Source organism: Solibacillus sp. R5-41 (assembly GCF_002736105.1).
Classification (GTDB): domain Bacteria; phylum Bacillota; class Bacilli; order Bacillales_A; family Planococcaceae; genus Solibacillus.
In genome coordinates this window covers 3,910,001-3,967,671 of the sequence record NZ_CP024123.1, presented here as the reverse complement: position 1 = coordinate 3,967,671, position 57,671 = coordinate 3,910,001, and the positions used below count along the sequence as shown (strand labels likewise).

At 38.7% G+C, this 57,671-nt stretch carries 42 protein-coding genes, 5 rRNA genes, 1 pseudogene and 4 riboswitches (2 of these 52 running past the window's edge); of the genes and pseudogenes, 39 read left to right on the top strand and 9 right to left on the bottom strand.

What is annotated here, in order from left to right; genetic code table 11:
- Positions 1-159: the 3' portion of a twin-arginine translocase TatA/TatE family subunit gene (locus CSE16_RS19575; RefSeq protein WP_099425426.1), read on the top strand. Its footprint begins 69 nt before the window's first position; 159 of the gene's 228 nt are visible here — the last part of the coding sequence; the start codon falls outside the window, past its left edge; its stop codon occupies positions 157-159.
- 17 nt (positions 160-176) lie between these two features.
- A complete protein-coding gene (tatC, locus tag CSE16_RS19570; RefSeq protein WP_099425425.1) occupies positions 177-998 on the top strand; it encodes a twin-arginine translocase subunit TatC in 822 nt (273 codons plus the stop codon).
- 93 nt (positions 999-1,091) lie between these two features.
- Here the strand turns inward: tatC and CSE16_RS19565 are convergent, their stop codons facing one another.
- On the bottom strand, positions 1,092-1,841 hold the full coding sequence (locus tag CSE16_RS19565; protein ID WP_099425424.1) for a CPBP family intramembrane glutamic endopeptidase: 750 nt from the start codon (positions 1,839-1,841) through the stop codon (positions 1,092-1,094).
- A 240-nt stretch (positions 1,842-2,081) separates the two neighbouring features.
- Between CSE16_RS19565 and groES the strand changes: the two genes are divergently transcribed.
- The 10 genes from groES (at position 2,082) to CSE16_RS19515 (ending at position 13,640) form a co-directional block, all read left to right on the top strand.
- On the top strand, positions 2,082-2,366 hold the full coding sequence (gene groES, locus CSE16_RS19560) for a co-chaperone GroES (protein ID WP_099425423.1): 285 nt from the start codon (positions 2,082-2,084) through the stop codon (positions 2,364-2,366).
- Between the two features lie 113 nt (positions 2,367-2,479).
- Positions 2,480-4,117, top strand: coding sequence for a chaperonin GroEL (gene groL, locus CSE16_RS19555; protein WP_099425422.1), 1,638 nt, complete (start codon positions 2,480-2,482; stop codon positions 4,115-4,117).
- Positions 4,118-4,760: 643 nt separating this feature from the next.
- Positions 4,761-4,847, top strand: a riboswitch (cyclic di-GMP riboswitch).
- Positions 4,848-4,989: 142 nt separating this feature from the next.
- Complete coding sequence (locus tag CSE16_RS19550) at positions 4,990-5,364, top strand: hypothetical protein (RefSeq protein ID WP_099425421.1); 375 nt, start codon at positions 4,990-4,992, stop codon at positions 5,362-5,364.
- A 43-nt stretch (positions 5,365-5,407) separates the two neighbouring features.
- On the top strand, positions 5,408-6,121 hold the full coding sequence (locus tag CSE16_RS19545; protein WP_099425420.1) for a hypothetical protein: 714 nt from the start codon (positions 5,408-5,410) through the stop codon (positions 6,119-6,121).
- A 45-nt stretch (positions 6,122-6,166) separates the two neighbouring features.
- Positions 6,167-7,258, top strand: coding sequence for a methyl-accepting chemotaxis protein (locus CSE16_RS19540; RefSeq protein ID WP_099425419.1), 1,092 nt, complete (start codon positions 6,167-6,169; stop codon positions 7,256-7,258).
- Positions 7,259-7,769: 511 nt separating this feature from the next.
- Positions 7,770-8,210, top strand: coding sequence for a cell wall hydrolase (locus CSE16_RS19535; RefSeq protein WP_099425418.1), 441 nt, complete (start codon positions 7,770-7,772; stop codon positions 8,208-8,210).
- A gap of 1,021 nt (positions 8,211-9,231) precedes the next feature.
- Positions 9,232-9,918: a response regulator transcription factor gene (locus CSE16_RS19530; RefSeq protein WP_099425417.1), complete on the top strand. Its 687-nt coding sequence runs from the start codon at positions 9,232-9,234 to the stop codon at positions 9,916-9,918.
- Entirely contained in the window at positions 9,915-11,000 is a 1,086-nt protein-coding gene (locus CSE16_RS19525) for a HAMP domain-containing sensor histidine kinase (protein WP_099425416.1), read from the top strand. The genes CSE16_RS19530 and CSE16_RS19525 overlap by 4 nt, the downstream gene beginning before the upstream one ends.
- Positions 11,001-11,074: 74 nt before the next feature.
- On the top strand, positions 11,075-11,713 hold the full coding sequence (locus CSE16_RS19520) for a TVP38/TMEM64 family protein (protein WP_099425415.1): 639 nt from the start codon (positions 11,075-11,077) through the stop codon (positions 11,711-11,713).
- Between the two features lie 517 nt (positions 11,714-12,230).
- Positions 12,231-13,640: an S-layer homology domain-containing protein gene (locus CSE16_RS19515; protein WP_099425414.1), complete on the top strand. Its 1,410-nt coding sequence runs from the start codon at positions 12,231-12,233 to the stop codon at positions 13,638-13,640.
- A 92-nt stretch (positions 13,641-13,732) separates the two neighbouring features.
- On the opposite strand, the gene CSE16_RS19510 is transcribed toward CSE16_RS19515, so the two are convergent.
- Positions 13,733-14,479: an alpha/beta hydrolase gene (locus tag CSE16_RS19510; RefSeq protein ID WP_099425413.1), complete on the bottom strand. Its 747-nt coding sequence runs from the start codon at positions 14,477-14,479 to the stop codon at positions 13,733-13,735.
- 189 nt (positions 14,480-14,668) lie between these two features.
- Between CSE16_RS19510 and CSE16_RS19505 the strand changes: the two genes are divergently transcribed.
- The 11 genes from CSE16_RS19505 (at position 14,669) to CSE16_RS19455 (ending at position 29,761) form a co-directional block, all read left to right on the top strand.
- Positions 14,669-15,562 carry a LysR family transcriptional regulator gene (locus tag CSE16_RS19505; protein ID WP_099425412.1) on the top strand — a complete coding sequence of 298 codons (894 nt, stop codon included), beginning with the start codon at positions 14,669-14,671 and terminating at the stop codon, positions 15,560-15,562.
- 20 nt (positions 15,563-15,582) lie between these two features.
- Positions 15,583-16,416, top strand: coding sequence for a tetratricopeptide repeat protein (locus CSE16_RS19500; RefSeq protein ID WP_099425411.1), 834 nt, complete (start codon positions 15,583-15,585; stop codon positions 16,414-16,416).
- A 104-nt stretch (positions 16,417-16,520) separates the two neighbouring features.
- Positions 16,521-17,012, top strand: coding sequence for a chemotaxis protein (locus CSE16_RS19495; protein ID WP_099425410.1), 492 nt, complete (start codon positions 16,521-16,523; stop codon positions 17,010-17,012).
- A 652-nt stretch (positions 17,013-17,664) separates the two neighbouring features.
- Entirely contained in the window at positions 17,665-18,957 is a 1,293-nt protein-coding gene (locus tag CSE16_RS19490) for a globin-coupled sensor protein (protein WP_099425409.1), read from the top strand.
- A gap of 143 nt (positions 18,958-19,100) precedes the next feature.
- The gene (hemG, locus tag CSE16_RS19485) at positions 19,101-20,486 is read left to right on the top strand and encodes a protoporphyrinogen oxidase (RefSeq protein ID WP_099425408.1); all 1,386 of its coding nucleotides are present in this window, start codon (positions 19,101-19,103) and stop codon (positions 20,484-20,486) included.
- Between the two features lie 213 nt (positions 20,487-20,699).
- Positions 20,700-20,798: riboswitch (SAM riboswitch) on the top strand.
- Positions 20,799-20,900: 102 nt separating this feature from the next.
- Positions 20,901-22,745, top strand: a complete 1,845-nt coding sequence (locus tag CSE16_RS19480) for a bifunctional homocysteine S-methyltransferase/methylenetetrahydrofolate reductase (RefSeq protein ID WP_099425407.1) — start codon at positions 20,901-20,903, stop codon at positions 22,743-22,745.
- Positions 22,738-26,166 carry a methionine synthase gene (metH, locus tag CSE16_RS19475; RefSeq protein ID WP_099425406.1) on the top strand — a complete coding sequence of 1,143 codons (3,429 nt, stop codon included), beginning with the start codon at positions 22,738-22,740 and terminating at the stop codon, positions 26,164-26,166. Before CSE16_RS19480 ends, metH begins: the two co-directional genes overlap by 8 nt.
- Positions 26,167-26,263: 97 nt before the next feature.
- Positions 26,264-26,776: a GNAT family N-acetyltransferase gene (locus CSE16_RS19470; RefSeq protein ID WP_099425405.1), complete on the top strand. Its 513-nt coding sequence runs from the start codon at positions 26,264-26,266 to the stop codon at positions 26,774-26,776.
- Between the two features lie 126 nt (positions 26,777-26,902).
- Entirely contained in the window at positions 26,903-27,937 is a 1,035-nt protein-coding gene (locus CSE16_RS19465) for a Delta(5) desaturase DesA (RefSeq protein WP_099425404.1), read from the top strand.
- 85 nt (positions 27,938-28,022) lie between these two features.
- Positions 28,023-29,159 (top strand): sensor histidine kinase, encoded by a 1,137-nt coding sequence (locus CSE16_RS19460; RefSeq protein WP_172954406.1) that lies wholly within the window; start codon positions 28,023-28,025, stop codon positions 29,157-29,159.
- The gene (locus tag CSE16_RS19455) at positions 29,156-29,761 is read left to right on the top strand and encodes a response regulator transcription factor (RefSeq protein WP_099425402.1); all 606 of its coding nucleotides are present in this window, start codon (positions 29,156-29,158) and stop codon (positions 29,759-29,761) included. Before CSE16_RS19460 ends, CSE16_RS19455 begins: the two co-directional genes overlap by 4 nt.
- 157 nt (positions 29,762-29,918) lie before the next feature.
- Here CSE16_RS19455 and CSE16_RS19450 read toward each other — a convergent pair whose 3' ends face one another.
- From CSE16_RS19450 to CSE16_RS19440, 3 genes are all read right to left on the bottom strand, one after another.
- Entirely contained in the window at positions 29,919-30,890 is a 972-nt protein-coding gene (locus CSE16_RS19450) for a proline dehydrogenase family protein (protein ID WP_099425401.1), read from the bottom strand.
- Positions 30,891-30,958: 68 nt separating this feature from the next.
- Complete coding sequence (gene fetB / locus CSE16_RS19445; protein ID WP_099425891.1) at positions 30,959-31,708, bottom strand: ABC transporter permease; 750 nt, start codon at positions 31,706-31,708, stop codon at positions 30,959-30,961.
- The gene (locus tag CSE16_RS19440) at positions 31,708-32,430 is read right to left on the bottom strand and encodes an ABC transporter ATP-binding protein (protein ID WP_099425400.1); all 723 of its coding nucleotides are present in this window, start codon (positions 32,428-32,430) and stop codon (positions 31,708-31,710) included. Before CSE16_RS19440 ends, fetB begins: the two co-directional genes overlap by 1 nt.
- 225 nt (positions 32,431-32,655) lie before the next feature.
- Here CSE16_RS19440 and CSE16_RS19435 point away from each other — a divergent pair, with 225 nt between their 5' ends.
- The 8 genes from CSE16_RS19435 to CSE16_RS21605 all read left to right on the top strand — a co-directional run bounded on the left by CSE16_RS19435 (position 32,656) and on the right by CSE16_RS21605 (position 42,389).
- Positions 32,656-34,125: a nicotinate phosphoribosyltransferase gene (locus CSE16_RS19435; protein ID WP_099425399.1), complete on the top strand. Its 1,470-nt coding sequence runs from the start codon at positions 32,656-32,658 to the stop codon at positions 34,123-34,125.
- Positions 34,126-34,137: 12 nt separating this feature from the next.
- Positions 34,138-34,965, top strand: coding sequence for an ammonia-dependent NAD(+) synthetase (nadE, locus tag CSE16_RS19430; RefSeq protein WP_099425398.1), 828 nt, complete (start codon positions 34,138-34,140; stop codon positions 34,963-34,965).
- A gap of 292 nt (positions 34,966-35,257) precedes the next feature.
- Positions 35,258-35,596, top strand: a complete 339-nt coding sequence (locus tag CSE16_RS19425; RefSeq protein ID WP_099425397.1) for a hypothetical protein — start codon at positions 35,258-35,260, stop codon at positions 35,594-35,596.
- Between the two features lie 175 nt (positions 35,597-35,771).
- Positions 35,772-36,716, top strand: coding sequence for an AAA family ATPase (locus CSE16_RS19420; RefSeq protein WP_099425396.1), 945 nt, complete (start codon positions 35,772-35,774; stop codon positions 36,714-36,716).
- Positions 36,713-37,897 (top strand): DUF58 domain-containing protein, encoded by a 1,185-nt coding sequence (locus CSE16_RS19415; RefSeq protein ID WP_099425395.1) that lies wholly within the window; start codon positions 36,713-36,715, stop codon positions 37,895-37,897. Before CSE16_RS19420 ends, CSE16_RS19415 begins: the two co-directional genes overlap by 4 nt.
- Positions 37,894-40,035: a DUF4129 domain-containing transglutaminase family protein gene (locus CSE16_RS19410; RefSeq protein WP_099425394.1), complete on the top strand. Its 2,142-nt coding sequence runs from the start codon at positions 37,894-37,896 to the stop codon at positions 40,033-40,035. The genes CSE16_RS19415 and CSE16_RS19410 overlap by 4 nt, the downstream gene beginning before the upstream one ends.
- A gap of 31 nt (positions 40,036-40,066) precedes the next feature.
- Positions 40,067-40,168, top strand: a riboswitch (purine riboswitch).
- A 124-nt stretch (positions 40,169-40,292) separates the two neighbouring features.
- Entirely contained in the window at positions 40,293-41,843 is a 1,551-nt protein-coding gene (gene guaA / locus CSE16_RS19405) for a glutamine-hydrolyzing GMP synthase (RefSeq protein WP_099425393.1), read from the top strand.
- 396 nt (positions 41,844-42,239) lie between these two features.
- Positions 42,240-42,389: a hypothetical protein gene (locus CSE16_RS21605; RefSeq protein WP_016429071.1), complete on the top strand. Its 150-nt coding sequence runs from the start codon at positions 42,240-42,242 to the stop codon at positions 42,387-42,389.
- 138 nt (positions 42,390-42,527) lie between these two features.
- On the opposite strand, the gene CSE16_RS19395 is transcribed toward CSE16_RS21605, so the two are convergent.
- From CSE16_RS19395 to CSE16_RS19385, 3 genes are all read right to left on the bottom strand, one after another.
- Positions 42,528-42,722 (bottom strand): hypothetical protein, encoded by a 195-nt coding sequence (locus tag CSE16_RS19395; RefSeq protein WP_099425392.1) that lies wholly within the window; start codon positions 42,720-42,722, stop codon positions 42,528-42,530.
- 151 nt (positions 42,723-42,873) lie between these two features.
- Entirely contained in the window at positions 42,874-43,293 is a 420-nt protein-coding gene (locus CSE16_RS22285) for a DUF4181 domain-containing protein (protein WP_099425391.1), read from the bottom strand.
- A gap of 51 nt (positions 43,294-43,344) precedes the next feature.
- Entirely contained in the window at positions 43,345-43,749 is a 405-nt protein-coding gene (locus CSE16_RS19385) for an NUDIX hydrolase (protein ID WP_099425390.1), read from the bottom strand.
- Positions 43,750-44,208: 459 nt separating this feature from the next.
- Between CSE16_RS19385 and CSE16_RS19380 the strand changes: the two are divergent.
- Positions 44,209-45,408: pseudogene (locus tag CSE16_RS19380) on the top strand (MFS transporter); the annotation flags it as partial.
- A gap of 225 nt (positions 45,409-45,633) precedes the next feature.
- Positions 45,634-46,497, top strand: a complete 864-nt coding sequence (locus CSE16_RS19375; RefSeq protein ID WP_099425388.1) for an aminoglycoside phosphotransferase family protein — start codon at positions 45,634-45,636, stop codon at positions 46,495-46,497.
- 45 nt (positions 46,498-46,542) lie between these two features.
- Here CSE16_RS19375 and CSE16_RS19370 read toward each other — a convergent pair whose 3' ends face one another.
- Positions 46,543-47,085 (bottom strand): NADPH-dependent FMN reductase, encoded by a 543-nt coding sequence (locus tag CSE16_RS19370; RefSeq protein WP_099425387.1) that lies wholly within the window; start codon positions 47,083-47,085, stop codon positions 46,543-46,545.
- A gap of 206 nt (positions 47,086-47,291) precedes the next feature.
- A riboswitch (purine riboswitch) is annotated at positions 47,292-47,393 on the top strand.
- 137 nt (positions 47,394-47,530) lie between these two features.
- Here CSE16_RS19370 and CSE16_RS19365 point away from each other — a divergent pair.
- From CSE16_RS19365 to CSE16_RS19340, 6 genes are all read left to right on the top strand, one after another.
- A complete protein-coding gene (locus CSE16_RS19365; protein ID WP_099425386.1) occupies positions 47,531-48,832 on the top strand; it encodes an NCS2 family permease in 1,302 nt (433 codons plus the stop codon).
- Between the two features lie 615 nt (positions 48,833-49,447).
- A 16S ribosomal RNA gene (locus CSE16_RS19360) occupies positions 49,448-51,004 on the top strand.
- 210 nt (positions 51,005-51,214) lie between these two features.
- A 23S ribosomal RNA gene (locus CSE16_RS19355) occupies positions 51,215-54,141 on the top strand.
- Positions 54,142-54,201: 60 nt separating this feature from the next.
- A 5S ribosomal RNA gene (gene rrf / locus CSE16_RS19350) occupies positions 54,202-54,317 on the top strand.
- 257 nt (positions 54,318-54,574) lie between these two features.
- Positions 54,575-56,131: ribosomal RNA gene (locus CSE16_RS19345) — 16S ribosomal RNA — on the top strand.
- Positions 56,132-56,341: 210 nt separating this feature from the next.
- Positions 56,342-57,671 (top strand): 23S ribosomal RNA (locus tag CSE16_RS19340) (it continues 1,597 nt past the right edge of the window).
- The 16S, 23S and 5S rRNA genes sit together here, the layout of an rRNA operon.

Sequence of the window (57,671 nt, the reverse complement as noted above, 5' to 3'; positions counted from 1 at the left end):
TTCGGACCAAAAAAGTTGCCAGAGTTAGGTAAAGCAATGGGTTCGACACTTCGTGAATTCAAAAACGCCACAAAAGGCCTTACAGATGACGATGATGATAAAAAAAATAATGCTACTGTTATCGAACATAAAGATAACGAAAATAATCAAGCTAAGTAAATTAAGGATGTCTTAAAATGAATCCACAAGAAAGAACTGTAATAGAACATTTCAATGAATTAAGAAGTCGCTTGTTTATTACAGCGATTTTCTTTATCCTTGCTTTGATTGGTGGTTTTTTTGTAACGGAGCCTATTATTCACTTTATTCAACATAGTGATGAAGCTTCGCAATTTGAATTGCATGGTTTTAACCCGACCGATCCTTTAGCGGTATTTTTAAAAGTGATGTTTGTAGTGGCATTTGTCTTTACTTCGCCCGTATTACTGTATCAACTATGGTCATTTATTACACCAGGCTTACATGAAACAGAACGTAAAGCGACACTCAAATATATCCCGTATTCGTTTTTATTATTTTTTGCAGGGATTAGTTTTTCATACTTTGTGTTATTCCCTTATGTAATGAATTTCATGATGAAGCTTTCGAATGATTTAAGCATTACGCAAACAATAGGGATTAACGAATATTTTAATTTCCTGTTTTCATTAGTTGTGCCGTTCGGAATTGTATTTCAACTACCGGTTGTCACGTTATTTTTAGCGCGTATCGGCGTATTGAATCCAGAATTGTTGGTCAAGTTTCGTAAGTACTCCTACTTTGTGTTATTTGTTTTAGCTGCGGTTTTAGCGCCGCCAGATTTTATTTCAAATTTAATCGTAGCAGTACCATTATTTATTCTTTATGAATTTAGTATTGTAATTTCGCGCGTCGGCTATCGTAAATTTGTCGAAGCAGAGGAAAAACGACTAAAGGAAGAACAAGAGGCTGCACAAACGATGCAAGTGGAGCAATTACTAGAAGAACAACGTAGACAAATAGAGCAAATGAATAATTAAACATTTCTTATTTCATAAAAAAAAACGCTATCTTCCATAAAGGGGATAGCGTTTTTTTGTGTGAAAAATTAATTGACAAAGCGGGCTAAAAGATCATTTCGGAGCATTATCAATAATTTGTTGGAACTTCTCCGCATACATTTGAACGAATGTGACGAAGCCATTTAATAAAACATGCGCGATTATGGAAGTTAGTAAGCGCTTCGTTTTGTAGTAAAGGAAGGCAAAAACCATACCGCTAATCGTATAAATAATAATATGTGTGAAATCCATATGAATAGCTGCAAATACGATGGAACTAATAATGCTTGCCACCCAAAAGTTATAATTTTGAACAATCGAACCAAAAATGACACGACGGAAAATTAACTCTTCTAAAATAGGACCGAGCAATACTGTGGCAATGATCATCACTGGCGCAACTTTTGTGATTAGCATGATGTCCGCTGTGTTTTCAGAACCCATCTCAATGCCTAGTGCGAGCTCAATGTATGCACCAATTGTTTGACCAAGAAAAACAAGGAAAAACCCGATAATTCCCCAACCAATCGAAGCACTAATTGAAGCCTTCTCTCCTTTAAAAACATTCCAAAATTGCTTATTGCGCTGAATTAATAGAAAGCTCACTATAGTAGCAATCGCAAAGGAAGTGATAGACCACCATGCGGAAAGTTTAATTAATTGTTCTTGTTTCGTAGGTTCTGCAATAAACTTTAATAGATACTCTTTTAATTCAGGAAAAAGGATGAGCACTAGTACAGAGAGTTGGCACACGATATACGTAATCAACACATAAAATGCGGTCTTTTGTGTTTTGAAATTTGGTGCTGAAATGGATGTCACGATAAGTAACCTTCTTTCTTTTTTTTATTAGTTATATGACGTAGGCAAATAAGAAAGGACACAGCATTTCCTATTGGTAAGAAAAATAACGATTAACTATATTGTAGAGGAATTTGGAAATAATACAAAATTTTTTATAGTTCTGACTTGCAAAAAAAAAAGGAATTCATTAAACTAATAATTGTGTTAGCACTCTTTAACTGAGAGTGCTAAATTTAAAAACGTAGGAGGTTGTTTCACTTGTTAAGACCATTAGGAGATCGCATCATTATTGAACTTGTTGAGGTAGAGGAAAAAACTGCTTTCGGGATTGTATTACCTGACTCAGCAAAAGAAAAACCACAAACTGGTAAAGCGGTAGCAGTAGGTACAGGTCGAGTTCTTGACAACGGCACTCATGCCCCGCTTGACGTAAAAGTAGGCGATGAAATTATCTTCTCAAAATTCTCTGGTACAGAAGTGAAATACGACGGCGTAGAATATTTAATTTTACGTGAAAGCGACGTATTAGCAATTATTGGATAAGCCTAAATCGAAAATGAACTGCAGCTAGATATAAATAGTAAAACATACTAGCTGCACATATGATGTTGATAAATGAACGAAATAGATAATTAAATTCAGGAGGTATATGGATTATGGCAAAAGACATTAAATTTTCAGAAGACGCACGCTCATTAATGGCGGCTGGTGTTGATAAATTAGCAAATGCTGTAAAGGTAACACTTGGACCAAAAGGACGTAACGTTGTATTAGAAAAAAAATTCGGTTCACCACTAATTACAAATGACGGTGTTTCGATCGCAAAAGAAATCGAGTTAGAAAACCCATTTGAAAACATGGGTGCAAAATTAGTAGCAGAAGTGGCTTCTAAAACAAATGAAATTGCTGGTGACGGTACAACTACAGCAACGGTTCTTGCACAAGCGATGATCCGCGAAGGTTTAAAAAACGTAACAGCTGGCGCAAACCCTGTTGGCATCCGTAAAGGGATGGATAAAGCGGTTGCAGCTGCATTAACAGAGCTTCAAGCCATTTCACGCCCAGTGGAAAACAAAGAGTCGATCGCACAAGTAGCATCTATCTCTTCAGGTGACGAGGAAATCGGTGGGTACATTGCAGATGCTATGGAACGAGTTGGCAATGATGGTGTTATTACGATTGAAGAATCAAAAGGCTTCACAACAGAGCTTGATGTTGTAGAAGGTATGCAATTTGACCGTGGTTATGCTTCACACTACATGGTGACAGATACAGACAAAATGGAAGCGGTACTAGATAACCCATTCGTTTTAATTACAGATAAAAAAATCGCAAGCATTCAAGAGATTTTACCAGTGCTTGAGCAAGTTGTACAACAAGGTCGTCCAATTTTAATTATTGCGGAGGACGTTGAAGGGGAAGCATTAGCAACTCTTGTAGTGAATAAACTTCGCGGTACATTCAATGCCGTAGCAGTAAAAGCACCAGGCTTTGGTGACCGTCGTAAAGCAATGCTAGAAGATATTGCGATTCTTACAGGTGGTCAAGTGATTACACAAGATCTTGGCTTAGATTTAAAAACAGCAGACTTAACTTCATTAGGTCGCGCGGTAAAAGTAATCGTTTCAAAAGATAATACAACGATCGTTGAAGGCGCTGGTAACACAGATGCAGTAGCAGCACGCGTGAATCAAATTCGTATGCAGCTTGCTGAAACGACTTCAGAGTTCGATAAAGAAAAATTACAAGAGCGCTTAGCAAAATTAGCAGGCGGTGTTGCCGTTATTAAAGTAGGGGCAGCAACAGAAACAGAATTAAAAGAACGTAAATTACGCATCGAGGACGCACTGAACTCAACACGTGCGGCAGTAGAAGAAGGTATCGTATCAGGTGGTGGTACAGCCCTTCTTAATGTATATGGTGCAGTAGTGAACGTGCTTGAAGAAGTAGAAGGTGATGTAGCTACGGGTGTGAAAATCATTTTACGTGCATTAGAAGAACCAGTACGTCAAATTGCTGAGAATGCGGGTCTTGAAGGTTCAATCATCGTAGACCGCCTAAAGCGAGAAGAAGTAGGAATTGGCTTCAATGCAGCAACAGGTGAATGGGTAAACATGATTGAAGCAGGCGTAGTAGACCCAGCAAAAGTAACGCGTTCAGCTTTACAAAATGCTGCATCAGTCGCTTCACTATTCCTTACAACGGAAGCAGTAGTAGCAGACATCCCAGAAGCAGGCGGCGGTATGGGTATGCCTGATATGGGTGGCATGGGTGGCATGGGCGGCATGATGTAACAAGCCGCTTGAACCCTTGATATGACTGGGTTTTATGTAAGGTGAAAGTGTGATGTTAACATTTTGCTAACATAAAAGATTTTAACGGAGGCTTCTCAAAAGTTCACTGAACTTTTGGGAGGCTTCTTTTTCATTTACTTTGTCATGTTACTTGGTAATTTGATCATCTGAATGGCCAAGACTCTCCATAATCTTTTCTGGTGCAACACTGCCAATGTCCTTAATTCTGGAGTATTACCTATCGCATAAGCCAAATTAACTTGAATAGTAGCGCATTCCCTTAACAAGTTGCATCGTAATGAGAGTTAGTCTGGATATACTCCTGATAAGAGCATATAAAACAGTGGGAGAGTGGGGACGGATAGAAGAATCAAAACATTTACAACAAAACAAATGTGTAGAAAAAAAGAAAATACATTTATTATGCTCTTTTACTTTTCCTGCAATTAAGGGAAATTACAAACTTCCTCTTTATGTGATAGCCTAATGGTACTTTATTTGTCAATTCCTTCTAATGTTTATCAAGAATCCCTTGAATTAATCCAGTATTCTTTCGGAAAAAGTACTAGTATAGATAAAAAGTAATAAGTAATTTATACTGTTAAATTGATAGGTTAATAGACATTCTGATTATTTATCTTTAAATAAAAACGGGCAAACTTATCGAAAGGTAAGGACGCAAAGCTACGAGTCTTAAATCCTTTTGGATAATGATAGTCGGGTTGCCAAGATAAGAAGTGGTTATTTGGCTACCCTCGTTTTTTGTTGGGGTAGTTTTTTCGTTTAAAAGAAGTGCTGTAATGAACGGCAGCTTACATTGTCAGGTCATAGATATAGAGACAGTAGATAAGTAATAGAAAAGGAGGTTTAAAATGATAGTTGTAAATGAACCAAAATATAAAATGGCAATTTATGAAGCGAAAAAAGAAGTACATGTTCAAATTCTAGGGTTTATTAAAGACGATCTTGTTGAGGGATATTTAAAGCATTTACAAGAAACTGTAGGTAAGGTACATAAACTTACTTATAGGTTAGTAGTTGATGCAACCTACCAATCACCGCTTCCTTCTAAGACTGCTGCAGGACTTGGAGAGACTTTCTTGTTTTACGTTTCTCTTGGCTTTAAAGATATTGCCATTGTAAATTCTAAATCTAAAATTTCTTCAGTACAAATTCGAAATGCTATTGAGACAATTGATTTCCCTGGAAGAGTGGTCAATCATGTTTCTGAAACGGATTCACGCTAATTTTTAAATAAACAACCCTAATTCGGAGAGGAATAACATCACGATGCAAACAACAGCAGATTTATACACAATTGAAATCCTTACAAAGGATCAACCAGAATTAATTGAAAAGACAGCAGAATGTTTAGCTAAGACATTTATTGGAGTAGAAGTTGGTGGGAAATGGATACAAGAGCCGATAATTGGATACGCCTTAAATTTACCTTACGAAGATTGGTATCAGTTTACGAAGGAATATATCGAGACATATGCTCATCAAGGTTATTGTGCTGTAGCGTTAGATAACGAAAAAAATGTTTTAGGCGCACTAGTTGGGGATACCAATGCCTTTGAAATTAATGAAGGTGACATTTTTGAAGGCACGTTTGCTGACATGAATATCGTAATGCGTGTGTTAGAGGATATCGATAAACGTTTCCTAGATGATTATAAAAAACGTTACGGAAAAGATTTGGAAGATGGGGAAGCGTTACATATCTTTTTACTAGGTATAATTGCTGAGCATAGTCGTCATGAAATTGTACAAAGCTTAGGTGATGTATTAATAAAAAAGGCAAGTGAAGAAGGATTAAAACTTGTACTAGCTGAAGCGACGAATCCGAAGTCAATACGCGTGCTGGAGAAGTATCATGGCCTAACAAAATATGTAGATTTAGAAGGGAATTTTATTGTTCATAAATATGAAAACAATGAAAAACTAAGTAAAATTCCATCGACTACAGCAGATGGAATTTATATCGTTGCAAAAGAGCTATAAAGCTTTATGAATAATACGTTAGTAGAATAGGAGATTTACTTTTTAATGGAAGTTATCATGCTAGGAACTATTGTCGTTTTATTATGTACAACTTTGTACTTTTCTTACCAATATTTTATGCTCAAACGACATTCTCATTTAAATAATGTGGCTACAAACGAAATGAATGAACTATCAGCAGGTCAAGTAAGAGAGCAATTTCAGTTATTTGCAAAAAATGTGAATGAAAAAGGTAAAACTCTTACTGAACATGGGGAATATGCAGCTGAGAAGGCTGATATTGTTAGGGCTGCAATCGATGAGGTAGGCAAAGGGTTAAAAAAACAATTAGTAGCTACTGAAGAGAGTTCTACTTCTATTGAAGATATGACAGAAGCTATTGAAGACCTATCTATAAGATCAAACCAAATTTCTGAACAATCGAATACTACATTAGAATTGACACAAGACGGTAACGAAAAGTTAAAAGATTCGATGGTTAGAATGGAGCAATTTAATCAAACGATTAATACAACATCTAGTGCCATCAATATACTTGGAGAAAAATCGCACGAAATTGGTAAGATTGTTAAGGTGATTACTGGGATTTCAGAGCAAATAAATTTATTAGCACTGAACGCGGCTATCGAAGCAGCTCGTGCAGGTGAACACGGTAAAGGGTTTGCTGTAGTTGCTGGTGAAGTTCGTAAATTAGCCGAACAATCACGTCAGTCATCTTCAGAAGTATCGAATATTGTAAAGAATATTCAAGAAGAGACGGACCGCGTTGTAATATCGATGAAGCAAGGAACAGAAGAATTTGCACAAACGAATACAACAATTTTAGAAGTTGGTATAATGTTCGAAAAAATTTTAGAAACTACAAAAACTATTGCTGAAAATAATTCTAATGCATCTGCAAGTACCGAAGAATTATCTTCAGGCTCACAGCAAATTATGGCAGCAATTAGAGAAATTGCTTTTATTTCTCAAGAATCAGTTGAAATGTTTGAAGAGCTAATTGATATTAGCGATGATGAATTAAATACAATGGAAAATTTAGTTCAAGAAGCAAAAAATCTGATAGAGCTAAAAAATGATAAAAAACTTTTGTCATTAGAAAATAATGTTGAAACTGTGAATTTAAAAAGGGTTTAACGTACTGTAAAAAGCCAATGCAGTTGTATAGAGAACTATTTATCTCTCATCATGAAAAATATTCCTAGTATATTCAAAGTGAGACTTGGGGAAATATAAAAGTGGTATCTATGGTGAAAGTGAAATGCTATTATAGTGGACTATAATCCAGGCTTCTCATTAGTTGTATAAACTATTGAGGAGCCACTTTTTTATATGTATATTGGTTTAGTCATTTTTCTTAATTTAACATCAGGATGTCCTTGCCTGTTCATAAACTATTCGAATGCATCTCTGATCTTTGCAAGCCTATCGCCTGTCGGTAATACGAGTTGCCATTAAACAAATGGAGCCAAAGATGAGAGAAAGATGAAACAAACAATACGGTTGGCAATTGGGACAGCGCTTTTTTTGAATAGTGTTTACGTTTCTACTATAAATGGAGAATTTTTTTGCTAAATATAAATAAGTGCATAAAAAAGAATGACATCAATTTATAATTTTTTCATACTATATGTATGAGGTGGGAAAATTGGCAAGAGTTAAATACAGAGATGCAGACATTGATTTAATGGCTAGGATGATGCGAGCAGAAGCCGTGGGTGAAGGAAATCAAGGGATGTTATATGTTGGAAATGTCATTGTTAATCGTGCTGTAGCCGACTGTTCAGATTTTAAAGATGTCAGAACAATTGAAGATGTTATTTTTCAAATACAAGGTGGAAATTATTCTTTTGAAGCAGTTCAAAAAGGGAATCTGTTTTATCAAAGAGCGAGACCTAATGAACAAAGATTAGCAGAACAGAATTTGAAATATTGGAGAGAACATCCAGCGAAATACGCACTTTGGTATTTTAATCCATATGCTCCTTGTCCTCCAACATGGTACGGCCAACCTTTTACCGGACAGTTTAAAAATCATTGCTTTTATGAACCAGCCCCTGGAACATGTGAAAGTGTTTATATAGGTTAGGCTGTCTAGGAGCCTGTATGGTAATGATTTATACAGACATAGAGTTTTTAAGAAATAACGAAAAATAGCGGAATTTCTCTATTTTTATACAGAGAAATTCGGCTTTTTCTTATTGAACTTCTTTGAAAAAATGTAATAATACTTCCACGATTAATCTTCCTGTTTATGTGTAGTCTTACTAAAACAAAAAAACCCGGAATTAATATCCCGGGTTTGATTAGCACTTACAGTTATTCCTCCATGACACACTGCCTCGCTTCCGCATTGGATCTTAAGATTTACCTAAGACAACCGTACTTTAGCTATATTCAGTATTGATGGTCCTTCCGAGCAAATCAATCTGCCTTACTCATCGGGTTAACCCTCCTAGTCACATTGGATTGGAAGTGAAATCTTTAATAGTATAGGTCAATTATTTATATTCATACGCATTATTTTTAAAAGTTTTAATAAATCACTTTCGGTAATATAAAATGCTATTCGATTAACATGTGCAAGATTTAAAAAAACAATTAACTAAATATGTAAGTTGCTAAGTCGATACAAAAAATAGACGAGGATAGATATGATGCATGTTAATACATTTGTGGGTCAAAAGAAAAATAAATTTAAAAGTATAAAATAAGTATGTAATGATGCTCAAAAGATAAATTATGATATTAAGGGAAGGACTCAAACAGAGTGTCTTCCTTTTCGTTCTTAAAAAAATAAAAACGGAAAATGCACATCACTTCCAAAAATTCTTAAGAATTCTTAAGGATTTTGACCATGTTCTCTTAAGGTTTTAATTTTAAAGTTGGAGTAACAATTCAAACCAATGAGGAGAATACATGTGAAAAAATTTTCTTTTGTACTTCAATTTCTAAGCAATCCCAAAACAGTAGGGGCTGTCCTTCCGAGTTCAAGTTTATCTTTATTAAACAATTTTTTGTCAAAATAGAAATGGAAAGAGAAATTAGAAATTTCCCACCAGCCTACAAATTTAGCTGTACAACTTCAAAAAAACAAATGGAGGAATTGAATGGTGTCAAAAATATTAATTGTTGATGATGATAAAGAAATCAGAAATCTTATCGCGGTGTATTTGGAGAATGAAGGTATGCAAACTGAAAAGGTTGAAGATGCGGTAGAGGCTTTAAAATTGCTCGAAAAGAATGCATTTGACCTTATTATTTTAGACATTATGATGCCGAAAATGAATGGCATTCAAGCATGCATGAAAATTAGAGAAGAACGTAGCATGCCGATTATTATGCTTTCTGCAAAATCAGAGGATATGGATAAAATCCAAGGTCTAACAGCCGGTGCCGATGATTATTTATCTAAACCATTTAATCCATTAGAATTAATCGCTAGGGTTAAATCGCAATTAAGAAGATATAAAAAATACAATAACGAACCAGTTGTCAACAAAAGTGTTTTGGAGATAGGCGATTTAATAATAAATGCAGATACGCGACAAGTATGGGTACAAAGAAAAGAAGTTCGATTGACGCCGAAAGAATTTGATATTTTGGAACTACTTGGTCGAAATAAAGGAATCGTTTTAAGTGTTTCTAAAATTTATGAAGCTGTTTGGAAAGAAGACTTTTTCAAATCGGATAATACAGTGATGGTACACATAACAAAAATTCGAGACAAAATAGAGGCGAATCCCAAAAATCCTATTTATATAAAGACGATTTGGGGAGTAGGCTATAAACTATGAAGACGATTAAATTTCGAAATACACTAACCGTAAATCTTCTTTTAATGATTGTAATTAGTATTTTTGGAACGTATGCTGTGATGATCATCATTTCTAAAATAGATACTTTGAATAATCCGAATGGCAGTATCTTGCAAGCCGGTTTGTTACTGTCATTTTGGTTCTCCGTTGTAATACTGACGTTCGTTGTAATATTTACATTGCTTGTAAGGAATAAAATCCTGTATTTGGGACATATTTCAGAAACCGTGCAACATATTGCTAATGGGAAACTTGGGCTAACAATTGACATTAAAGGGAAGGACGAGCTATCGCAACTAGCAGGGAATATTAATTACATGTCAAAGGAGTTAGAAAATAAGTTTATCCATGAAAGACAACTAGAAAAAGTAAAAAATGAACTGATTACAAATATATCCCACGATTTACGAACGCCATTAACATCAATTATTGGTTATTTGAATTTAATAAAAAGTGGGCAATATAATAATGGAGATCAGCTGCAGGAATATTTTGAAACCATCTATTTAAAATCACAAAGGCTAAATTATTTACTGGATGAACTATTTGAATTTACCCGTTTATCAAGTCCCGACGCTGTGCTAAATCTGAATAAAGTTGACTTGGAGAGTTTATTGCAACAAATAGTGGGAGAGTATATTCCAATCTTTGAGAAAGAACAATTACATGTTCAAACATCAATTACAGAGGAAGATATCCCAGCATTAATCGATGTGGAAAAAATAGTTCGTGTATATGAAAATCTTTTTGTAAATGCGATTAAATACAGCATAAAGCCTTCTAATATAAAAATATCTTTTTGTTTAAAAGGAAATACAGCTGTTTTTCAAGTATCTAATAAAGTAGAAAACCCTCCCGCAGAAGATGTAAATAAAATGTTTGAACGGTTTTTTAGGGGAGATGAGGCAAGAATGGATGCACAAGGGACAGGTCTTGGATTGTCGATTTCCAAAAAAATCATTGAACTCCATAATGGGGACATACGCGCGGGGTACAAAGATGATTGGATAAGCTTTATTGTAGAACTTCCAATTTATAATGAACAACTTCAGAATTCTTAATGATTTTCAGGAGCATTTCTTAATTTTTCTTTCTTACTATAAGTATATAGAAAGTATTGAGGAGAATGAAAAAATTGAAAAAGAAACTTATCATTTTTATCATTTGGATTTCACTTGTTTATATATTAAAGCACTTAAATTTACTATCATTTGATATGAATTCCTTAAAAGCATTTATTTTTGAGAATAAAAATTATGCATACTTCCTGTTTATCGGTCTATGGATTGTGAGGCTGTTATTTTTAATCCCAGGTACAATGCTTATGATTTTGGGTGGCGTATGCTTCAGTCCAATAGAGGCCTTCTTTTTATCAACAGCGGGTATGGCATTGAGTGCAACTTTGGTTTTTCTCGTTTCAAAAAGTTTTGTTGGTCATAAGCTGAAAAAATATTTAGTGAATCGACACCCTGAAATGAATGATTTGTTAGAAAAGTACAATTACAAATTTCTAGCACTGGGAATTATTTGTCCTGTAGCTCCAGCAGATGTCATTTGTTTTTTATCCGCTTCTGTCCGTATCAAATATGTAACGTACATTTTAACGATACTAATTGCCAGTGCTCCATTAAGGATGTTATATAGTCTTATTGGGACTAGCCTTGGTGAATCTAAAGTGGGTTTAGTCTTCGTGATTGTATCGTTAGTACTTGTATTTATTGCATCCATAAAAATTTGGAATAAGATTAAGAAAAATCAATATAAAGGCTGCTGAAAATCAGATTTCATCTGATTATAAGGCAGCCTTTTCAATTTTTATACGACATTCAAACTTAATGTATCATTCAAGAATTGTAGGTGAATATATCTAATTCTGTAGAGAAATGAAATTGAATAAATAGACATGAATTTCACTATTATTAGTAAAAAAGATATACAGGAATCTCTTTTTTATATGAATCTTATAAAAAAAGAAACTGTTAGAGTAATGAATTCTTATTATAATTATAATAAAAAATTGAGAGTTGAAAAAAGAGAAAAATAATAGAATCATTAAAGTTATTGTATTATTAATAAATATAATATTCCAAAAAAATGTTAAATTCTATTTCATAAAAATAAAAAGTATTAAACAATGATATAAATGTAAAATGTTTCACGTGAAAAATTTTATCGAAATAACATTAATGCATTTTTTAGATAATTTTATTGGTTAGTTTTATATTCTTTTGTTTTTTAATAAGCAATATTCTATAATTGAATAGAACATTACCAATACGAGGGGGATTTGGATGAAAAAGTTAACGATTTTTGCTTCGCTCATTTTAATGGTTCAGTTATTTTTACCATTTTCATTAAATGTAAAGGCGGAGGAGTCTACTGAGCTATTTAATTATTTAGCTTTAGGTGATTCACTTGCAGCTGGTATGGATGAAAAAGGTGAAATTGGCTATGGCTATGCCGATTACTTAGCGCTTCTATTGGCAGGTGAAGATGAGGAGGCAATTGATTTTAATAAAGGATTCGCATACCCAGGCTATACAACAGATGACGTTTTAAAGGATATTACAGCAGATGTTACGAAGCCGATTACAGACTTAACAGGTATTACGAATAAGACGCTATCGATTAAACAAGCGATTAAAGATGCTGATTTCATCACGTTAAGCGTCGGAGCAAACGATGTACTAAAAAATGTAAAGAAAAGTGAAACAGGTCAACTTTCAGTTGATTTAGCAGGCGTTACAAAAAGTACTCAAGATGTGGCTGTAAATTATGAAAAAATCTTTGCGGCGATTTATGAACTAAATCCTGAAGCTGATGTTGTCGTTATGGGTCTTTACAATCCATTCCCGTATATCCAAGATGCATCAGTTCAAACGCAGTTAAATACGTTAGTTTCGACGATGAATAAAGCGTTACAAACAGTTGTAGAAAAAAATGACGGTATTTATTCAAATGTTGCGGAGTTAATAGCAGGGAATTTCACAACATACTTACCAAATCCACAAAATATTCATTTAGCTGCAACAGGCTATGGAGCAGTAGCAGAAATGATGTTGAGTGATTATATTGTCGCTATATTAGGTGATTATGAAGATGAATATGAATATGAATATGATGATTTAATTGATACGCCATCTACTGAAGCTGGTGACTATTTCACAGATATCGCAGATCATTGGGGTAATGAATACATTAATTTAGCTTATATGGGCGGTTTCATGAATGGCTTTGAAGATGGCACATTCAAACCAAATGCCCTAGTGACAAGAGCACAAGTGTTATCTGTTATTGCACGTGCTTTTGAATTGCCGGCTACTAAGCCAGCACCATTTGTAGATATTAAAGATTATCCATTGCAAACTCAAAATGAAATTGCAGCAGCTTATGAAGCAGGTCTTGTGAAAGAAAATGGTGGCTATTTAAACCCAAAGGACAATGTGACACGAGCACAATTTGCACTGATTTTAACACGTCTTTCAAATAGTTTTGAAGGCGAAGTGTATGTACCAGATGTAAAAGCGCCATTCTCAGATATTGCAAAATATGATGAAGAAACGCAAAATGCCATTACACTTCTATATGACTTACAGCTTGTACAAGGACAAACAGCAGATAAATTTGATCCAGCTGGAAGTATGACAAGAGCACAGTTAGCTAAAATTTTAGTTTTAGCATTTCTAAACGCAGAAGAATAAGAAAAAATAAAAGCGAGCAATCAATGGACGGGAATCCATTGATGCTCGCTTTATTAATTACAAAAAAAGGATTTTTGCAAGGGGATATCACGTTATTCTTTCCACTTTAAGCTTTCAAAGAAATGAAAAATTTCTTCATAAACTAATTCACGTTCTTTACCTAATGTTAAAATATGACCAGAGTTAATGAATGTTTTAACTGATTTGATGCGAGAGTTAACCGAAGAATAAATTAAATCTGCGCTTTCGCAATAGTATTCATCATCCTCAAATCCGCGTAAAATATGGACAGGTGATTGAATGACATTTAAATTGTTACTTGTTTCATTAATAAGGCTCTGTAAATTAATTAATGAAGGCATTTCAACTAGCTCAGCGATTTTAGTACGACTATCAATAGTTTCATCGTACGTGCCAGATAATTTTTTATAATTAATTGCATAATCGACAATACGGCTTTGTAAGCTATCAGCTGTTTTGGCTAAAGCTGGTGCAGACATTGTAACGATTGCTTTTGTTGGGCGTTCTTCTCCTAGTTTTAATGAGAAAATTCCTCCGAGCGATACACCTGCAACTGCGATTTCTTCATAACCACGGTTGCGTAGTTCATCATATCCTTCGATTGCACTGTTCCACCATTCGATTGGATTGGATTGGATGAGTTGATCAGGCCCGCCGCCATGCCCTTTGTATAAAGGTGCGTGTACAGTGTAGTTACGATCTGATAAATATTTTCCTAAACGTTTTACATCATTTGTGTTGCCTGTAAACCCGTGAAGTAAAAGAACAGCACGATTCCCTGTTTCAGTTAAAAAAGGTTTCGGCGCGATGAGTTTCATAGTCTATTAGACTCCTTCGTGAAGTTAATTAATTTATTCTTCTTTTTAAAAAACTATTGAAATTTAAAAGTAAATTTGTTATGAAATGTTGTTGTTAACGACTATTATAGAACTATAAATATATAAGTACAATTTATTATTTTTATCATTTCGATTCCTTTTAGTTATCAATGATGTGAGGTGTAATTTATGGAGATAGAACAGCTTCGATATTTTAAAACTGTTGCTACGATGCAACATATGACCCGTGCAGCAGAGGTTCTATCGATTTCCCAACCGGCGTTAAGTAAGTCTATTTCAAATATTGAACAGGATCTTGGCGTCCCATTATTTAATCGAGAAGGCCGTTCGATTTATTTAAATCGTTTTGGCGAACTTTTTTTGCAAAGTGTAAATGTGATATTAGATGAATATGAGCGTGTAAAAGAAGAATTTGAAGATATTGTCCGTCCAGGCTCTGGGGAAGTGTCATTTGGTTTTATTCATACACTTGGGACAGAAGTTGTGCCGGAGCTAATTGCAGCAACGACGAAACACTTTCCAAATATGCTATTTTCATTAACGCAGGCAACGTCATTAAGTTTGCTGAAGCGTTTAGAAGAAGGGGCAATTGATTTATGTTTAACACAAAAAATTGCATCCAAAGTAATTGAAATAGAAACAGAGGAATTATTTGTGGAAGAACTATTTGTTATTGTCCCGAAAACACATCCTTTAGCGCATTTAGAAATGATTACATTAGATAATATTAAAGATGAGCCGTTTATTGCGATTAAAAAAGGGAATTCATTGCGCCGATTGGTTGATGAGTTTTTCCTTAAAGAGGGAATTAAGCTGAAGACAACATTTGCTGCCGAAGAAATGCATACGGTTGCAGGCTTCGTTAGTGCTGGAATGGGAATTTCACTCATCCCTAACATAAAAGGGCTTGATAATTATAATGTAAAACGTTTAAGGGTAGAGCCACCATGCTATCGTTCGGTAGGCGTTTCGTGGGCAAAAAATCGCTATTTATCACCCGCAGCGACAGAGTTTAAGCAATATTTAATAGAGTATTTTCAAAATAGAAAAGAGATTGAGTAAGTGAACGGAGATAGGATACTATGTGGCATCAAAAGCAGATGTTTGAGCAATTAATAAATGAACAGGTAGAGCCAGAGAAAGTAGAAATTTTGAAGCAACAATTTCAGCAAGCTCTTAATGGTAATAGTGAAGCAATGGTGGAAATTGCATTATTTTATAAGAGAGTAGAGCTTTTTGACGGCATGCATTATTGGTTAAATGCTGCGATTAATCACAGTGATTCTGGTGGTTTTTTTGAGCTCGCCAACAGCTTTTTTGAAGGATTGGGTGTCGAGGTAAGCGAACAGCGCGCTTTTTACTATTATGAGCAAGCAGCAAAGCAACATCATCCAGATGCGATGAATAATTTAGCGGATATGTACTTGAACGGCGAGGGCATTGAAATCGATGAGGGAGCAGCGTTAGCATGGTTTTTAAAAGCTGCGACAGCCGGTGTAGTAGAAGCTATGTATACACTTGGCATTATGTATGAGCAAGGAATTGGGACGGAAATTGATGAGGACAAGGCATTTACGTATTATGAGATGGCTGCGAAAGGCGGAGATAGCGAAGGGCTTTACCGTATGGGAATGATATATTTTCAAGGGGAACTGACACGAAATCAAAGCTATGAGCAGGCAATGAAATGGTTTCAATGTGCTGCGGATATTTTCCATGTGGATGCGATTTATAATATTGCCTATTGCTATGAAAATGCATTGGGTGTGGAAAAAAGTTCCGAACAGGCCATCCGATATTACAAACAGGCTGCCTTGTTAGGAGACGGTGCATCAATGCTGAAATTAGCTGAGCTATATGAAGGTGTAAGGCCTCAAGAGGCGGAAAAATGGCGGCAAGCAGCGCAACAGGATTAACAACGAATTAAAAATCCTAAAGTAAATACAAATGGAATGTTTAGACTTATTAAAGAATAGGAATTATATTTATATAAATTAATTGGATAAGGGGGGAATCAGCCATGCTATTATTTTCGATTCCACAATTCTCTTCTAATCAAAATGAGGATCCTATACTAAAAATGCGTCAATATTCGCGGATGCAACAAGAAGATTTAACTACGCTCTGTAAGATTGTTGAGTATTTAAAAGGGAATTTACAAGTAGGATTAGATCATCAAGATGTGAAGAAATATGTTCGGGAAATATTAATGATTAATAATCATCAAACGAAACGATATGAAGGAATTGATGCATTGATTAATGAAAATATCTTTCAAATGAAAAAAGGGAAAACAAAGGATAATTCCGTATTACTTTATGGGAAAGAGGTTAGAAAGCTCGAATCCGGTTTGCGTACATTGAGATTATTTGTTTGTGATGCAATCGAGATGTTAAGTGATGGTAAAGTAGGCGAAAATCGAAGTGAAGATAGAATTCTTTATTTTGAAACAAGGTCGCCTTCATTAGAGAGTGAAATTTCTATATTAAGTAATCAATTATCAAAGCTTTAACTTATTTCAACGGATGTCTATGCAACTGTTGAAATAGTGGAACTTTGGCTAGTATCCTGTACAAGCAAAAACTAGAGGTATACTGATTCAATGCATTTCTTTCATCGACTAAATGGATGAGGGAAATGCATTTTTTTTAGATAGGTAAGCAAAAAGTGCTTATAAATATAAGTCGATAGGAATTTTAATTTGAATAAGCTAATAGAAAAATGTAAAGGGTACGAGTTTGTAAATACTTCACTTCCGAAATTTACAAACTTAACATTTAACTTTATGTAATTCTATTTTTGAAAGGGAATGAATAACTCCTATTTATAAAATATTAGGTACATTGATGGTTGGAGTACTTTATATTTAGTCGCCTCTTCTTAAGTGTGCAGGTCTAAATAGCTATAGATGAGATTGGTCCTACAGCATGCATTATTTATTAGTCGTTATTGTTTATATGAATCAATGCTGTGCTTCTTTATAATATTGATTAATTGTGTAATATAATAGTGACTCGATAGTACAGTTGTGTAAATAAATTATTTTGTTGTATCAAAAATGTAAATGAATATGTTCAAAAATTTTTTTAGAGCACAGAATACAAATCATAAACGTCATTTATATCTTTACAAAGTACAATATTAAATTAGGTGAGGGCATATTGATGTTTTTTAAAAAGAATAATGCTAATCAAACTGTAATGATAAGTGATGTAGCTGTCAAATTAGAGTATTTAAGCAACCTAAAGGTGAGCAAACAGATTCAAATGCTTAATTTAACTGAGGAAGATTTAAAATATTTGAAAGTTTTCAAACCACAAATTGATAAAAATATTGAGATAATTGTTGGTGCTTTTTATCAAAACTTAGGAATGGAATCCAGTTTGACAAAAATTATTAGTGAACATAGCTCGGTAGAACGTTTAAAATTAACGTTGAAAAATCATATTTGCGAGATGTTTCAAGGAATTATTGATGAAGAATATTTTTCGAAACGTATAAGAATAGCGCAAGTGCATGTTCATATTGGTTTAAAAACGAAGTGGTATATTGGGGCTTTCCAAAGTTTATTTATTGTTTTTATTCAATTAGTGAAGGAAAACATCGCGAACGAAGAGCAACGCTTTAAAACAATAGAAGCGATTTCGAAAATATTAAACTTAGAGCAACAAGTCGTTTTAGAAGAATATGAAGCAGTAATTGAACGAATGAAAGGGCAGTTAGCGGAAGAAAAACGTCAAATTAGTCATTCTATTATCGAATCATCTTCGAACTTAGCCGCGATTTCTGAGCAAACAAATGCTAGTTTCCAACAGTTGACGATGCAATCTGACGTGATGACTTCCTATGCGAAAAAAGCGATTGAAATTTCGAATGTGGCGAACGAACAAGCGCAAAATGGGAAAACGCAATTACAACGTCAAATTGATAGCATAAAGGAAATTAATCATTCAGTTGGTTCCATTTCTGAAGAGATTGATAAGCTTGTAGAAATTTCAAAAGAAATGGAATCCACAATGGGAAATGTAACGAATATTGCGAACCAAACGAATTTATTGGCACTAAATGCTGCAATTGAAGCGGCACGAGCTGGAGAAGCCGGTAAAGGATTTGGTGTAGTAGCAGATGAAGTTCGAAAGTTATCCGAACAAACGAAAGAATCAGCTGTAAATGTAGGTGAACTATTAAAAAATACGAATGTTCGCACGATGAAATTGCTCGAATCATTGGGTCAAATTCAAACAGCCGTTCATACAGGTGAGGAAAGCATGGGAGGAACCGAAGAACAATTCTCACTTATCGTAGAGGCCATGGTTGAAACGGAAGTACAAAATAACCTAGTCCAAAATGAAGTAGAGCAAATTGGTTTAGTCATATTGGAGCTTGGTCGAGCATTTGAAGAAGTTACACATTCAGCAGATAGGTTAGCGACAATTTCACACAGATTAGATAAATAAATTGTATCTTTACGTATGCCATTTTGATTCAATTCAAAATGGTTTTTTTCGTGCGATTTTTGTAATACACTGCTTACCTATTTTAGAGGAAAACAGATTATACTGAAGTGAGTATAGCTTGTACGGGAATGGGAGCGATTTTTATGAAAACAGTAGTAGTTGTAGGTGGCGGTATTACAGGCCTTTGCACGATGCATTATTTGAAAAGACAAATGGCCGAAAAAAAGATAGAAGCGCGTCTTATTTTAATAGAAAAGAATGCATATTTAGGTGGGAAAATTCATTCGGAATATGGAGAAGATTTCATTATGGAAACAGGCGCGGATTCCATTGTTGCGCGTCATCCTGGTGTGATAGAGCTTGTACGTGAGCTCGATTTTGAATCGGAACTCGTTTACAATGAGACCGGCATTTCCTATATTCATACGAATAATGAGCTACATGCAATTCCTGCGGGTTCAACATTTGGGATTCCGATGAGTATCGAGTCATTAATGGCAAGTACGCTCATTTCTGAAGAAGGGAAAAAACGTGTCTTGCAAGATTTTGAAATACCGAATGCCAATTATACAAAGGCAAGCTCAATTGGGGAGTTTTTAGAACATTTCCTAGGTGAAGAAATTGTGCATAAGCAAATAGCTCCTGTATTATCGGGCGTTTACTCGGGGGATCTTTATCAATTAAGTCTAGCATCGACACTCCCTTATTTAGTCGATTATAAAAATGACTATGGTTCGATTATTAAAGGATTTGAGGAAAATCGCGAGCAGTTTGAGAAGGCAGCAAATAAAAAGTTCATTTCATTTGAAAATGGATTGTCTGCTATCATCAATCGACTTGAGGAAATGTTGCCAGACGTTGAATTTATGAAAAATGCCACAACAGAAAGTGTTCGAAAAGTGGGGTCGCAATATGAGGTAGTGGTAAATGGAAAAATAATAGAAGCAGATGTTGTTGTGCTTGCAGTTCCAAATGACACAGTGCGTAAAGTATTAGCAGATGAGACATTAGATAAAAGTTTAGCGCAATTTTCAACGGCATCTGTGATTACGATGTATGTAGGCTTTGATGTACCAGATGAAGTATTGCCAGCAGATGGCACCGGTTTTATCGTCTCGCATAATAGTGATTTAATATGCAATGCATCTACTTGGACGAGTCGAAAATGGAAGCACACGTCGACAAAAGGTAATCTACTCGTACGCTTATTTTATAAAAATAGTAATCCGCGCTATGAAGAGTTAGCAGCAATGTCTGATGAGGAGCTAACAACGGTTGCACGAGAGGATATTCTTTTAAGTCTTGGCATTGCAGCACAACCAAAAATAGTGAATGTGACAAAATGGATCGATCAAATGCCGCGTTATGATTTAGCACATAATGATGCTCTTGGTGTTGTTGTAGAGGATTTAGAGACGCGTTATCCAAACGTATTACTTGCGGGATGCTCGTATTTTGGTGTGGGTATTGGTGCGTGTATTCAAAATGGAAAGACGACCGCACAGCAAATAATCAATGCAATTGTGTAAAGTTATGCTTGAATATGCTAACAGCTATTGACGTTTTTTTCATATAACGTTATGATTCTGTTAATTCTTTTAATCAGAAAACTCTGCTAAAACGAATTGAAACTTCCATCGGATGTTACGAACTTAGGTTAACACCCTTTGCAAGCATAAATCGTAATCCGGATGCAATTATGCCGGGGTATAATTGATTTAGTATTAAAAAATTCATAATGTATCTTATCGAGAGAAGTTGAGGGACTGGCCCTATGAAACTTCAGCAACCAACAAATAGTCAGGTGCTAAATCCAGCAGGCAAATGCCAGAAGATGAGAGGGACCTAAACTTACAATGTGTAATGCCTTCTTTTATTTTTGAAAGAAGGCTTTTTTATATCATTAAATGACTGAAAATACTGTAAATATGGGAGTGAATACAATGGGTTTATTAGAGGATTTAAAAACTAAAGTATTAACAGCTGACGGCGCAATTGGTACATTATTATATTCCTATGGTTTAGATTATTGTCATGAAGAAATGAATATTTTGCGACCAGAAATTATTGAAAAAATACATGGTGAATATGTTGCTGCCGGAGCGGATATTATCCAGACGAATACATATGGTGCCAATGCAATTAAGCTTGCTCGTTACGGCTATGAATACCGTGTGCAAGAGTTTAATGAAGCGGCATTACAAATTGCTAAGCGTGCTGCAACTCCTGGAGGACAATATGTGTTAGCTACAATCGGGGGTATTCGAGGCGTTCGAAAAAATGATGTGACACTAGCAGAAATTTTAGATGCGTTTGAGGAACAGGCAAAAGTACTTCTTGCAGGTCAACCAGATGGCTTTTTACTAGAGACGTATTATGATTTTGAGGAATTATCCCACTGTGTTCATTTATTACGCACATTAACGGACTTACCGATTATTGCACAAGTGACGATGCAAGATCCAGGAGTTTTACAAAATGGTCTGTCATTAAATGCGGCTTTAACAGAGCTTGCCGCTTTAGGAGCAGATATCGTCGGCAGTAATTGTCGCTTAGGGCCGTTCCATACGATTCAATCATTTGAAGGTGTAGAGCTTCCGGAAAATTCCTTTTTGTCTGCTTCCCCGAATGCTTCTTTATTAGATGTGGAAGATGGGCGCGTTGTTTATGAGTCAGAGGCGGATTATTTTGCGCGTGCTGCGGTTGAATTAGTCGAGCAAGGTGTTCGTTTAATCGGCGGATGCTGTGGTACGACACCAAAGCATATTGCGGCAGTGAAAAGTCGTTTAGCTCATATTAAGCCCATTACAGAGAAAAAAGTGAAGCAAGGGCGTACAGAATTTGTGCGTGTACCTGAGCCACGTAAGCAAGAGCCGTTACATTTAAAAGCAAAGCGCGAACGTTCTGTCATTGTTGAGTTAGATACGCCACGACATTTAGAAATTGATGGCTTCGTGGAAGGTGCGAAAGAATTATACAACGCAGGAGCGGATGTTATTATGATGGCGGATAATTCCCTTGCTTCTCCGCGTATAAGTAATATTGCGATGGCTTCTATTTTGAAGCAGCACGGTATTCGCACATTGCCACATTTAACTTGTCGTGACCGCAATTTAATTGGTTTACAATCACATTTAATGGGTCTAGATGCATTAGAGCTGCATGATCTTTTAGTGGTGACTGGTGACCCAACAAAAGTTGGGGATTTCCCTGGTGCAACGAGTGTATATGATGTGTCATCAATGGAGTTAATTTCTTTAATTAAACAATTAAATGAAGGCTCATCTTTCACAGGAAAAACATTGCGCAAGCAGGCAAATTTCTCCGTTGCAGGTGCTTTCAATCCGAATGTGCGTGTATTAGATCGGGCGGTTGCTCGCTTAGAGAAGAAAATTGAACACGGGGCGGATTATTTCATTTCGCAACCAGTTTATACGAAAGAAAAAATTAAAGAGATTTATGAGGCGACAAAGCATTTAGAGACGCCGATATATATTGGAATTATGCCCCTTACTTCATTTAGAAGTGCGGAATTCCTTCACCATGAAGTGCCAGGTATCAAGCTTTCAGAGGAAGTACTTGCGCGTATGGAAGCTTGCGGTGAGGACAAAGAAGCGGCAACAAAAGAGGGCGTTAAAATTGCTAAGGAACTTTTAGAAACAGCATGTCAGTATTTTAATGGAATTTACTTAATTACACCATTTTTACGCTACGATATGACGCTAGAACTAATCGACTATGTGAAAGCGTTTGATGTTAAATATAAAGGAGCTCAAACAAATGCTTAATCATCCAATACAGGAGCAATTACAAAAACGAATATTAATTATCGATGGTGCAATGGGGACAATGCTCCAAAATGAAAATTTGACCTATGAAGACTTTGGCGGTGAGGAATTAGATGGCTGTAATGAAAACCTTATTTTGACACGACCAGATGTGTTAGGAAAAATTCATCGTGCTTATTTAGAAGCTGGTTCCGATATCATTTGTACAAATACATTTGGTGCAACGCCACTTGTTTTAAATGAGTATGACCTGGGAAATAAAGCGGTGGAAATTAATAGACGAGCGGTGGAAATTGCACTAGAGGTGTCGCGTGAGTTTTCGACACCTGAGTGGCCACGCTTTGTTGCAGGGGCGATGGGGCCAACCACAAAAACATTGTCTGTAACAGGTGGGATAACATTTGAAGAGCTAGAGGAAAATTTCTATGTGCAAGCGAAAGCATTGATTGAAGCAGGATCCGATTTAATATTACTTGAAACGTCTCAAGATATGCTGAATGTAAAGGCGGGCACAATTGCGGTGCGTCGTGCATTTGATGAATTAGGAAAAGAGTTACCTGTGATGATTTCAGGAACAATCGAGCCAATGGGTACTACACTTGCTGGGCAATCGATTGAAGCCTTCTACATTTCGATTGAACATATTCAACCACTATCCGTTGGCTTAAACTGTGCTACAGGTCCAGAATTTATGACGGATCATATTCGTTCATTAGCAGAGCTTTCACAAGGTTATATTAGCTGTTATCCGAATGCAGGCTTACCGGATGAGGAAGGGTGCTATCACGAAACACCAGAATCATTATCGAAAAAGCTACAAGGTTTTGCAGAAAAAGGTTGGCTCAATATTATTGGTGGCTGTTGCGGTACGACACCTGCTCATATCGCAGCCATTCGTGAAGCGGTAGCAGGATTTGCACCTCGTAAACCTGGAGAGAAAACACATACGCATGCTGTTTCAGGAATTGAACCGTTACAATATGATGAATCGATGCGTCCTTTATTTATGGGCGAACGTACGAATGTTATCGGCTCACGTAAATTTAAAAATTTAATTATTGAAGGAAAATTTGAGGAAGCAGCAGAAGTTGCTCGTGCCCAAGTGAAAAATGGTGCGCATGTTATTGATATTTGTCTCGCCAACCCAGACCGTGATGAAGTAGAGGATATGAAAAACTTTATGCAGGAAGTGGTCAAAAAGGTAAAAGTACCTTTAGTAATTGACTCAACTGATGAAAAAGTAATGGAAGTCGCATTAAAATATTCACAAGGGAAAGCGATCATTAACTCCATTAACTTAGAAGATGGCGAGGAGCGCTTTGATGCGGTGATGCCACTTGTGAAAAAATATGGGGCAGCGCTTGTTGTTGGAACGATTGACGAAACGGGAATGGCCATTACGCGTGAGAAAAAGCTAGAAGTGGCAGAGCGTTCATATAAATTGCTGACAAAAAAATGGGGCATGGCACCAGAGGATATTATTTTTGACCCGCTAATGTTCCCGGTTGGTACAGGGGACGAGCAATATATTGGTGCAGCAGAGGAAACAATCGAAGGGATTCGTTTAATTAAAGAAAAGCTACCACATTGCCTAACTGTTCTCGGTGTTAGTAATGTATCATTCGGTTTACCGCCAGTAGGTCGTGAAGTGTTAAATGCGGTTTATTTATATTATTGCACGCAAGCAGGTCTTGATTATGCGATTGTGAATACAGAGAAATTAGAGCGATTTGCTTCGATTCCAGAAGAAGAAATTAAACTTGCGAATGATTTGATTTTCAATACCAATGATGAAACGTTAGCAGTATTTACAGATTTTTATCGTGGGAAAAAGAAAGAATCCGCTGTGAAAGTACTTCCTGCAACAGTGGAAGAGCGTCTTGCGTATTATATTTTAGAAGGTACGAAGGAAGGTTTGATTGAGGATTTAAATTTGGCGCGTGAAACGTTTGATACCCCGCTAGATATTATTAATGGTCCACTCATGGAAGGGATGGCTGAAGTAGGTCGTCTATTTAATGACAATCAGCTAATTGTAGCAGAAGTATTGCAAAGTGCGGGTGTGATGAAAGCAGCCGTTGCCCATTTAGAGCAGTTCATGGAAAAGGGCGATTCGAGTGCAAGTAAAGGCACGATGGTACTCGCAACAGTAAAAGGTGACGTACATGATATCGGTAAAAACTTAGTCGATATTATTTTAAGTAATAATGGCTTTCGTGTTGTCGATTTAGGAATTAAGGTAACACCAGCGCAGTTAATTGAGGCGATTCGCAAAGAAAAACCCGACTTTGTAGGACTTTCTGGATTGCTAGTAAAATCAGCGCAACAAATGGTTATTACCGCGCAAGATTTCAAGGAAGCAGGCATAGATGTTCCAATCTTAGTTGGCGGCGCTGCTTTATCACGTCGTTTTACCGAAACAAAAATTTCTGAGCAATACGATGGTCCAGTCATTTATTCGAAAGATGCGATGCAAGGTTTAGATCAGGCGAACCGTTTAATGAATGCGGAGCAACGTGAAGAACTTGTTGCGGAGCTAAAAGAAGCACGTGAAAAGCGTATTGAATCTGATGCAAAGCGTGCAGCACGACCAGTTGTAGTGACGCAAAAACCAGTTCGTACAGTTGGAGATGCAAATGTTTACTTACCGGGAGATTTAGTACGCCATGTGAAGCGTAATTACTCGGTTGCTCACTTACAGCCTTATGTGAATATGCGTACATTAATCGGGCATCACTTAGGGCTAAAGGGCAATTTAGAACAAATGCTAGCTGAGCAGGATGAACGCGCGGTGCAATTAAATACGCTCGTTAGGGATTATTTAAATAGCGATTTATTAACACCTTCTGGCATGTATCAATTTTTCCCTGCGCAATCAGATGGCGATGATGTAGTCGTATATAGTCCAGAGGATCAAAAGACTGAAATTAAGAGATTTACATTCCCTCGTCAGCAAGTAGAACCATTTTTATGCTTGGCGGATTATTTGAAGCCGGTTGAAAGTGGAGAAATGGATTACATCGCGTTAATGGTTGTAACGGCAGGTCACGGGGTAAGCGACATTGCAGGCATGCTAAAAAAGGAAGGGAAGTTTTTAGAGAGCCACGCACTACAAGCTACGGCGCTTGAGCTTGCAGAAGGATTTGCTGAGCGTATTCACCAGGAAATTCGCGACCAGTGGGGATTCCCGGATGCAACGGACTTCACAATGCGCGACCGTTTTGCAGCAAAATATCAAGGGCAGCGCTTTAGCTTCGGCTATCCAGCTTGTCCAAATTTAGAAGATCAGGAAAAACTATTTGCTTTATTAAAGCCTGAAGATATCGGCGTACAGCTTACAGAAGGCTTTATGATGGAGCCAGAAGCAAGTGTATCTGCCATCGTATTTGCACACCCAGATGCACGCTATTTCAACGTTTAAGGCTTGAATTGAAAAATGTAGATACCGTTTTATAAAGTATATCAAGACCGTCCTGCAACATTGCGGGGCGGTTTCGACCTTAAAGGAGGATGAAATGATGATTAGAGCGGCAATACCAGATGATATTTCAACCATTTTAGAAATTTTTAATGACAATATTTTAAATTCAACGGCGATTTATATGTACGAGGAGCAAACGTTGGCACAACGTATGGCATGGTATGAGCAAAAAATGCAAAATGATGAGCCGTTATTTGTTTATGAAGAGAATGGTGAAGTGGCGGGCTATGCAGCATATGGACCGTTTCGCGCGTATCCAGCCTATCAATATACAGTAGAGCATTCCGTCTATGTGCATAAAAATCACTACAAAAAAGGGATTGCGATGAAGTTAATGCATACACTTATTGAGCATGCACGTACACATGAGGTGAAAACGATGGTAGCATGCATCGACCGTGAAAATGAGGCGAGCATTTATATACACGAAAAACTTAATTTTACTTATAGCGGCACGATTCGCAATGCTGGCTATAAATTTGGACGGTGGCTCGATTTAGTATTTTATCAACTTGATTTAGAAGGACCAAAGGAAGCGAAAGGAAAATAAGTTTTCGAAATTGTTACCTAGTCATATGACAACTGTCATAAAAAAGATATGATGTTTGCTCGTACACTCTTTTTCTGAAATTTAATACGATAGGTTTATCAAGTTGAGTGAAAGAGGGAGATAATATTGGCGTTAACAGATGCAGAAAAAACTAAACAGTTAAGAAAAGATATAGCACCATTTGCAAAATCAGAACTGCGTATGAGTATTCAACAATTAATAAATACTGTTTTACCGATATTTTTAATTTGGGGAGCAGGCTACGTACTTTTACAATATTCACCGTGGTATACGGCATTATGTAGCGTGTTAGCTTCAGGATTTGTCATTCGTTCGTTTATTATTTTTCATGATTGTACGCACGGTTCATTTTTCAAAAACAAAACGGCAAATGCGGTCGTTGGGAATCTTACAGGGTTATTATCATCATTCCCATATGAAAAATGGAAACGTGAGCATACGATTCACCACGCAACAAGTGCGAACTTAGACAAGCGTGGCATTGGCGATATCGATATGTTAACAGTTGATGAATACCTAGAAAAATCTAAGCTAAGTCGCTTAGGCTACCGTTTATATCGTAATCCGATCGTGATGTTTGGTCTAGGCCCACTATTTATGGTGCTTGTATTAAACCGTATAAACCGTAAAGATGCAAAAACTAAAGAGCGTTTAAATACGTACTTCATGAACATTGCATTAATAGTAATTTGTACGTCTCTTATCATGATATTTGGCTTATCCACATTTTTATTAGTGCACGGGTTAACATTATTTATTGCAGGTGCATTAGGGATTTGGTTATTCTACATTCAACATACGTATGAAGATGCATATTTTGAATATGATGCAGATTGGGATTATGTAAAGGCTGCGGTAGAAGGTAGTTCTTATTATAAATTACCAAAAATTTTACAGTGGCTTACAGGAAATATCGGCTTCCACCATGTGCATCACTTAGCGCCACGTGTGCCAAACTATAAATTAGAAGATGCGCATGAATCGATTAAACCATTACAACAAGCGACAACGATTACATTAAAAACAAGCTTTGAATCTCTTCGTTATAAATTATATGACCCAGAGAACTATCGATTTGTGACATTTAAAGAAGCGACTTCATTAGAGCGTATGCGAAATAAAACGTCATTAGCAAAATAAGCTTAGCTTATAAGTAGGTACCTCAGGATTCAACATGAGGTACCTCTTTTGTTATAATGAATGAAAAAAGAGAATTGAGGCTGTTATGCAAACTTGGTATAGTATCATCCCGAAAAGTCCGATGTTAAGTATTTATATATGGATAATCTTCTGTATAATGCCATTTTTCTTTATTATCCAATCGTTTCCTCTGTGGCAAATTATTTCGGGGATTGCGTTAATATTATTTTACTTCCTGTGTCATTATTTTTCGTTCCGGGCGAGAACGGGCTTAAAATATATGTGGTTCAGCTTCCAAATAGTGCTCAATATTGTAATGACCTTACTGTTTGGATATGTATATTTATCCCTATTTACGGCATTTTTTATCGGCAATATTAAGCAGGCTGTTGGGTTTTATATTATGTATGGCTTACATATAGGTTTTACCGTGTTATCTATTGTAGGTGGGTATTTTATTTTCCTGGATTTATTTTTGACGCAAACACCGTTTATCATCATCAATGTGTTGGGTGTTGTCCTTCTACCATTTACACTGTATTCGAAAACGCGTCGTGAAAATTTAGAAGGCGAACTTGAAACGGCTCGTGAGCGAATTTCAGAATTAACGGTTCATGAGGAACGTCAACGAATTGCACGTGATTTACATGATACGCTTGGGCAAAAACTATCAATGATTGGTTTGAAAAGCGATTTAGCTGCCCGTTTAGTGGAAAAAAATCCACAACAGGCGATAATAGAAATAAAAGATATACGACAAGCAGCAAGTGTTGCATTAAAGGAAGTACGTGAGCTTGTTGCAGATATGCGCGCGGTGCGTATCGAAGAAGAGTTGTACCGAGTGGAGCAAATTTTAAAGGCAGCACAAATCAAATTTCGGTTAAATGGAGATAAGTCCGAAATCAAAATGCCTGTGCATTCAGAAAGTGTCATTAGTATGTGCTTAAAGGAAGCCGTGACTAACATTATTAAGCATAGTGAAGCAACGATTTGTCGCATTAACTTTTATCAAAGTGAAGATGAGTTTAAAATAACGATTCAAGATAATGGTGTTGGTTTGGATCGTTCGAAGCGCTTAAATGGCGGAAACGGTTTAAAAGGCATGCAGGAGCGCATTGAATTTTTAAATGGTGCGATTGAGATTGAAAGTGACCAAGGTACTGCCATTATTATTAGAGTACCGTTAGCCATTACGCATCAAAAAGGAGAGATGGGAAAATGATTCGTATAGTTTTAGCAGAAGATCAGGGAATGCTGCTCGGCGCGATGAGGTCTTTACTAAGTATGGAAGAGGATATCGAAGTCGTAGGGCTAGCAAAAAACGGCGAAGAGGCAATTCAGTTAGTCAATGAGTTACAACCAGATGTTTGTATAATGGATATTGAAATGCCTGTTAAAACCGGTTTAGATGCTGCTGAGGCGTTACGCGGTAGTGATTGTAAAATCATTATATTGACGACTTTTGCACGTCCTGGTTATTTTGAACGTGCACGAAAGGCAGGCGTCCGTGGCTATTTATTAAAGGAAAGTCCGATTGAAGAACTTGTTAACTCGATCCGAATCATTGTGGATGGTCGCCGAATTTACGCGCCAGAGCTTGTGGATTTTGTTTATGAGGATGATAGTGAAAACCCTCTGACAGAGCGTGAAAGCCAAGTACTAGAGCTCATAGCTGAGGGGAAAACGACGAAGGAAATTGCAGCAGAATTATTTTTAGCTGCTGGAACAGTCCGAAACTATATTTCAACAATTTTAGAGAAGCTCGGTGTTGGTAACCGAATCGAAGCAATTGCTCGTTTTAAAGAAAAGGGCTGGAATAAATAAAGTGAGACGTGTGGATTTTACTACACACTGCAAGCTCCATCTGTGCGAAATTTGTGCAGGTGGAGCTTTTTTATGGGATAAATTCATACTCCCAGCTCATGCATAAAAAAATCCGCTAAAAATTGGGTTAATGAATTTTTGGCGGATGTATTCAGAACTATTTTCTTTTCGTTAAGCGACCTAATAGGAAGGCCCCAGCTGCAACCGCAAGAACGGTATTTGTTTTTTTATTGAACACTTGCTTTGTCACATAGTTTAAGTTTTGTGGACGTTCTGCTAATTGGCGCATGAAATAACCGTACCAATCTTTTCCGTATGGTACATACACACAAACATTGTAGCCTTCACGTGCAAGTTCTAGCTGCAAGTCATTACGGAAGCCATAGAACATTTGAAATTCGAATTTGTCCTTCGGAATATTATATTCCTCGACAAAGTATTTTACATGGTTAATGATATTGTGATCATGTGTAGCAATCGATGTAAATTGACCGTTCGCTAAATGAGATTCAATTAACTCAATAAAGTTAATATCAATATCTAATTGGTCATGATAGGCAATTTCCTCAGGTTCCTTATAAGCGCCCTTTACAATGCGTAAACGGGAATCATTAAATTGCTCCATATCTTCTTTCGCGCGGTGGAAGTAAGCTTGAATAACCGTTCCAACATTCGTAAATGATTTTGTAAGCTCTTCAAACATATCCAATGTAGGTTGTAAATGTTGGTGGTCAGCCATATTAATGTTGACGAAAATACCGAAAGTTTCGGCGTGTGCCACGATTTCTCGTAAATTGTCATAGCAAAAATCGATATCAATATCGAGCCCAAGCTGAGCAGGTTGTACTGAAATATGGGCATCAACTTCTTTTGCGTGAATGGCATCGATCATTGCGAGCATATCATTCTTGGCTTTTGTTGCTTCTGATTCATCTGATACGAAATTTGTTAAATGATCGACCGTGCAAGAAATACCATTTGCGTTTAGTTCTTGGATGCTTTTTAGCACTTCTGGAATCGTTACTCCTGCCACAACATTTTGTGCACCAAGCTTTAAACCGTATTGTTGTGCCGTGTTGCTAAGTGTTTGGTTTTCAGATAATGAAATGAAAAAATCGCGTAATGCCATAAAAACATCTCCTTGTTTCATTGTACAAAAATTATACCACAGAATTTTTTAGTAAATAAACCAGTACATTAGGTCACTAACTTTTGCATACGTTCGTTAAATAATGTGGGATACACTAAAAACCCCAAAATAACAGATGATAGCGTAGCACAGGTCAATAAGGCAAAAATGATTAAAATTTGGAACTGCACAGCCTCAATCGGATTTGCGCCGCCTATAATTTGTCCGCTCATAATGCCGGGTAACTGGACAAGCCCAATCGTTTTTTGAGATTCAATTGTAGGAATCATACTTGCCTTGATGGAATCCATTAACTGCTTATGGATCGCCTGTTTTGGTGTACCGCCGAGCGACAAAATAAGTTCTATTGTATGCTCATTTCCCTTAATTTCAGATTGAAAACGATTTAAAAATAATATGCATAACACCATCGAATTTCCAATCATCATACCACTTATTGGGATGATGAAGTTTGCAGTAGCCGGCATGATTTGGAGCCCCAGTAACACACTCATAATAACAGCTTCTACCGAAAGTAATGTCAAGACGAGCTTCCACGTAATACCCGGTATGTTTTTCCCTTTCTGACGTGCGTTTAACGTCGCCGCCAAAATCATTAATGAAATCATTAATAACATATAAATGACGTTATCTGATTCGAAAACGAAATTCAGTATGTATCCAACAGCAAGTAGCTGAACGACAGAGCGTACCGTGGCAATCGTTGTATCCCGTTCTAACCCTAGTTTTAATGCTTTCGATAGTGCAAGTGGGATCAAAACAAATAGTAAAGTAAGGGATAGGGAAGTATAGGTTATCATTCGTCACCCTGCTGGATAAATGATTGGACGACTGGATTTTGAGATTGAAATAACGCCTCGGTTTTGTCCGCTTCAATTAATTGCCCCTCTTTTAACATCCATGTAAAATGCCCGAGTTGCATTGCCTGCTCGATATTATGTGTTATCCAAATAATTGTTACCCCGTCTTTTTCGTTTAATTGAACGACTAATTCTTCAATTTCTCGAACGGATTTTGGATCTAGTGCGGAAGTAATTTCATCGAGCAATAGAACTTCTGACTGATTGACTAATGTTCGAGCAATCGAAAGTTTTTGCTTTTGCCCACCAGATAAATCCGTTGCTTCTCGCATTAAAAACGCCTCATCTAGCCCAACTGCTTGCAAAAAGGACAATGCCTCTTCTTTATACAGTTGTTGCTGCTGTAATTTACGAGGAAGTGTTAAATTCTCATAGACAGAAGTTTTAAAAATAGGCGCGGATTGCAATGCAATCCCGATTTTGCGGCGCAATGCGGTTGGCTCAATCAATTCAATCGGTTCCTGTTCAATCCTAATTTGTCCGTTTGATGCAGAAGTTAAACCGTTGCACAATTTAAGTAGCGTCGTTTTTCCCGCTCCAGAAGGACCGATGAGTGTCGTAATTTGTCCTTTATAAAATGCACCAGTAATATTTTTTAATAGCTTCGTTTGATTTATTTCGAATGAAACATCATCGAATGTAATAGCATGTTGTAGCATAAAAAGCTCCTTTATTAATTGTCCTTTTAGTAAGCATAATCGGAAAAATGTAGGAATGCAAAATAAGAGATGGGTACGTTGTAATTTGATGGAACTCATCAAGTTATAGTATTTCCCGGGAAATATATACGCTAATATGCATAAACAATAAAACCCTTATATATTTCGAAAAAAATGAAATAGTGTATACTATGACTAATTATGTTTTGGAAGAAGGGAACAATGATGAGTGGAAAGTATGTAGATGATAGTTTAACGTTGCATACAGATTTATATCAAATTAATATGGCGGAAAGCTACTGGGCAGATGGTATTCACAATCGCAAAGCGGTTTTTGAGCTGTATTTTAGAAAGCTACCATTTGGCAATGGCTATGCAGTGTTCGCCGGTTTAGAACGTATGCTAGATTATTTAAAAAACTTTAAATTTAGTGAAACAGATATCGCTTATTTACGCGACGAACTTCAATATAAAGAAGATTTTATTGCTTATTTAAAAGATGTACGTTTTACAGGTACTATGTATTCAATGATCGAAGGAGAGCTTGTTTTTGCAAATGAGCCAATCGTACGAATCGAGGCGCCATTAGTAGAGGCACAATTGATTGAAACAGCATTGTTGAATATTGTTAATTACCAAACGCTTATCGCAACGAAAGCGAGCCGTATTAAGCAAATAATTAAAGATGAAGTTGGAATGGAATTCGGAACGCGTCGAGCACAAGAAATGGATGCAGCTATTTGGGGTGCTCGTGCAGCGATTGTAGGCGGATTTGAATCTACATCGAATGTTCGTGCAGGTAAAATTTTTAATATTCCTGTCTCGGGCACGCATGCACATGCATTGGTACAAGCATATAAAAACGACTATGATGCCTTTCACTCCTATGCAAAGCGTCATAAAAATTGCGTATTTTTAGTGGACACATACAATACGCTAAAGTCGGGGGTACCGACGGCGATCAAAGTAGCGAAAGAGCTTGGGGATAAAATAAACTTTATCGGGATTCGTTTAGATAGCGGCGATATTGCGTTCCTATCAAAAGAAGCGCGACGCATGCTGGACGAAGCAGGATTCCCAAATGCAAAAATTATTGTATCGAATGATTTAGATGAATACACTATTTTAAATTTAAAAGCGCAAGGTGCACGTGTAGATATGTGGGGAATTGGCACGAAGCTAATTACAGCCTATGATCAGCCGGCATTAGGGGCAGTATATAAAATGGTTTCAATTGAAAATGAGAATGGTGACCTAGAAGATACGATAAAAATCTCAGCCAATGCAGAAAAAGTAACGACACCAGGCCTGAAAAAGGTTTTCCGAATTATTAATAAGAAAAATGGGAAATCAGAAGGTGACTATATTACGATGGCCGATGAAAATCCCTCAAGTGAGGATAAGCTTAAAATGTTCCACCCTGTGCATACGTTCGTTTCGAAGTTTGTCACGAATTTTGAAGCAAAAGAATTGCATGTAAAAGTGGTTGATCAAGGCGAAATTATTTATGAAAATCCAACGCTACAAGAAGTTCGTCACTATGCAATTGGCAATTTAGAGCTACTGTGGGATGAATATAAGCGGGCATTAAATCCAGAAGAATATCCAGTTGATCTAAGTCAAAAATGCTGGGACAACAAAATGCGTAATATTCAAGAAGTACACAATATGGTTGCGGGAATCAATCAGCGATAAGGAGTGTTGGCTGTGACTAAATTACAACAACAAATTATTGAAGAATTGCATGTTCTTCCTACGATTCATGTAGAGGAAGAAATTCGTAAATCAATTGACTTTTTAAAGGAGTATGCCAAAAAGCATTCCTTTGTTAAGGGATTCGTATTAGGGATTAGCGGAGGGCAGGATTCCACATTAGCTGGAAAACTTACGCAGCTTGCCGTGGATGAATTGAATGATGAACAAGGTGCATCGAACTATTCTTTTTGGGCGGTAAGGTTGCCATATGGTATGCAAGCAGACGAACAAGATTGCCAAGATGCACTCGATTATATTCAGCCGACGAAAATTTACACGGTCAATATTAAAAAGGCAGTGGATGCGAGCTTTGAAGCATTAGCAACGGCTGGTATTGAGTTAAGTGACTTTGCGAAGGGTAATGAAAAAGCACGGGAACGCATGAAGGTTCAGTTTTCGATTGCCGCGATGAATCAAGGTGTTGTGCTCGGGACAGACCATGCAGCAGAAGCAATTACAGGATTTTACACGAAGTTTGGAGATGGCGGCGCAGATTTAATGCCGATATTCCGATTAAATAAACGTCAAGGTCGTCAATTATTAGCACATTTAAATTGCCCTGAGCATCTGTATTTAAAAGTGCCAACAGCAGACCTAGAAGAAGATCGTCCATCATTACCAGATGAGGTGGCGCTCGGTGTGACGTACGATCAAATTGATGACTATTTAGAAGGCAAAACGATTCCAGAACAAGCGCGTCAAACATTAGAGGGATATTATATCCGTTCAATGCATAAGCGTCATTTACCAATCACTATTTTTGATACATTTTGGAAATAAAAAAATGATCAAGGCGTCTGAAAAATTAGGGCGCCTTTTTTTATGGGGAATAATTGTGCGTAATTGATAAAAACAGTTAATAAGCATGTTAGATGCCTGCAAATTTCTAATAAGTTTGATAAACTTGTCGATATAAAATACGCCTCGGCGTAATTTCGTCCAGATTTTGAATTGAGGCCTGCACAATGCAGGTCAGTTAGCTGTTGTCGCATGGACGCGACGAACTTAGGCTAACATCCTTAATTAACTCCTTTCAAAACCTGTGACATCCGTCTAAAAGGGAGGGATGAAAATGAGAACATCTAGAATTAGCGGCACAACAAGTAGTGTATATCGCAATAATGCGAGGGCGGTACATTCAGATATTCAGTTTGCAGATGCAATGAATGGCGGTATGCATGATCATTTTCGCGATCCCCGTGAACAGTTGCAAAAACATAAAGGAAAGAAAAATAAAGCTGCACCCAAAGCAAAAAAGCTTGTACAAAATAAAGCCCGATTAATCGTAAAAGGGATGCAGTACAACGCCAATTCAGCAATTACACTCAATCAATTATTCCAACGCTCGACTAAAGTAAATGCTATCAATAAATTACAGAGACGAAATACAACTTATCAAACCTCTATTTGAAATCGCCTAACTCGAATCTATTGTTAGGCGATTTTTATATTTATTTAGCAGAAAGCCCAAGTCAAAATTAATATTCTTTTTGAATATTCGCACGTTTACAGTTGTACTAAAATTTCCTTTTCGCTATGCTTAAAATAGCGAATGTCTATTAAAGCTTTTAATTAGGGGTGAAGGTATGAACGAACAAATCGAAAAAGTCATCAAAAATATTGAAAAAGTAATGATAGGGAAAAGAGAAATTGCAGAGTTAAGCATCGTTTCACTACTTGCAGGTGGACATGTGTTATTAGAAGATGTACCTGGTGTCGGGAAAACAATGATGGTACGCGCAATTTCGAAATCGTTAGGTGCAACATTTAAGCGAATTCAATTCACGCCGGATTTATTACCGTCAGATGTAATTGGTGTGTCTATTTATAATCCCACAACATTGCAATTTGAATTCCGTCCAGGACCGATTGTTGGAAATATCGTGCTCGCAGATGAAATTAATCGAACTTCTCCAAAAACGCAAGCGGCTTTACTAGAAAGTATGGAGGAAGCTTCAGTTACAGTAGATGGTGAGACGATTCAATTGCCGAAGCCGTTTTTTGTAATGGCTACGCAAAATCCGATTGAATATGAGGGGACATACCCTCTACCAGAAGCCCAGTTGGATCGGTTTTTATTGAAAATTAAAATGGGTTACCCTTCAAAAGAAGAAGAAATTGAAGTGCTACGTCGAGCGGAAAGAATGACGCCAATCGAACAAATTGAAGCAGTTTTGTCACTAGATAAGTTAATTGAACTGCAGCAGCAAGTAAAACAGGTTCATGTTGAGGATAATATTAAGGAATATATCGTGTCATTAGCTCAAACAACGAGACATAATGACAAAGTGTATTTAGGTGTTAGTCCGCGTGCGTCAATAGCTCTTATGAAATCAGCGCAAGCCTATGCATTTATGAAAGGGCGAGCATTTGTCATACCGGATGATGTGCAATACTTAACGAAATTTGTATTTGGGCATCGCTTAATTTTAAGACCAGAGGCACGCTATGAAGGTGTGACAGAAGAGAGAGTGATTGAGAGTGTGCTGCGCTATGTACCAGTGCCTGTAAAAAGGTTTGTACAGCAATGAGTCGGCTAAATGATTTTTTTAAATATGGGGGAAGGCTTGTAACCGTAGTATCGCTGCTGGTCATTACGTATTGTTTTGCCATGTTTCAAGGAGGCTTTGTAAGTTGGTACCTCTTTTTTACCTTGTTACCATTTGTCATTTATTCGATTCTTCTAGCATTTATGCCAATAAAAATAACAGAGATTTCACGTACGCTTTCAAAAGAGCGGGTCGAGCGTGGGGATAACGTTATTGTAACGGTCAAATTTCGCAATGCGAGCTGGTTCCCCCTTATATTTTTAACGGTCGTGGAATTACCGATGGATACCCGTTATTACGAGGCGGCCAATGGCGATGCAAGCAAGCTCTTTTTAGTTGGCTGGAAGCGGGAATTTGAATGGTCCTATGAGCTGAAGCAATTAAAACGTGGCGAACATCATTTTCAAGGCATGGCATTTACATGTACGGATTTTTTCGGTTGGACGATTCGCAAAGTAAAGGTCGAACAGCCTCAAATGTTTTTTGTTTATCCAAAGGTATATCGTGTAAAAACGGTGCTGTTAAAAATGCAATATGATCAAGGAACAGCAGCTTCATTATATTCACTTGTAAAAGATACAACAATGGTAACGGGTGTCAGAGAATATGCACCTGGGGATCGTTTTTCGTGGATTCATTGGAAATCATTTGCGAAAAATGGGGAGCTACGGACAAAGGAATTTGAGGATAAGCAGTCTCAAAATATTTTCTTTTTAATCGACCGTTCTGTCCAACGAAATTTTGAGCAAGTCGTCGATTTTACTGCTTCTTATATTAGTATGATTGTAAAGGAGCGCGGAGATACTTCGCTATTAAGTGTTGGAATGGATCGCTATTTTGCACCCGTCATCAAAACGGAGAGCCAATTCGAAAGAGTGATGCAGCACCTTGTCACAATTCAGGCTGACGCGCAATTTGGGGTAGACAAACTACTTCTTGAAGATCAAAAATTGATGATGCGCTCGGTCGTTGTCATTGTTACAGGTGAGCTGACGCCAAAATTGAAAGAGCTATTAAGTTCAAGTTCGAGCTACGCCAAGAAAATCATTTGTTTTGTTTTTGGAAATGAAGTGGACTCAACACTATATCATCATAACAATCAAGTCATTTTTATGAAGCCAGTGTCGGAAAATCAAGCAGTTGCGGAGGTGAACGTCTCTTGAAACGCAGTGGTATAGAGCTTGCAGAACAGTTTCTATTTTATGTCATTGTCTTTTTAATTTTACGAGAATGGTTAATTCCCATTATGCAGCTTACAGATACAGGCTATTTTACATTATTCACTTTATTTATCGCACTGTGCTTAGTCATAAGCTTTTTAGGGTGGCCATTACTAGTGTCGTGGTTTTTGAAAACGGGATTTATTTTGTGGTCCTTAGTACATGTTTACAACGATAGTAGCTTATCAGATTGGGCGTTTTTATCGTATGAATTAAAGTTTAATGTCACTGTTTTGTTGAATGGGGAGTGGGCTTTAGTGAGTGATCCTGTTCGTACGAGCTTATTTTTTGTGCTTATTTGGATGCTCATCTATTTAATTCAATATTGGATAACCGTTCGTTTTACGATTTTTTATTTTTTCACGCTCACCGTGTTTTTCATTGCGACACTCGATACATTTACAGATTATGATGGAACAATAGCAATTATAAAAATTGTCGTATTAGGGCTTATGATGACATCATTGCTATTTGTAAAGCGTTTAATGCAGACGACAAATGAGCAATTAAAATGGTCAAATTATTTAATATATGTGGCTCCGATAGTTGTATTTATAGGTGTTGCGGGAATCGTCGCGGCCATTTTACCGAAATCTGAGCCACGGTGGGCTGATCCTGTCCCATATTTTAAAGATTGGGTAGGAATCGGGCATACGGGTGAGTCTATTTCGAAAGTGGGCTATGGGGACAATGATGAAAGTCTTGGGGGACCATTCATAGGGGATAACACAATTGTATATGAAGTTGAAACCCCAGTTAGACAATATTGGCGTGTTGAAACGAAAGATACTTATACGTCTAAGGGCTGGGAGCGCACTGCAACTGTGGATTCAGAAATGATTCTTGAGCAATCTGACCAAATACCATTTTCAATTATTCCAGGTCAAAAAGAAGCGAAGGAAGTTTCAATTTATCCCCTAGCCGATTATTCGTATTTAGTACAAGCTTATGGAACAACAAATTACATTCTGAATAATCCAGAGGATACAATAAAATTTAATGCGGCAAATGAAAAAGTGGTCGCTATGGAAAGGGATGTTGAAAGGCATCTGAGTGGGTATGAGCTTTTATTTCAAGAGCCTACATACAGTTTTACGGAGTTAAAAGAAGTAACAACGTCCAGCCAGGTGGATGAACGATTTTTGCAGCTACCAGAAACATTGCCAACCCGTGTAAAGGATTTGGCGCACGAAATTACAGCTGACTATGAAAGTGTTTATGATAAGGCACGTGCAATAGAATCCTACTTTAAACGAGGCGACTTTCAGTACGAAACGACAAATGTAGCAACACCGAGCGCGGATGAGGATTATGTCGATCAGTTTTTATTCGAAACGATGCTAGGTTATTGTGATAATTTCTCCACGTCGATGGTCGTATTACTCCGTTCTGTCGGCATTCAAGCGCGTTGGGTAAAAGGTTTCGCAAGTGGCGAACGAATTTCAAGCAGCAATGGTATGCATACGTATCAAGTGACGAATAATGATGCACACTCATGGGTAGAGGCGTATATTGACGGAGTCGGCTGGGTACCATTTGAGCCGACAATTGGCTTCAATAATCCGGTTAGTATTAACTATGATGTAGAAATGCCAGCCGATGATATAGCAGAGCAACCAGAGAAGCCAGAAGAAGTGGTGCCGGAGCCTGAGGAGCAAGACAAAAAGGAACAAGCAGCAGCTGCAAAAAATAAATCTATTGATTTTTCAAAATGGAGTTGGCTCCTTTATGTTTTAGGTGCAATCGTATTCATTATTGGAATTGTTTTATGGAAAAAGCGCGGTATTTGGCAGCCGAAATGGGCTGTTCAGATGCATCAGTCGAAACTAAATGATGCGAAGACATTCGAGGATGGCTATTTTGTGTTATTAAAACAACTAGAGCGCATTTATCTAAAACGTAAGGATGATGAAACGCTTCAACAGTTCGCAAAACGCGTCGATGCACAGTTGGAAACGACAAAAATGGGTGAGTTAACAGCCGTATATGAGCAAGTGATTTATTCTAAAACAGAAGTAAATGTAATTGATGCTGAAATGAAAGAAATTTGGGAATATTTAATCAATCGCACTATCGGTTGATTTTACGCCTATTTAAGAGTAAAATTTAGAAAAATATATAGTAGTGTGCCTTCATATAAATCTGGTAATAGGGTCCAGATGTTTCTACTAAGTTACCTCAAATAACTTGTCTATGACGGTGGATTTAGCGTTTCCATAACAGGAGACAGCTGATTTCACTTTATAATGAAATGTAATATGAACGCGTTGAAAGCTTATTTTTCGCGCGTTTTTTTATAAGTAAGGCCGCGTTAATCATACTAGAAGAGGTGGAAAAATTGTCAACTCCTTTATTAAAAGAGCAAGAAAAGATTGTTGTTTTAGACTTCGGAAGTCAATTCAATCAACTAATTACGCGTCGTATTCGTGAGTTTGGTGTGTTCTCTGAATTACACCCACATACAACGACTGCAGAAGAAATTAAAGATATGAACGTTGCAGGTATCGTATTCTCTGGTGGACCAAACTCTGTATACGGTGAAGATGCATTCAAAGTAGACCCAGCAATTTTCGAATTAGGTTTACCAATTTTAGGTATTTGCTACGGTATGCAATTAATCGCGCATACGCAAGGTGGTAAAGTTGAAGGTGCTGAAACACGTGAATACGGTAAAGCAGAAATCAACGTGACAGCGGATAACAAATTATTCGGTGAGCTTCCAAAAGAACAAATCGTTTGGATGAGCCACGGTGACCATGTAACAGAAGTACCAGCTGGTTTTGAAGTAATCGCAACAAGCCCTGCATGCCCAATCGCTGCAATGGCAAATGTAGAGCGTAAACTTTATGCTGTACAATTCCACCCAGAAGTACGTCACTCTGTTTATGGAAATGACTTATTACGCAACTTCGTATTTGATGTTTGTGGTGCTAAAGGCGACTGGTCTATGGCAAACTTCATCGACATCGAAATCGCGAAAATTCGTGAGCAAGTAGGCGACAAAAAAGTACTTTGTGCATTATCAGGCGGCGTAGACTCTTCAGTAGTAGCTGTATTAATCCACAGAGCAATTGGCGATCAATTAACTTGTATGTTTGTAGACCACAACTTAAACCGTAAAGGTGAAGTTGAGCAAGTTATGAAAACCTTCACGGAAGATTTCGATATGAACTTAATCAAAATCGATGCACGTGAACGTTTCATGAGCAAATTAGAGGGCGTTTCGGATCCAGAACAAAAACGTAAAATCATCGGTAACGAATTCATTTACGTATTTGACGAGGAAGCGTCTAAATTAGAAGGCATGGATTTCTTAGCACAAGGTACGCTTTACACAGATATCATTGAATCTGGTACAGCAACTGCGCAAACAATTAAATCTCACCATAATGTTGGTGGATTACCAGAAGATATGCAGTTCGAGTTAATTGAACCGCTTAAAACATTATTCAAAGACGAAGTACGTGCTTTAGGTTTAGAGCTTGGCTTAGACGAGAAAATCGTATGGCGTCAACCATTCCCAGGTCCAGGATTAGGTATCCGTGTACTTGGTGCGATCACAGAAGAAAAATTAGAAATCGTTCGCGAATCTGATTTCATCTTACGTGATGAAATCGCAAAAGCGGGTCTTGACCGCGAAATTTGGCAATACTTCACTGTCCTACCTGATATCAAATCAGTAGGTGTAATGGGTGACGGCCGTACGTACGACTACGCTATCGGTATCCGCGGCGTAACATCAATCGACGGAATGACTTCTGACTGGGCACGTATCCCTTACGATGTCCTAGAAAAAATCTCTGTACGTATCGTCAACGAAGTAAACGGCGTTAACCGCGTACTGTATGATATTACGAGTAAGCCACCAGCAACGATTGAGTGGGAATAGGACTGTTCAGTAATATAAACTAAACAGGTTATAAACGCAGTCATATCAATATCTAACGTAGTTTGTTAAGAACTAAATCAATGGTTAACGGACAACTATTTATATTTCAAAAATTAACCTCTCTTCCAGTTATTTTAAAAAATAACCGGAAGAGGTTTTTTGTTTTAGTTAAAATTAGCGACTTGATTGATGACTTTAAAATGAATCAGCAAATTTAAGGTAGTAAAGATAAGTATAATGAATACCATTTGGCTATGAATTATTTTAATAAGTTTTTACTGATATATGCAAGGTTAGGCAGTACACTAATAAAGTAAAAAGGTTTACTTCAAAAATAGGGTATATTATATTTGTTGAATAGATTCTCTTTAAAGACAAGAAAAGTAGGTGAGCAAAGTGGGGAAATATCAATTGGATACCAAAGGTCAGGTGGCTGTGGCAAAGTATCATGAAAAACACAAGCCTGCCAAATTTGATAAAAAGCAGCAACTTGAAAAAATACGTGCGGAGTATTTGAAAAAAAAGCAAAAACAAACAGATAAATAATATGAATGAAAACATAGGAAGAGAAATCTCCCTATGTTTTTCTTATTCGGAGTTCTTTTTTGTCGGCAAACTAGTAGCAATTTGAATATAAACACCACATTAATTCAGGCTGCTGTTATGAACTAATTCATTCTACTATTACTTTATCGAGGATAATAATATCGTATTGTATTTCTTCAATTGAAAGTTCTTTTCATTTTCATTTTTAGTTTCTTCCATACTCTTAACTAAGCGCATTTCTAATTTATCTTCGGAATTGGCAGACCCTGCTTTACCCCAATTTACTCCAATTATAATTGCACCAATAATGATGGCGAACAAAATAATACCCATTACAATTTTTCTCGAAATAGTCACCTCTTCAATAAAATTGTATGTGCTTTATTTCGTGTTATGAATTTAGTTGGAAGGTAGGGGGAGCTTAGCTTTTAGTTGAATGTTTTTTTGCCAGACTGCAATTCCCGTTATCATTAATTGAGCCAAATTAAAGCAACCCCAAAAAATCAGTTATAATAAGCAAAAATAGGAAGGTAATTATGAACAGTAATTCGGCAATCGTAGCGATGAAATCTCTTTTGTTTTCTGCATATTTCCATTCCATAAATGCACGTAAAAGCTCAGATATTAATATGAAAATGATTAAGACAAACCATGGTTCTATATACCAATAAGTTCCGATTACTTTATTGTAAATCGTATAATAGTTGCTGAATAATAAAAGAATCAAGAAAATAATTCGTACTGACCAATCTAACTTTTTATGTCTGTCGTTAACGTGATTATAAGAAAATGATTTCCTTTTCTCGACACCTAACAACTTTCGAATTACAATTCCAAAAATCCAAAAAACTAAAAAAAGAACAAGTAGTAAAATTAATAGTGATCCTGGAAAAAATTCATACAATTATGTTCACCATCCAAACTTCTCTTTATATTGAAGGTAAAATTGCGCTGCTTATAGCAATTTAAAAACGTTATGTACCTTATAATCGTTAATTATTTCTTCGGGTAATAATTCCATTAATTCGCTTTTGGTAGCCCACATAAATTGCTCATGTTCATCTGAAAGAGATATTTCATCATTTTGACATTCACAAAGAAATGTTAGAAGTACAATTTGTCTTGTTTTTTTAGTTAAAAATGTTGTGGAGAAAAGATGCGTGCTTACGCTAATATTCAAACCAGCCTCTTCAAGGAATTCTCGTTTTAAAGCGACCTCAAATGATTCGCCAAATTGCAAAACTCCGCCAACGCTTTCCCATGTGCCTGCCCCTGTTTCATCAAAAGCAGAGCGCTTCACAATTAACATTTTATTATTTTTTATCAAAACACCTTTAATTGCTACTTTAATTTCTGCCATTATTTCACCTACTTTAAAAATGAATAAAGATCCTACTTAAACAAAGTGCCCATTGATATATTTTTGGTCAGCTAGGAATAATTCAAATTAATCTTTAGTCTCAAAATCCTCTCTATCCGAGTTGCCTTTCTTTAAAATTTCGATAATTTCCTTATTTTGATCCCGTATATCTTTTAAAATACGTTCTAATGACAACGCGGTAAAAACTAATATCACTACTAAGAAAAATATTAAAAACCCCATTGATCCTCACCGACCCTTCTGTTGTTATAAACCGAATTGGAAAATACTGTTACACTAAAATTGTAGCATATTAAATTATTAATTGTTAAATAAATGGAAATAGAGTGAGGGTGGATAATCAAAACAGCGATGTATAAGAAAATCCGCCCTTTTTAATTTCATATTGTTTAGTGTCCCGAAGTTTTATAAAATGGTAAGAAGTGGACTTTTAAGGAGGTAAAGAGAATGTGGCGTAATCGAAATGTGTGGATTGTGCTCATTGGCGAATTTGTCGTCGGGCTTGGTTTGTGGGCGGGGATTATCGGAAACCTTGCCTTTATGACCGAATTTGTGCCTTCCGATTTTTATAAATCTGTCATTTTAGCAATCGGTATGCTAGCGGGAGTTATGGTCGCACCAATGGCTGGGGAAATTATTGATGCCAGTAGTAAAAAGAAAGTGCTTATCGCGTCGTCCATTGCACGAGTGGTGACGGTATTTATTATGTTTGCCGCGATTGTCTTTGATTCTGTGCTATTAATGGTTGTCTTTTTAATAGCTTTGCAAATTGCCGCGACCTTTTTCATGCCGGCATTGCAGTCGGTCATTCCTAAGATCGTTGACAAAAAAGATCTGCTTACATTGAATGGCTGGCATATGAATGTAAGGACGCTTTCCCGAATTATTGGTGCAGCGGCTGCAGGTGTGTTTGTAGCCTATGCGGATCTAATTTGGCTGTATGTCATTTCACTTATTATGTACATTGCGATGGTCTTTGTATTATTAAATCTGAAAATTGAAGAGGAAGATACAAAGTCAATAGCGAAAACGAAAGATAGTGGCAGCTTTAAAGAAGTACTACCCATATTAAAACAGTATCCGGTTGTACTTGTTACGTTAGTATTAATTGTCGTGCCGATTTTGTTTTTAGGATCGTTCAACTTGATGATTATGAAAATTTCACAGATGCATGACTCAACAAGTATTTCGGGCTTGCTCTATACAGCTGAAGGCATTGGGTTTATGGTAGGTGCCATCGCAGTGAAATATGTTGGGATGAAGCTACGCACGGGAACGATGATGTTTGGTTTAGCGCTTTTCATTGGCTTCCTACAATCCCTTCTTTATTTCTCAACAATTGAAATGATGAATGTTGTTATTTTTGGTATGTTTGGTTTAGTAGTCGGCTGTTTCTTCCCAACGACGATGACAATTTTCCAAAAAGAAGTTCCGGGGGAGTTTCACGGCCGCTTCTTTGCCTTCCGTAATATGATTGATCAAACATTATTTCAAGTAGTCCTACTTTCCACGGGGGCATTACTGGACTGGTTTGGTTTACCGATTACGGGGTTAGTATTTGGTTTGTTTAGCTTAGGTTTAACGACCATCTTCATGATGTATTTAAAGATGAAGAAGTATCCGATCGCATTTGAATAACGTAGAAAGGGCAGTTTGATTTCATTCAAGCTGCCTTTTTAACTTGCTTCAGCTGAAGTTCTCTATTTCTATAAGTGGGGAGTTAATATTAAAAATGCACTGAAATAAGTTAATTGGCCCGGCGGATGTCACAGATTTTTTAGGGGAGTTTTTCGAGTGTGGTCGAAAAAAATCTGTACGCAAAAACGCTAAGGTACAATTGATAAGAGAAGGGGAGAGATAGATATGCAAAAGATAGTACAGCAATTTCAACTTTCGTATACAGCAATATCAGATGTGCAAGATTCTCATAGCTCGACCGTCTATAAAATCACGTTACTTCATGGTGAAGAGGTCTATTTGAAAATTCCGTATACAAAGGTGAAGTTTGAGCGAGAATTAGAAGCGTATCAGTTATTACAAAATCGTGTGGCGACGCCAAAACTTATAGATTACTGGCAAGGCGATGAAACATGCCCTGGAGCATTTTTGCTGTCCTCTTTAAAGGGGGCGCCTTTATCGGTGAATACAGCTACTCCGCGAACTGCCTATGAAGTGGGGAAATTACATGCATCGTTGCATGAAGTGATATTCACAGAACAAATGGAAGTTCATGCAATCCAAAATGAATTTGAAAATTGGCCGGATTTTATTGGCCGTCAATTTTATAGTTTTGCAGAGGATGTTCAAAAAGTGTTGACTAAACAAACAGTCGAGCAAGCCATCGCGCAATTTGAAAGGATGAAACAGGGGTTGCCGATGCCAGAAGGACCGAGCTTTGTTCATATGGATTTTCGTCCAGCAAATATCATTGTTGATGGTGAAAGTGTATCAGGGGTCATTGATTTTGAAAGTGTTCGATTTGGTGCGACAGAAGTGGATTTCACCAAGCTGAAACGAGATTTCCTGCGTTTTGATGCGAAATTAGATGCAGCTTATCAAGAAGGGTATAATAGTTTGCGTCCGTTAATTGATTTAAATAACGTATTGCCATTTTATCGTTTTGCGGATGCCTTTAATTCGATTGGTTGGTGTGTTCGCCGAGGTATTGAGAAAAATCAACGTTTTTATGAAGAAAATCACCGGTTGCTTCACCAGCTACTTCGTTAATAAGAAGGATGCCCGAAAGTTTTATTCGGACATCCTTTTTATCTATCAGTTAAAGTTTTTCATCCATTCTTGGAAGTTTACAATAACAGAATCAATGAATTTCACAGTAGATTCATCTACTAGTTGGCCTTGCTCATTAAATTTTGTATGTGCCGCACCAACGTAAACTTCATTCATTGGTAATAACGGTGAATTTAAGCCGCTTGCAAATAAAATATCCCGTAAATGCATTTGCGCCTTAACTGTGCCTAATGCCCCCATAGAAGCGCCCATAATTATAGATGGTTTCCCGTGCATTACTTTATCGACGCGGCTTATCCAGTCAATTGCATTCCCTAATACACCAGGAATTGTTGAATTGTATTCAGGTGTCACCCAAAGTACGGCATCCGCAGCTTTTATTTTCGCTTTAAAATCTACTACTTCCTGCGATGGGTTTAATTCTTCATCTTGGTTGTACATAGGGAGTGGCTTTAAATCTAAAATTTCCACTTCAAATTGATCTGCATAGTGTGATTGAATATGCTTTGCGAGTTGTAAATTGTACGATTCTTTGCGGATACTTCCGACAATTGCTACTACTTTCATTTTATTACCTCCAATTTAAGTTACATTACGTAACTAAGTATATAAAAGTAATTTTAAAATGTCCACTTTTTTGCATATTCTATTAAAAATCCAATAAATTATCGAAAAAAATGGATATTTAGATATTTTTACGAACTATATTATATAAAAATATAAAAATGTTCGGAAATAAGCTTGAAATTAAAATAGCTAAATGATATATTACTAACATAAATCAAATACGTCGTCGTATAATGTCGGGAATATGGCCCGTGAGTTTCTACCGAATCACCATAAATGATTCGACTACGATTTAAAAATAGGATTCTTCGTTTCTATATGATACGAACTCTTATTTGGCCTTAAATCGTAGACATGCAGCATTTTGCTTTGCGTGTCTTTTTGATTTGAAGGATTCTATGAACTCAAACTGTTGTAAGACGACAACTTGGAGGAACATTTCACAATGAAAAAATATTTCGAGTTTGAGAAACTTGGAACAAATTATCGCAAGGAAACGCTTGGTGGATTAACAACATTCCTATCAATGGCTTATATTTTAGCAGTAAACCCAGGAATGCTATCTGCAGCAGGTATGGATTATAATGCAGTATTCGTAGCAACGGCACTTGCAGCTGCAGTGGGTAGTTTATTTATGGGGCTAATTGCAAGATACCCGATAGCACTAGCGCCGGGTATGGGACTTAACGCATTCTTTGCTTTCTCGGTAGTATTAGGAATGGGAATGGCTTGGGAAACAGCATTAACTGGTGTTTTATTCTCAGGGGTAATTTTCATACTTCTATCATTAAGTGGTTTACGTGAAACGATTATCAACGCAATTCCAGCTCAAATGAAATATGCAGTAGGTGCTGGTATTGGTTTATTCATTACATTTGTAGGGTTCCAAGGGTCAGGTATTATCGTAGCTGACGATGCTACTTTAGTAAAACTTGGTGATGTAACATCAGGAAACGCATTATTAGCAGTATTCGGTGTAGTTATCACAGCAATCTTCATGGCTAAAAAAATTAACGGTGGTATTTTCTACGGGATGGTTATTACAGCTATTGCTGGTATGATCTTCGGTTTAGTAAAAGTACCAGAAAAGTTCTTCTCAAGTATTCCGGATGTTTCGCCAACATTTGGTGCAGCATTTGATGCATTTGCAAACACAAGCTTAATTTTCAATATGGACTTTCTTATTGTCGTTCTAACTTTCTTATTCGTAGACTTCTTTGATACAGCAGGTACATTAATGGCTGTAGCAGGGCAAGCAGGTTTAGTAAAAGATAATAAATTACCTCGTGCAGGACGTGCATTATTAGCAGATGCATTAGCAACAGTAACAGGTGCAATTTTTGGTACATCAACAACAACTTCTTACGTTGAATCTACTGCCGGTGTAGCAGCAGGAGCTCGTACAGGTTTTGCTTCAGTTGTAACAGGTATTTTATTCTTATTAGCATTATTTATTTCTCCATTATTAGCAGTTGTAACATCAGCAGTAACTGCACCGGCATTAATTATCGTAGGTGCATTAATGGTATCTTCATTACGATTGATTGAATGGGACAAGATTGAAATTGCGATTCCAGCATTTTTAGTTATCCTATGTATGCCACTGGGTTACTCAATCGCAACAGGTATCGCAATTGGTTTCTTATTCTACCCAATCACTATGTTAGTAGCAGGTCGTAGTAAAGAAATTCATCCAATCATGTATGGTATGTTCTTAATCTTCTTAGGTTACTTTATCTTCTTATAAGAAAAACACAAAGCTGTGGAATCGATTTTGATTTCGCAGTTTTTTTATATAGAAGAAAGCCAAATTGATTTTTTGTATCTTTATTAATTGAGTATGTCGAGGTCTAAATGAATTAATTAGATTGGAACGATATATAGGTATAGTTTGCGGAAGTAAAATTAAACTGATAGAAAGTGTGAAGAAACAATATGTTAAATGAAACGATGGATGGTAATTCCATATGTAAGAGGATTTAATATTAAAATAGAGGCGACAAGTAAAAACACTTTACCGTATATATAATAGGAAGAAACTCAATTCAGTTGGTTTTATAAGAATTTGAATATTTTTTCTTTTAAAAAAGGGTTGCAATGTGATTGGTTTAGGGTGTATATTTAAACACGTTGCTGCGACACAAACGCAAACAACGAAAAAATAAAATAAAAAGTTGTTGACAAAAAAGTTCAACTGCTTTAAAGTATTAAACAGTCGTTCAAAACAAGCGACAACATGAACCTTGAAAACTGAACAAGCAAACGTTAATGATTTAAACGTTTAAGTGATGAACTTAAACAAAACATAGATATCAACTTTATGTTGATACGCTAGCAAAGCAAATGAGCTTTCAAACTAACTTTTATGGAGAGTTTGATCCTGGCTCAGGACGAACGCTGGCGGCGTGCCTAATACATGCAAGTCGAGCGGACTTTCATTGGATGCTTGCATCCTTTGGAAGTTAGCGGCGGACGGGTGAGTAACACGTGGGTAACCTACCCTGTAGATTGGGATAACTCCGGGAAACCGGGGCTAATACCGAATAACACTTTTGAGCTCATGTTCGAAAGTTAAAAGATGGTTTCGGCTATCACTACAGGATGGGCCCGCGGCGCATTAGCTAGTTGGTGAGGTAACGGCTCACCAAGGCAACGATGCGTAGCCGACCTGAGAGGGTGATCGGCCACACTGGGACTGAGACACGGCCCAGACTCCTACGGGAGGCAGCAGTAGGGAATCTTCCACAATGGACGAAAGTCTGATGGAGCAACGCCGCGTGAGTGAAGAAGGATTTCGGTTCGTAAAACTCTGTTGCAAGGGAAGAACAAGTAGCGTAGTAACTGGCGCTACCTTGACGGTACCTTGTTAGAAAGCCACGGCTAACTACGTGCCAGCAGCCGCGGTAATACGTAGGTGGCAAGCGTTGTCCGGAATTATTGGGCGTAAAGCGCGCGCAGGTGGTTTCTTAAGTCTGATGTGAAAGCCCACGGCTCAACCGTGGAGGGTCATTGGAAACTGGGAAACTTGAGTGCAGAAGAGGATAGTGGAATTCCAAGTGTAGCGGTGAAATGCGTAGAGATTTGGAGGAACACCAGTGGCGAAGGCGACTATCTGGTCTGTAACTGACACTGAGGCGCGAAAGCGTGGGGAGCAAACAGGATTAGATACCCTGGTAGTCCACGCCGTAAACGATGAGTGCTAAGTGTTGGGGGGTTTCCGCCCCTCAGTGCTGCAGCTAACGCATTAAGCACTCCGCCTGGGGAGTACGGTCGCAAGACTGAAACTCAAAGGAATTGACGGGGGCCCGCACAAGCGGTGGAGCATGTGGTTTAATTCGAAGCAACGCGAAGAACCTTACCAGGTCTTGACATCCCATTGACCACTGTAGAGATACAGTTTTCCCTTCGGGGACAACGGTGACAGGTGGTGCATGGTTGTCGTCAGCTCGTGTCGTGAGATGTTGGGTTAAGTCCCGCAACGAGCGCAACCCTTATTCTTAGTTGCCATCATTTAGTTGGGCACTCTAAGGAGACTGCCGGTGACAAACCGGAGGAAGGTGGGGATGACGTCAAATCATCATGCCCCTTATGACCTGGGCTACACACGTGCTACAATGGACGGTACAAACGGTTGCCAACCCGCGAGGGGGAGCTAATCCGATAAAACCGTTCTCAGTTCGGATTGTAGGCTGCAACTCGCCTACATGAAGCCGGAATCGCTAGTAATCGCGGATCAGCATGCCGCGGTGAATACGTTCCCGGGCCTTGTACACACCGCCCGTCACACCACGAGAGTTTGTAACACCCGAAGTCGGTGGGGTAACCTTTATGGAGCCAGCCGCCGAAGGTGGGATAGATGATTGGGGTGAAGTCGTAACAAGGTAGCCGTATCGGAAGGTGCGGCTGGATCACCTCCTTTCTAAGGATATATTCGGAATCATTCCTTATGGAATGAAACATTAACGTTTGCTGTTCAGTTTTGAAGGTTCATCTTTATGATGAAATACTTCAAAACTTGTTCTTTGAAAACTGGATAAAACGACATTGAAAGCAATAAACAAACAAATGATCAAGAAATTGATCGTGCAATCTTTTAAAATCTTACTCATCTGAGTAAGTGTAACTTATTGGTTAAGTTAATAAGGGCGCACGGTGGATGCCTTGGCACTAGGAGTCGAAGAAGGACGGCACTAACACCGATATGCTTTGGGGAGCTGTAAGTAAGCTTTGATCCAGAGATTTCCGAATGGGGGAACCCACTATGTTTAATCACATAGTATCTTCACGTGAATACATAGCGTGTTGAGGACAGACGCAGGGAACTGAAACATCTAAGTACCTGCAGGAACAGAAAGAAAATTCGATTCCCTGAGTAGCGGCGAGCGAAACGGGAAGAGCCCAAACCAAAGAGCTTGCTCTTTGGGGTTGTAGGACATTCTATACGGAGTTACAAAAGAATGAGATAGTTGAAGCGGCTTGGAAAGGCCCGCCATAGAAGGTAAAAGCCCTGTAAGTGAAACCTCATTCCCTCTTGAATGTATCCTGAGTACGGCGGAACACGTGAAATTCCGTCGGAATCTGGGAGGACCATCTCCCAAGGCTAAATACTACCTAGTGACCGATAGTGAACCAGTACCGTGAGGGAAAGGTGAAAAGCACCCCGGAAGGGGAGTGAAATAGATCCTGAAACCGTGTGCCTACAAGTAGTTAGAGCCCGTTAATGGGTGATAGCGTGCCTTTTGTAGAATGAACCGGCGAGTTACGATTACGTGCGAGGTTAAGTTGATGAGACGGAGCCGCAGCGAAAGCGAGTCTGAATAGGGCGAATTAGTACGTGGTCGTAGACCCGAAACCAGGTGATCTACCCATGTCCAGGGTGAAGGTGAGGTAACACTTACTGGAGGCCCGAACCCACGCACGTTGAAAAGTGCGGGGATGAGGTGTGGGTAGCGGAGAAATTCCAATCGAACCTGGAGATAGCTGGTTCTCTCCGAAATAGCTTTAGGGCTAGCCTCGTGATTGAGAATACTGGAGGTAGAGCACTGTTTGGACTAGGGGGGCATCTCGCTTTACCGAATTCAGACAAACTCCGAATGCCAGATATTTATACACGGGAGTCAGACTGCGAGTGATAAGATCCGTAGTCAAGAGGGAAACAGCCCAGACCACCAGCTAAGGTCCCAAAGTAATCGTTAAGTGGAAAAGGATGTGGCGTTGCTTAGACAACCAGGATGTTGGCTTAGAAGCAGCCACCATTTAAAGAGTGCGTAATAGCTCACTGGTCGAGTGACGCTGCGCCGAAAATTTATCGGGGCTAAACGATTCACCGAAGCTGTGGATGCATCCGTATGGATGCGTGGTAGGAGAGCGTTCTAAGGGCGTTGAAGTCAGACCGGAAGGACTGGTGGAGCGCTTAGAAGTGAGAATGCCGGTATGAGTAGCGAAAGACGGGTGAGAATCCCGTCCACCGTATGACTAAGGTTTCCTGAGGAAGGCTCGTCCGCTCAGGGTTAGTCGGGACCTAAGCCGAGGCCGATAGGCGTAGGCGATGGACAACAGGTTGATATTCCTGTACCACCTCCTCACCGTTTGAGAAATGGGGGGACGCAGTAGGATAGGGTAAGCAGAGCGTTGGTTGTCTCTGTTCAAGCAGTAAGGCGTGTGTGTAGGCAAATCCGCACACTGATACGTTGAGCTGTGATGACGAGTCCGTATGGACGAAGTTCCTGATTTCACACTGCCAAGAAAAGCCTCTATCGAGGTGAGAGGTGCCCGTACCGCAAACCGACACAGGTAGTCGAGGAGAGAATCCTAAGGTGTGCGAGAGAACTCTCGTTAAGGAACTCGGCAAAATGACCCCGTAACTTCGGGAGAAGGGGTGCTCTTGAGCGTGCAAGCGCACGAGAGCCGCAGTGAATAGGCCCAGGCGACTGTTTAGCAAAAACACAGGTCTCTGCAAAACCGTAAGGTGAAGTATAGGGGCTGACGCCTGCCCGGTGCTGGAAGGTTAAGAGGAGTGGTTAGCGCAAGCGAAGCTACGAATTGAAGCCCCAGTAAACGGCGGCCGTAACTATAACGGTCCTAAGGTAGCGAAATTCCTTGTCGGGTAAGTTCCGACCCGCACGAAAGGCGTAACGATCTGGGCACTGTCTCAACGAGAGACTCGGTGAAATTATAGTACCTGTGAAGATGCAGGTTACCCGCGACAGGACGGAAAGACCCCGTGGAGCTTTACTGTAGCCTGATATTGAATTTTGGTACAACTTGTACAGGATAGGTAGGAGCCAGAGATCTCGGAGCGCCAGCTTCGAAGGAGGCGTCAGTGGGATACTACCCTGGTTGTATTGAACTTCTAACCCATGCCCCTTAACGGGGTAGGAGACAGTGTCAGGCGGACAGTTTGACTGGGGCGGTCGCCTCCTAAAGAGTAACGGAGGCGCCCAAAGGTTCCCTCAGAATGGTTGGAAATCATTCGTAGAGTGTAAAGGCATAAGGGAGCTTGACTGCGAGACCTACAAGTCGAGCAGGGTCGAAAGACGGGCTTAGTGATCCGGTGGTTCCGCATGGAAGGGCCATCGCTCAACGGATAAAAGCTACCCCGGGGATAACAGGCTTATCTCCCCCAAGAGTCCACATCGACGGGGAGGTTTGGCACCTCGATGTCGGCTCATCGCATCCTGGGGCTGTAGTCGGTCCCAAGGGTTGGGCTGTTCGCCCATTAAAGCGGTACGCGAGCTGGGTTCAGAACGTCGTGAGACAGTTCGGTCCCTATCCGTCGTGGGCGTAGGAAATTTGAGAGGAGCTGTCCTTAGTACGAGAGGACCGGGATGGACACACCGCTGGTGTACCAGTTGTCTTGCCAAAGGCATCGCTGGGTAGCTATGTGTGGACGGGATAAGTGCTGAAAGCATCTAAGCATGAAGCCCCCCTCAAGATGAGATTTCCCATTACGCAAGTAAGTAAGACCCCTGAAAGACGATCAGGTAGATAGGTTCGAGGTGGAAGTGTGGCGACATATGGAGCTGACGAATACTAATCGGTCGAGGACTTAACCACAATTTATTGCACAATTTCAATGAAACGTTTATCCAGTTTTGAAAGAACAATCTTTCATAGTGAAGTGATGATGGCAAAGAGGTCACACCCGTTCCCATACCGAACACGGAAGTTAAGCTCTTTAGCGCCGATGGTAGTTGGGGGCTTCCCCCTGTGAGAGTAGGACATCGCTTCGCACATTTAAAACCACTGAAAAGTCGGAGGCTTTAAATGTTGCTAAAGTGAAAAACAATTTATAAAAAAGTTGTTGACACGATATATTCAAATGTGTTATAATAATAAAGTTGTCACTTAGAGAGACAACAAAATGAACCTTGAAAACTGAACAAGCAAACGTTAATGATTTAAACGTTTAAGTGATGAACTTAAACAAAACATAGATATCAACTTTATGTTGATACGCTAGCAAAGCAAATGAGCTTTCAAACTAACTTTTATGGAGAGTTTGATCCTGGCTCAGGACGAACGCTGGCGGCGTGCCTAATACATGCAAGTCGAGCGGACTTTCATTGGATGCTTGCATCCTTTGGAAGTTAGCGGCGGACGGGTGAGTAACACGTGGGTAACCTACCCTGTAGATTGGGATAACTCCGGGAAACCGGGGCTAATACCGAATAACACTTTTGAGCTCATGTTCGAAAGTTAAAAGATGGTTTCGGCTATCACTACAGGATGGGCCCGCGGCGCATTAGCTAGTTGGTGAGGTAACGGCTCACCAAGGCAACGATGCGTAGCCGACCTGAGAGGGTGATCGGCCACACTGGGACTGAGACACGGCCCAGACTCCTACGGGAGGCAGCAGTAGGGAATCTTCCACAATGGACGAAAGTCTGATGGAGCAACGCCGCGTGAGTGAAGAAGGATTTCGGTTCGTAAAACTCTGTTGCAAGGGAAGAACAAGTAGCGTAGTAACTGGCGCTACCTTGACGGTACCTTGTTAGAAAGCCACGGCTAACTACGTGCCAGCAGCCGCGGTAATACGTAGGTGGCAAGCGTTGTCCGGAATTATTGGGCGTAAAGCGCGCGCAGGTGGTTTCTTAAGTCTGATGTGAAAGCCCACGGCTCAACCGTGGAGGGTCATTGGAAACTGGGAAACTTGAGTGCAGAAGAGGATAGTGGAATTCCAAGTGTAGCGGTGAAATGCGTAGAGATTTGGAGGAACACCAGTGGCGAAGGCGACTATCTGGTCTGTAACTGACACTGAGGCGCGAAAGCGTGGGGAGCAAACAGGATTAGATACCCTGGTAGTCCACGCCGTAAACGATGAGTGCTAAGTGTTGGGGGGTTTCCGCCCCTCAGTGCTGCAGCTAACGCATTAAGCACTCCGCCTGGGGAGTACGGTCGCAAGACTGAAACTCAAAGGAATTGACGGGGGCCCGCACAAGCGGTGGAGCATGTGGTTTAATTCGAAGCAACGCGAAGAACCTTACCAGGTCTTGACATCCCATTGACCACTGTAGAGATACAGTTTTCCCTTCGGGGACAACGGTGACAGGTGGTGCATGGTTGTCGTCAGCTCGTGTCGTGAGATGTTGGGTTAAGTCCCGCAACGAGCGCAACCCTTATTCTTAGTTGCCATCATTTAGTTGGGCACTCTAAGGAGACTGCCGGTGACAAACCGGAGGAAGGTGGGGATGACGTCAAATCATCATGCCCCTTATGACCTGGGCTACACACGTGCTACAATGGACGGTACAAACGGTTGCCAACCCGCGAGGGGGAGCTAATCCGATAAAACCGTTCTCAGTTCGGATTGTAGGCTGCAACTCGCCTACATGAAGCCGGAATCGCTAGTAATCGCGGATCAGCATGCCGCGGTGAATACGTTCCCGGGCCTTGTACACACCGCCCGTCACACCACGAGAGTTTGTAACACCCGAAGTCGGTGGGGTAACCTTTATGGAGCCAGCCGCCGAAGGTGGGATAGATGATTGGGGTGAAGTCGTAACAAGGTAGCCGTATCGGAAGGTGCGGCTGGATCACCTCCTTTCTAAGGATATATTCGGAATCATTCCTTATGGAATGAAACATTAACGTTTGCTGTTCAGTTTTGAAGGTTCATCTTTATGATGAAATACTTCAAAACTTGTTCTTTGAAAACTGGATAAAACGACATTGAAAGCAATAAACAAACAAATGATCAAGAAATTGATCGTGCAATCTTTTAAAATCTTACTCATCTGAGTAAGTGTAACTTATTGGTTAAGTTAATAAGGGCGCACGGTGGATGCCTTGGCACTAGGAGTCGAAGAAGGACGGCACTAACACCGATATGCTTTGGGGAGCTGTAAGTAAGCTTTGATCCAGAGATTTCCGAATGGGGGAACCCACTATGTTTAATCACATAGTATCTTCACGTGAATACATAGCGTGTTGAGGACAGACGCAGGGAACTGAAACATCTAAGTACCTGCAGGAACAGAAAGAAAATTCGATTCCCTGAGTAGCGGCGAGCGAAACGGGAAGAGCCCAAACCAAAGAGCTTGCTCTTTGGGGTTGTAGGACATTCTATACGGAGTTACAAAAGAATGAGATAGTTGAAGCGGCTTGGAAAGGCCCGCCATAGAAGGTAAAAGCCCTGTAAGTGAAACCTCATTCCCTCTTGAATGTATCCTGAGTACGGCGGAACACGTGAAATTCCGTCGGAATCTGGGAGGACCATCTCCCAAGGCTAAATACTACCTAGTGACCGATAGTGAACCAGTACCGTGAGGGAAAGGTGAAAAGCACCCCGGAAGGGGAGTGAAATAGATCCTGAAACCGTGTGCCTACAAGTAGTTAGAGCCCGTTAATGGGTGATAGCGTGCCTTTTGTAGAATGAACCGGCGAGTTACGATTACGTGCGAGGTTAAGTTGATGAGACGGAGCCGCAGCGAAAGCGAGTCTGAATAGGGCGAATTAGTACGTGGTCGTAGACCCGAAACCAGGTGATCTACCCATGTCCAGGGTGAAGGTGAGGTAACACTTACTGGAGGCCCGAACCCACGCACGTTGAAAAGTGCGGGGATGAGGTGTGGGTAGCGGAGAAATTCCAATCGAACCTGGAGATAGCTGGTTCTCTCCGAAATAGCTTTAGGGCTAGCCTCGTGATTGAGAATACTGGAGGTAGAGCACTGTTTGGACTAGGGGGGCATCTCGCTTTACCGAATTCAGACAAACTCCGAATGCCAGATATTTATACACGGGAGTCAGACTGCGAGTGATAAGATCCGTAGTCAAGAGGGAAACAGCCCAGACCACCAGCTAAGGTCCCAAAGTAATCGTTAAGTGGAAAAGGATGTGGCGTTGCTTAGACAACCAGGATGTTGGCTTAGAAGCAGCCACCATTTAAAGAGTGCGTAATAGCTCACTGGTCGAGTGACGCTGCGCCGAAAATTTATCGGGGCTAAACGATTCACCGAAGCTGTGGATGCATCCGTATGGATGCGTGGTAGGAGAGCGTTCTAAGGGCGTTGAAGTCAGACCGGAAGGACTGGTGGAGCGCTTAGAAGTGAGAATGCCGGTATGAGTAGCGAAAGACGGGTGAGAAT

What these genes read in the sequence shown, in the direction of transcription:
- CSE16_RS19550 (WP_099425421.1), top strand. Translation starts at nt 4,990, where the DNA reads ATGATAGTTGTAAATGAACCAAAATATAAAATGGCAATTTATGAAGCG.
- CSE16_RS19385 (WP_099425390.1), bottom strand. Translation starts at nt 43,749, where the DNA reads ATGGCAGAAATTAAAGTAGCAATTAAAGGTGTTTTGATAAAAAATAAT.
- CSE16_RS19395 (WP_099425392.1), bottom strand. Translation starts at nt 42,722, where the DNA reads ATGGGTATTATTTTGTTCGCCATCATTATTGGTGCAATTATAATTGGA.
- CSE16_RS19515 (WP_099425414.1), top strand. Translation starts at nt 12,231, where the DNA reads ATGAAAAAGTTAACGATTTTTGCTTCGCTCATTTTAATGGTTCAGTTA.
- CSE16_RS19480 (WP_099425407.1), top strand. Translation starts at nt 20,901, where the DNA reads ATGGGTTTATTAGAGGATTTAAAAACTAAAGTATTAACAGCTGACGGC.
- CSE16_RS19490 (WP_099425409.1), top strand. Translation starts at nt 17,665, where the DNA reads ATGTTTTTTAAAAAGAATAATGCTAATCAAACTGTAATGATAAGTGAT.
- CSE16_RS19365 (WP_099425386.1), top strand. Translation starts at nt 47,531, where the DNA reads ATGAAAAAATATTTCGAGTTTGAGAAACTTGGAACAAATTATCGCAAG.
- hemG (WP_099425408.1), top strand. Translation starts at nt 19,101, where the DNA reads ATGAAAACAGTAGTAGTTGTAGGTGGCGGTATTACAGGCCTTTGCACG.
- CSE16_RS19510 (WP_099425413.1), bottom strand. Translation starts at nt 14,479, where the DNA reads ATGAAACTCATCGCGCCGAAACCTTTTTTAACTGAAACAGGGAATCGT.
- CSE16_RS19370 (WP_099425387.1), bottom strand. Translation starts at nt 47,085, where the DNA reads ATGAAAGTAGTAGCAATTGTCGGAAGTATCCGCAAAGAATCGTACAAT.
- CSE16_RS19530 (WP_099425417.1), top strand. Translation starts at nt 9,232, where the DNA reads ATGGTGTCAAAAATATTAATTGTTGATGATGATAAAGAAATCAGAAAT.
- CSE16_RS19425 (WP_099425397.1), top strand. Translation starts at nt 35,258, where the DNA reads ATGAGAACATCTAGAATTAGCGGCACAACAAGTAGTGTATATCGCAAT.
- CSE16_RS19505 (WP_099425412.1), top strand. Translation starts at nt 14,669, where the DNA reads ATGGAGATAGAACAGCTTCGATATTTTAAAACTGTTGCTACGATGCAA.
- CSE16_RS19420 (WP_099425396.1), top strand. Translation starts at nt 35,772, where the DNA reads ATGAACGAACAAATCGAAAAAGTCATCAAAAATATTGAAAAAGTAATG.
- CSE16_RS19495 (WP_099425410.1), top strand. Translation starts at nt 16,521, where the DNA reads ATGCTATTATTTTCGATTCCACAATTCTCTTCTAATCAAAATGAGGAT.
- groL (WP_099425422.1), top strand. Translation starts at nt 2,480, where the DNA reads ATGGCAAAAGACATTAAATTTTCAGAAGACGCACGCTCATTAATGGCG.
- CSE16_RS19415 (WP_099425395.1), top strand. Translation starts at nt 36,713, where the DNA reads ATGAGTCGGCTAAATGATTTTTTTAAATATGGGGGAAGGCTTGTAACC.
- CSE16_RS19435 (WP_099425399.1), top strand. Translation starts at nt 32,656, where the DNA reads ATGAGTGGAAAGTATGTAGATGATAGTTTAACGTTGCATACAGATTTA.
- CSE16_RS19470 (WP_099425405.1), top strand. Translation starts at nt 26,264, where the DNA reads ATGATTAGAGCGGCAATACCAGATGATATTTCAACCATTTTAGAAATT.
- CSE16_RS19455 (WP_099425402.1), top strand. Translation starts at nt 29,156, where the DNA reads ATGATTCGTATAGTTTTAGCAGAAGATCAGGGAATGCTGCTCGGCGCG.
- CSE16_RS19440 (WP_099425400.1), bottom strand. Translation starts at nt 32,430, where the DNA reads ATGCTACAACATGCTATTACATTCGATGATGTTTCATTCGAAATAAAT.
- CSE16_RS19500 (WP_099425411.1), top strand. Translation starts at nt 15,583, where the DNA reads ATGTGGCATCAAAAGCAGATGTTTGAGCAATTAATAAATGAACAGGTA.
- metH (WP_099425406.1), top strand. Translation starts at nt 22,738, where the DNA reads ATGCTTAATCATCCAATACAGGAGCAATTACAAAAACGAATATTAATT.
- CSE16_RS19450 (WP_099425401.1), bottom strand. Translation starts at nt 30,890, where the DNA reads ATGGCATTACGCGATTTTTTCATTTCATTATCTGAAAACCAAACACTT.
- CSE16_RS19545 (WP_099425420.1), top strand. Translation starts at nt 5,408, where the DNA reads ATGCAAACAACAGCAGATTTATACACAATTGAAATCCTTACAAAGGAT.
- CSE16_RS19525 (WP_099425416.1), top strand. Translation starts at nt 9,915, where the DNA reads ATGAAGACGATTAAATTTCGAAATACACTAACCGTAAATCTTCTTTTA.
- CSE16_RS19375 (WP_099425388.1), top strand. Translation starts at nt 45,634, where the DNA reads ATGCAAAAGATAGTACAGCAATTTCAACTTTCGTATACAGCAATATCA.
- CSE16_RS19460 (WP_172954406.1), top strand. Translation starts at nt 28,023, where the DNA reads ATGCAAACTTGGTATAGTATCATCCCGAAAAGTCCGATGTTAAGTATT.
- CSE16_RS19540 (WP_099425419.1), top strand. Translation starts at nt 6,167, where the DNA reads ATGGAAGTTATCATGCTAGGAACTATTGTCGTTTTATTATGTACAACT.
- tatC (WP_099425425.1), top strand. Translation starts at nt 177, where the DNA reads ATGAATCCACAAGAAAGAACTGTAATAGAACATTTCAATGAATTAAGA.